This window comes from Xanthomonas arboricola (assembly GCF_002940665.1).
Lineage (GTDB): Bacteria > Pseudomonadota > Gammaproteobacteria > Xanthomonadales > Xanthomonadaceae > Xanthomonas > Xanthomonas arboricola_B.
In genome coordinates this window covers 111870-166648 of the sequence record NZ_MIGY01000003.1, presented here as the reverse complement: position 1 = coordinate 166648, position 54779 = coordinate 111870, and the positions used below count along the sequence as shown (strand labels likewise).

53 protein-coding genes, 2 other RNA genes and 2 pseudogenes (2 of these 57 cut by a window edge) are annotated in these 54779 nt (G+C 65.9%); 24 read left to right on the top strand and 33 right to left on the bottom strand.

Annotated features, from left to right (window positions below):
- Positions 1–217, top strand: partial view of an SDR family oxidoreductase gene (locus tag XarjCFBP7645_RS14300; protein ID WP_047128481.1) — the 3' end only. Its footprint begins 515 nt before the window's first position; only the last 217 of its 732 coding nucleotides appear in the window; the start codon falls outside the window, past its left edge; it ends in the stop codon at positions 215–217.
- Entirely contained in the window at positions 211–1635 is a 1425-nt protein-coding gene (locus XarjCFBP7645_RS14295) for an efflux transporter outer membrane subunit (protein ID WP_104538062.1), read from the top strand. The genes XarjCFBP7645_RS14300 and XarjCFBP7645_RS14295 overlap by 7 nt, the downstream gene beginning before the upstream one ends.
- A gap of 137 nt (positions 1636–1772) precedes the next feature.
- Here XarjCFBP7645_RS14295 and XarjCFBP7645_RS14290 read toward each other — a convergent pair whose 3' ends face one another.
- The gene (locus tag XarjCFBP7645_RS14290) at positions 1773–2747 is read right to left on the bottom strand and encodes a GGDEF domain-containing protein (protein WP_104538061.1); all 975 of its coding nucleotides are present in this window, start codon (positions 2745–2747) and stop codon (positions 1773–1775) included.
- 166 nt (positions 2748–2913) lie between these two features.
- Between XarjCFBP7645_RS14290 and XarjCFBP7645_RS14285 the strand changes: the two genes are divergently transcribed.
- A complete protein-coding gene (locus XarjCFBP7645_RS14285; protein ID WP_104538060.1) occupies positions 2914–3147 on the top strand; it encodes a hypothetical protein in 234 nt (77 codons plus the stop codon).
- Positions 3148–3249: 102 nt separating this feature from the next.
- Here the strand turns inward: XarjCFBP7645_RS14285 and XarjCFBP7645_RS14280 are convergent, their stop codons facing one another.
- Complete coding sequence (locus XarjCFBP7645_RS14280) at positions 3250–4947, bottom strand: sensor domain-containing diguanylate cyclase (RefSeq protein ID WP_104538059.1); 1698 nt, start codon at positions 4945–4947, stop codon at positions 3250–3252.
- Between the two features lie 154 nt (positions 4948–5101).
- Between XarjCFBP7645_RS14280 and XarjCFBP7645_RS14275 the strand changes: the two genes are divergently transcribed.
- The 3 genes and pseudogenes from XarjCFBP7645_RS14275 to XarjCFBP7645_RS14270 form a co-directional block, all read left to right on the top strand.
- Positions 5102–5350 (top strand): hypothetical protein, encoded by a 249-nt coding sequence (locus tag XarjCFBP7645_RS14275; protein ID WP_104538058.1) that lies wholly within the window; start codon positions 5102–5104, stop codon positions 5348–5350.
- Between the two features lie 123 nt (positions 5351–5473).
- Complete coding sequence (locus XarjCFBP7645_RS21735; RefSeq protein WP_166775597.1) at positions 5474–5644, top strand: hypothetical protein; 171 nt, start codon at positions 5474–5476, stop codon at positions 5642–5644.
- A gap of 350 nt (positions 5645–5994) precedes the next feature.
- A pseudogene (locus XarjCFBP7645_RS14270) lies at positions 5995–6195 on the top strand (transposase); the annotation flags it as partial.
- 85 nt (positions 6196–6280) lie between these two features.
- Here the strand turns inward: XarjCFBP7645_RS14270 and XarjCFBP7645_RS14265 are convergent.
- From XarjCFBP7645_RS14265 to ssrA, 4 genes and pseudogenes are all read right to left on the bottom strand, one after another.
- Positions 6281–7198, bottom strand: coding sequence for a CPBP family intramembrane glutamic endopeptidase (locus XarjCFBP7645_RS14265; protein ID WP_429001476.1), 918 nt, complete (start codon positions 7196–7198; stop codon positions 6281–6283).
- 31 nt (positions 7199–7229) lie between these two features.
- Positions 7230–7748: a MarR family winged helix-turn-helix transcriptional regulator gene (locus tag XarjCFBP7645_RS14260; RefSeq protein WP_258079563.1), complete on the bottom strand. Its 519-nt coding sequence runs from the start codon at positions 7746–7748 to the stop codon at positions 7230–7232.
- Between the two features lie 299 nt (positions 7749–8047).
- Positions 8048–8230, bottom strand: a pseudogene (locus XarjCFBP7645_RS14255) (integrase); the annotation flags it as partial.
- A 106-nt stretch (positions 8231–8336) separates the two neighbouring features.
- Positions 8337–8733: a transfer-messenger RNA gene (gene ssrA, locus XarjCFBP7645_RS14250) on the bottom strand.
- 133 nt (positions 8734–8866) lie between these two features.
- Here ssrA and XarjCFBP7645_RS14245 point away from each other — a divergent pair.
- On the top strand, positions 8867–11323 hold the full coding sequence (locus XarjCFBP7645_RS14245; protein WP_104538056.1) for a S8 family peptidase: 2457 nt from the start codon (positions 8867–8869) through the stop codon (positions 11321–11323).
- A 149-nt stretch (positions 11324–11472) separates the two neighbouring features.
- Here XarjCFBP7645_RS14245 and smpB read toward each other — a convergent pair whose 3' ends face one another.
- The gene (gene smpB, locus XarjCFBP7645_RS14240) at positions 11473–11976 is read right to left on the bottom strand and encodes an SsrA-binding protein SmpB (protein WP_104538055.1); all 504 of its coding nucleotides are present in this window, start codon (positions 11974–11976) and stop codon (positions 11473–11475) included.
- A 60-nt stretch (positions 11977–12036) separates the two neighbouring features.
- On the opposite strand from smpB, the gene XarjCFBP7645_RS14235 reads away from it, so the two are divergent.
- Both XarjCFBP7645_RS14235 and XarjCFBP7645_RS14230 read left to right on the top strand, forming a co-directional pair.
- On the top strand, positions 12037–12468 hold the full coding sequence (locus tag XarjCFBP7645_RS14235) for a type II toxin-antitoxin system RatA family toxin (RefSeq protein ID WP_104538054.1): 432 nt from the start codon (positions 12037–12039) through the stop codon (positions 12466–12468).
- A 2-nt stretch (positions 12469–12470) separates the two neighbouring features.
- On the top strand, positions 12471–12746 hold the full coding sequence (locus XarjCFBP7645_RS14230) for an RnfH family protein (protein ID WP_104538053.1): 276 nt from the start codon (positions 12471–12473) through the stop codon (positions 12744–12746).
- A 272-nt stretch (positions 12747–13018) separates the two neighbouring features.
- Here the strand turns inward: XarjCFBP7645_RS14230 and XarjCFBP7645_RS14225 are convergent, their stop codons facing one another.
- Positions 13019–13414, bottom strand: coding sequence for an outer membrane protein assembly factor BamE (locus XarjCFBP7645_RS14225; protein ID WP_104538052.1), 396 nt, complete (start codon positions 13412–13414; stop codon positions 13019–13021).
- A gap of 105 nt (positions 13415–13519) precedes the next feature.
- On the opposite strand from XarjCFBP7645_RS14225, the gene fur reads away from it, so the two are divergent.
- Complete coding sequence (gene fur, locus XarjCFBP7645_RS14220; protein WP_181126399.1) at positions 13520–13930, top strand: ferric iron uptake transcriptional regulator; 411 nt, start codon at positions 13520–13522, stop codon at positions 13928–13930.
- A 113-nt stretch (positions 13931–14043) separates the two neighbouring features.
- Here the strand turns inward: fur and recN are convergent, their stop codons facing one another.
- Positions 14044–15708, bottom strand: a complete 1665-nt coding sequence (recN, locus tag XarjCFBP7645_RS14215; protein WP_104538050.1) for a DNA repair protein RecN — start codon at positions 15706–15708, stop codon at positions 14044–14046.
- A 116-nt stretch (positions 15709–15824) separates the two neighbouring features.
- Between recN and hrcA the strand changes: the two genes are divergently transcribed.
- The 7 genes from hrcA to XarjCFBP7645_RS21430 all read left to right on the top strand — a co-directional run bounded on the left by hrcA (position 15825) and on the right by XarjCFBP7645_RS21430 (position 23440).
- Positions 15825–16877: a heat-inducible transcriptional repressor HrcA gene (gene hrcA / locus XarjCFBP7645_RS14210; RefSeq protein WP_104538049.1), complete on the top strand. Its 1053-nt coding sequence runs from the start codon at positions 15825–15827 to the stop codon at positions 16875–16877.
- A 99-nt stretch (positions 16878–16976) separates the two neighbouring features.
- Positions 16977–17495: a nucleotide exchange factor GrpE gene (grpE, locus tag XarjCFBP7645_RS14205; protein WP_010366360.1), complete on the top strand. Its 519-nt coding sequence runs from the start codon at positions 16977–16979 to the stop codon at positions 17493–17495.
- Positions 17496–17637: 142 nt separating this feature from the next.
- Positions 17638–19566 carry a molecular chaperone DnaK gene (gene dnaK / locus XarjCFBP7645_RS14200; RefSeq protein ID WP_104538048.1) on the top strand — a complete coding sequence of 643 codons (1929 nt, stop codon included), beginning with the start codon at positions 17638–17640 and terminating at the stop codon, positions 19564–19566.
- Positions 19567–19708: 142 nt separating this feature from the next.
- On the top strand, positions 19709–20833 hold the full coding sequence (gene dnaJ, locus XarjCFBP7645_RS14195; protein ID WP_104538047.1) for a molecular chaperone DnaJ: 1125 nt from the start codon (positions 19709–19711) through the stop codon (positions 20831–20833).
- A 319-nt stretch (positions 20834–21152) separates the two neighbouring features.
- On the top strand, positions 21153–22061 hold the full coding sequence (gene pdxY, locus XarjCFBP7645_RS14190; RefSeq protein WP_104538046.1) for a pyridoxal kinase: 909 nt from the start codon (positions 21153–21155) through the stop codon (positions 22059–22061).
- Entirely contained in the window at positions 22058–23182 is a 1125-nt protein-coding gene (locus tag XarjCFBP7645_RS14185) for a prephenate dehydrogenase (RefSeq protein WP_104538045.1), read from the top strand. Before pdxY ends, XarjCFBP7645_RS14185 begins: the two co-directional genes overlap by 4 nt.
- Positions 23183–23200: 18 nt before the next feature.
- The gene (locus tag XarjCFBP7645_RS21430) at positions 23201–23440 is read left to right on the top strand and encodes a hypothetical protein (RefSeq protein WP_146096344.1); all 240 of its coding nucleotides are present in this window, start codon (positions 23201–23203) and stop codon (positions 23438–23440) included.
- Positions 23441–23451: 11 nt separating this feature from the next.
- Here XarjCFBP7645_RS21430 and XarjCFBP7645_RS14180 read toward each other — a convergent pair whose 3' ends face one another.
- The 17 genes from XarjCFBP7645_RS14180 to XarjCFBP7645_RS14100 all read right to left on the bottom strand — a co-directional run bounded on the left by XarjCFBP7645_RS14180 (position 23452) and on the right by XarjCFBP7645_RS14100 (position 44494).
- Positions 23452–23664, bottom strand: coding sequence for a hypothetical protein (locus XarjCFBP7645_RS14180; protein ID WP_104538044.1), 213 nt, complete (start codon positions 23662–23664; stop codon positions 23452–23454).
- Positions 23665–23816: 152 nt separating this feature from the next.
- On the bottom strand, positions 23817–25220 hold the full coding sequence (locus tag XarjCFBP7645_RS14175; RefSeq protein WP_104538043.1) for a TolC family protein: 1404 nt from the start codon (positions 25218–25220) through the stop codon (positions 23817–23819).
- Positions 25217–26302, bottom strand: a complete 1086-nt coding sequence (locus tag XarjCFBP7645_RS14170) for an HlyD family secretion protein (RefSeq protein WP_024939322.1) — start codon at positions 26300–26302, stop codon at positions 25217–25219. The genes XarjCFBP7645_RS14175 and XarjCFBP7645_RS14170 overlap by 4 nt, the downstream gene beginning before the upstream one ends.
- Positions 26286–27974: an ABC transporter ATP-binding protein gene (locus XarjCFBP7645_RS14165; RefSeq protein ID WP_104538042.1), complete on the bottom strand. Its 1689-nt coding sequence runs from the start codon at positions 27972–27974 to the stop codon at positions 26286–26288. The genes XarjCFBP7645_RS14170 and XarjCFBP7645_RS14165 overlap by 17 nt, the downstream gene beginning before the upstream one ends.
- 88 nt (positions 27975–28062) lie before the next feature.
- Positions 28063–28962, bottom strand: a complete 900-nt coding sequence (locus tag XarjCFBP7645_RS14160; RefSeq protein WP_104538041.1) for a hydrogen peroxide-inducible genes activator — start codon at positions 28960–28962, stop codon at positions 28063–28065.
- Positions 28963–29063: 101 nt separating this feature from the next.
- Positions 29064–30833, bottom strand: coding sequence for an ABC transporter transmembrane domain-containing protein (locus XarjCFBP7645_RS14155; RefSeq protein ID WP_039520466.1), 1770 nt, complete (start codon positions 30831–30833; stop codon positions 29064–29066).
- The gene (locus XarjCFBP7645_RS14150) at positions 30830–31432 is read right to left on the bottom strand and encodes an IMPACT family protein (RefSeq protein WP_166768210.1); all 603 of its coding nucleotides are present in this window, start codon (positions 31430–31432) and stop codon (positions 30830–30832) included. The genes XarjCFBP7645_RS14155 and XarjCFBP7645_RS14150 overlap by 4 nt, the downstream gene beginning before the upstream one ends.
- A 378-nt stretch (positions 31433–31810) precedes the next feature.
- Positions 31811–32404 carry a TIGR00730 family Rossman fold protein gene (locus XarjCFBP7645_RS14145; RefSeq protein WP_016901548.1) on the bottom strand — a complete coding sequence of 198 codons (594 nt, stop codon included), beginning with the start codon at positions 32402–32404 and terminating at the stop codon, positions 31811–31813.
- 155 nt (positions 32405–32559) lie between these two features.
- Complete coding sequence (gene lpdA / locus XarjCFBP7645_RS14140) at positions 32560–34002, bottom strand: dihydrolipoyl dehydrogenase (RefSeq protein WP_104538040.1); 1443 nt, start codon at positions 34000–34002, stop codon at positions 32560–32562.
- Positions 34003–34113: 111 nt separating this feature from the next.
- Positions 34114–35328: a dihydrolipoyllysine-residue succinyltransferase gene (gene sucB, locus XarjCFBP7645_RS14135; RefSeq protein ID WP_104538039.1), complete on the bottom strand. Its 1215-nt coding sequence runs from the start codon at positions 35326–35328 to the stop codon at positions 34114–34116.
- A 42-nt stretch (positions 35329–35370) separates the two neighbouring features.
- Positions 35371–38190, bottom strand: a complete 2820-nt coding sequence (locus XarjCFBP7645_RS14130) for a 2-oxoglutarate dehydrogenase E1 component (protein WP_104538038.1) — start codon at positions 38188–38190, stop codon at positions 35371–35373.
- Between the two features lie 180 nt (positions 38191–38370).
- Positions 38371–39300 (bottom strand): GNAT family N-acetyltransferase, encoded by a 930-nt coding sequence (locus XarjCFBP7645_RS14125; RefSeq protein ID WP_104538037.1) that lies wholly within the window; start codon positions 39298–39300, stop codon positions 38371–38373.
- Entirely contained in the window at positions 39297–40802 is a 1506-nt protein-coding gene (locus XarjCFBP7645_RS14120) for a cupin domain-containing protein (protein WP_104538036.1), read from the bottom strand. Before XarjCFBP7645_RS14120 ends, XarjCFBP7645_RS14125 begins: the two co-directional genes overlap by 4 nt.
- Positions 40803–40860: 58 nt before the next feature.
- Positions 40861–40938, bottom strand: a non-coding RNA gene (locus XarjCFBP7645_RS14115) — sX9 sRNA.
- Between the two features lie 138 nt (positions 40939–41076).
- A complete protein-coding gene (locus XarjCFBP7645_RS14110; RefSeq protein ID WP_104538035.1) occupies positions 41077–41709 on the bottom strand; it encodes a DUF3060 domain-containing protein in 633 nt (210 codons plus the stop codon).
- Positions 41710–41767: 58 nt separating this feature from the next.
- Entirely contained in the window at positions 41768–43135 is a 1368-nt protein-coding gene (gene purB, locus XarjCFBP7645_RS14105; protein WP_104538034.1) for an adenylosuccinate lyase, read from the bottom strand.
- A 36-nt stretch (positions 43136–43171) separates the two neighbouring features.
- Entirely contained in the window at positions 43172–44494 is a 1323-nt protein-coding gene (locus tag XarjCFBP7645_RS14100; RefSeq protein ID WP_104538033.1) for a hemolysin family protein, read from the bottom strand.
- A gap of 289 nt (positions 44495–44783) precedes the next feature.
- Between XarjCFBP7645_RS14100 and XarjCFBP7645_RS14095 the strand changes: the two genes are divergently transcribed.
- Positions 44784–46190: a class II fumarate hydratase gene (locus XarjCFBP7645_RS14095; protein ID WP_104538032.1), complete on the top strand. Its 1407-nt coding sequence runs from the start codon at positions 44784–44786 to the stop codon at positions 46188–46190.
- 119 nt (positions 46191–46309) lie between these two features.
- Here the strand turns inward: XarjCFBP7645_RS14095 and XarjCFBP7645_RS14090 are convergent, their stop codons facing one another.
- The 7 genes from XarjCFBP7645_RS14090 to XarjCFBP7645_RS14060 form a co-directional block, all read right to left on the bottom strand.
- Positions 46310–46732, bottom strand: a complete 423-nt coding sequence (locus XarjCFBP7645_RS14090) for a hypothetical protein (RefSeq protein WP_104538031.1) — start codon at positions 46730–46732, stop codon at positions 46310–46312.
- Positions 46733–46936: 204 nt separating this feature from the next.
- Positions 46937–47467 (bottom strand): hypothetical protein, encoded by a 531-nt coding sequence (locus XarjCFBP7645_RS14085; protein ID WP_104538030.1) that lies wholly within the window; start codon positions 47465–47467, stop codon positions 46937–46939.
- Positions 47468–47501: 34 nt separating this feature from the next.
- Positions 47502–48326 (bottom strand): DUF4097 family beta strand repeat-containing protein, encoded by an 825-nt coding sequence (locus XarjCFBP7645_RS14080; RefSeq protein WP_104538029.1) that lies wholly within the window; start codon positions 48324–48326, stop codon positions 47502–47504.
- A gap of 10 nt (positions 48327–48336) precedes the next feature.
- The gene (locus XarjCFBP7645_RS14075; protein ID WP_104538028.1) at positions 48337–49323 is read right to left on the bottom strand and encodes an ABC transporter permease; all 987 of its coding nucleotides are present in this window, start codon (positions 49321–49323) and stop codon (positions 48337–48339) included.
- Positions 49320–50195, bottom strand: a complete 876-nt coding sequence (locus XarjCFBP7645_RS14070; RefSeq protein WP_016901534.1) for an ABC transporter ATP-binding protein — start codon at positions 50193–50195, stop codon at positions 49320–49322. The genes XarjCFBP7645_RS14075 and XarjCFBP7645_RS14070 overlap by 4 nt, the downstream gene beginning before the upstream one ends.
- Positions 50192–50554 (bottom strand): GntR family transcriptional regulator, encoded by a 363-nt coding sequence (locus tag XarjCFBP7645_RS14065; RefSeq protein ID WP_003483692.1) that lies wholly within the window; start codon positions 50552–50554, stop codon positions 50192–50194. The genes XarjCFBP7645_RS14070 and XarjCFBP7645_RS14065 overlap by 4 nt, the downstream gene beginning before the upstream one ends.
- A gap of 2 nt (positions 50555–50556) precedes the next feature.
- Positions 50557–50805 (bottom strand): hypothetical protein, encoded by a 249-nt coding sequence (locus tag XarjCFBP7645_RS14060; RefSeq protein WP_104538027.1) that lies wholly within the window; start codon positions 50803–50805, stop codon positions 50557–50559.
- Positions 50806–50940: 135 nt separating this feature from the next.
- Here XarjCFBP7645_RS14060 and XarjCFBP7645_RS14055 point away from each other — a divergent pair, with 135 nt between their 5' ends.
- The 6 genes in view from XarjCFBP7645_RS14055 to XarjCFBP7645_RS14035 are tightly spaced (at most 34 nt apart) and all read left to right on the top strand, a layout consistent with a single transcriptional unit that may run on beyond the window.
- Positions 50941–51498: a glutathione peroxidase gene (locus XarjCFBP7645_RS14055; protein WP_104538026.1), complete on the top strand. Its 558-nt coding sequence runs from the start codon at positions 50941–50943 to the stop codon at positions 51496–51498.
- Between the two features lie 34 nt (positions 51499–51532).
- Complete coding sequence (locus XarjCFBP7645_RS21970) at positions 51533–51718, top strand: hypothetical protein (protein WP_258079593.1); 186 nt, start codon at positions 51533–51535, stop codon at positions 51716–51718.
- On the top strand, positions 51648–52559 hold the full coding sequence (locus tag XarjCFBP7645_RS14050; RefSeq protein ID WP_258079590.1) for an FKBP-type peptidyl-prolyl cis-trans isomerase: 912 nt from the start codon (positions 51648–51650) through the stop codon (positions 52557–52559). The genes XarjCFBP7645_RS21970 and XarjCFBP7645_RS14050 overlap by 71 nt, the downstream gene beginning before the upstream one ends.
- Positions 52560–52583: 24 nt before the next feature.
- Entirely contained in the window at positions 52584–53933 is a 1350-nt protein-coding gene (locus tag XarjCFBP7645_RS14045) for a UDP-glucose dehydrogenase family protein (protein WP_047125002.1), read from the top strand.
- Positions 53926–54162, top strand: coding sequence for a SlyX family protein (locus XarjCFBP7645_RS14040; protein ID WP_005988457.1), 237 nt, complete (start codon positions 53926–53928; stop codon positions 54160–54162). The genes XarjCFBP7645_RS14045 and XarjCFBP7645_RS14040 overlap by 8 nt, the downstream gene beginning before the upstream one ends.
- A gap of 18 nt (positions 54163–54180) precedes the next feature.
- Positions 54181–54779 carry the 5' portion of a DUF2058 domain-containing protein gene (locus XarjCFBP7645_RS14035; protein ID WP_343125444.1) on the top strand. 139 nt of this gene lie beyond the right edge of the window, so the window shows 599 of its 738 coding nt (coding positions 1–599); the start codon lies at positions 54181–54183; the stop codon falls past the right edge of the window.

Genomic DNA, 54779 nt, shown 5'->3' with positions numbered 1-54779 from the left:
GGTCAACAGCTGGACGGTGCACCTGGCCCATGAGTTGCGCGACACCGCCATCAAGGTCAACACCGTGCATCCGGGCTACGTCAAAACCGACATGAACGGTGGCGGCGGCGAGATCGAGGTGGAGCAGGGCGCGCACAGCAGCGTGCAGATGGCACTGCTCGACGCGCACGGCGCCACCGGCAGTTTTACGCATCTGGGAGACGTGTTGCCATGGTGAGAAACCTTCTGAGCTTGGCACTGGCCGCGCTGGTGCTCAGCGGCTGCGCGGTCGGGCCGGATTACCGGCCCGACCCGCCGGCCGCGGTGACATTGCAGGGCGCGCAGGATGCGGCCTTCAGCAGCGACTCGCCGGTCGGTAACTGGTGGTCGCAGTTCGACGACCCGGTGCTGGAACAACTGGTGCGCGATGCCTTGTTCGCCAACCACGATCTGCGCATCGCCGTGTCGCGCGTCAAGCAGGCACGCGCGGTGTTCGTCGAGCGTCGTCTCGACCAGGCCCCGCACATCACCGCGCAGGGCAGCTTCGATCGGCGCGAACAACAGCAGGTGATCGCCGGCAACCAGCGTTTCCTCACCGAGCAGACCACCCTGGGCCTGGATGCGGCCTGGGAGCTGGATCTGTTCGGCCGTCAGCGGCGCGCCTCGGAAGCGGCGCGTGCGGATCTGGAAGCCGAGCAGGCCGGCCTGCTCGACGTGCAGGTCACCGTCGCTGCCGAAGTGGCGCGCAACTACTTCGAGTTGCGCGGCACGCAAAAGCAGCTGGAGGTGTCCAAGCGCACGCTGGCCAACCTGCACGACACCCAGCGGCTGACGCAGACGCGTTGGGACCTGGGTGCCGGCAGCGAACTGGATGTGCAAAGCAGCCTGGCACGCTTGAAGGCGATCGAGGCGGACATTCCGTTGCTGGAAACCGCCGAAGCGCAGTACCGCCATCGCCTGGCGGTGTTGCTCGGCCAGGCACCCGATACCCTGGATGCCACCCTGGTGGCGCGCACCACGCCGGCGTTCGCACGTGCGTTGCCGCTGGGCGATACCGCCGGATTGCTGCGTCAGCGCCCGGACGTGCGCAGCGCCGAACGTCGCCTGGCAGCGGCCACCGCGCAGGTCGGCGTGGCCACCGCGGATCTGTTCCCGCGCATCAGCGTCAGCGGCTTTGTCGGCTTCCTGTCCGGCGACGCGGCCAGGCTGACCGAGGGCAGCGGCAAGGCCTGGTCGATCACCCCGTCGATCAGCTGGGCGGCATTCGACTTCGGCAGCGTGCGTGCACGCCTGCGTGCCAGCAAGGCGCAGGCCGACGGTGCGTTGGCGCAATACCAGCAAACCGTGTTGCTGGCGCTGGAAGACACCGAGAACGCCTTGATCGGCTACGGCCGCCAGCAGGCGCGGCTGGCGATCGTGGTGGAGCAGGCCAATGCGGCGCGGCGTGCCGAACAACTGGCGCAGATCCGTTACCGTGAGGGCTCGGAGGACTTCCTGACCCTGCTGGACGCGCAGCGCACCCAGCTGGCCGCCGACGATGCATTGGCGCAGGCTGAAGCAGCAGTCAATGTCGGCGTGGTCGGTGTATACAAGGCGCTGGGCGGCTGGAAGCAGGGCGAAGCGCCTGCGGCACCGGTGGCAGTGCTCAATCGCTAAGCCTGGCCTGCGGGGCGGCGGTCAGGTCGCCCCGCAGGCATCCGGCTGCGCCGAGGTGTCGTCAGCCGATACGGCACCTGGAGCTCAAGCACCGAGTCGGTGTGCTGGGCGCCGGGCGATCACACGACGAACCGCGCTCAGTCGGCCACCCGCACGCTGTCGCGGCCACCGTTCTTGGCTAGGTACAACGCGGCATCGGCACGCGAAAACCAGTCCTGCCAATGCGTTTCGCCGTCATGGCGCGCTGCGCCCAGCGACACCGTGATCCGTCCCCCCGGGCCGCGTAGCCCGTTGCGGATCACCTTGCGCAGGCGTTCGGTGGCCGCTTCCAGTTCCTGCAGGGAGCCGGCACGCAACAGCACCACGAATTCTTCGCCGCCGAAGCGGAACACCTGGTGCGGCTCGCGCACTTCAAAGCGCAGGATGGTGGCCAGATCCGACAGCGCGGCATCGCCTGCGGCATGTCCGTAGAGATCATTGACCTCCTTGAAATGGTCCAGATCCAGAATGATCAGGCTGTTGAGCCGTTCGTGCGGCTGGCGCCGGTCGATCTGATGGGTGAGCGCCCGTTCGAGCATGCGCCGGTTGGGCAGGCCGGTCAGTGCATCCAGCGAGGCCAGCTCTTCCAGATGCACGCGGTCGTCCTGCATCCGCAGCGAAAACGCATACCCGACCGCCAGCGTCACCAGCGTCACCACGATCGTCGACACGCCCTGGCCGGGACTGACGATCAGGCCTGGCAGCAGCAACAGCGCCGCCAGCAGCGGCAGGCTCAGCAGCACCGCGCGTTGCGGACCGCACAGAAAGTAATTGGTGGCCAGCACCGGAAACAACCAGGGCAGGGCGCCATCGCCGCCGGCCCAGCAGGCCACCAGGCAGCCGCCGACATTGATGGAGGCCAGCCACACGCCGCCGGCGCCGGTGCGTTCGGCATCGCGCATTTTCCAGCCGCGCCATATCGCAAGCGTACCGAGCGATGCGCTGATGAGACAGGCAAGCGCCTGACCGGTGATGGCCAGGTACACCGCATAAAGGCAAAGCAACAGCGCGGTGATCGGCCCCAGCATCTTGACGATGCCGAGGCGGAAATCCCGCCGCAGGTGGAGGATCACAGGGAAGGTTCTATAGGAGTCGGCATCATTATCGGCGCGGCTTCGCGAAAGTTGAGCGTGCACGTGCCGCGGCAACGGGTAGGAAAATGAAGCGTTGCCGGGCCGGGCTTCGCGCCTCCTTGACGGCTGTGCCGCAACCGTAGCGTCTTTGCCGTAGGAGTCTGTCATGCCCACACGCGAAGAACTCGACACGCGACTGGATGCGCTGCAGGACGAATTGCCGCAGCTGTCCGCCGATGAAGATGCGGATTTCGACTATCTTGATTTTCAGGCGCGTGCCCAAGCCCTGTTGAGCAGTGCCGCGGCCGAGGACGCGGCCTATGTGCGGACCCGCGTCGACGGCATGTTGGCGGGCGCTGGCCTGATTCCAACCGATGAGGATGGGCACAGTAGCGCTTGACTCCTGCTGTGCCGATACGACAGAACGCTTCCGGCGCAGTCGGTTGGGCGCGGGGCGACGGTATGGCCGCAGGCACAGATGCAACGCTGGCGACGGCGTGGCCTAGCCTGCGGCTGGATTGCCAGCACTCATCACCTGATTGCGTCCTGCCTGCTTGGCGCGGTAGAGCGCTTCGTCCGCGCGCCGCAGCAGCTGCGCCATATTGCCTGCATGCACGGGAAAGCTGGCCGCACCGAACGAGGCGCTGACCTTCGGCAACGAGACGCCATCGGCCATCACCTGCAACGTCTCGATGCCGGCACGCAGTTTCTCGGCCATCCTGCAGGCAGTCGCCAGATCCACTTCCGGCAGGATGATGGTCAGCTCTTCGCCACCGTAGCGACAGCAGATATCCTCGCCGCGCGTCTGCGCCAGCAGGAATTCGCCGATCGCCGCCAGGACGCGATCGCCGCCACCATGGCCGTGCAGATCGTTGAACTGCTTGAAGTGGTCCACGTCCAGCATCAGCACCGACAAGGGTTGCACCCGTCGCGTACAGCGCGCCAGTTCGTGATTGAGCGCTTCTTCGAGATAACGGCGGTTGTACAGACCGGTCAACGGATCGCGGATGGACTGTTGGCGCAGCGTTTCGCGCAGGCGCAGGTTATGCAGCGCCAGCGACAATTGCTCGGCCGCAGCCTCGGCCACGGTCAACGAGGCCAGATCGCGCGGATCCTCGCTGCGCAGCGCCAGCATCCCCAACTGCGTCCCCTGGGCAGATAGCGGGATGCAGGCGGTGCCCGCATGCGCCGGAAGATTGGCGCCGACGTGTTGGCAGAGCATGCCCTGGCTGGCGTCTTCCACCACATGCGTACGATCGCGGCGCAGGGCCCAGCACGTGTCCGGCGCGATGCTGGCGTTGTCGTCGTTGGCCATCGCGCCCCATGCCACCACCTGTTCGGCACGATCGCGCGAGGCGCGCAGCAGATAGACCGCGCCGGCTGCGCCCGGGATCAGCGGAGCGATCGTACGTGCGGTGATTTCCAGCGCTTCTTCGGCATTGCGACAGTTCTGCAGCAGCCCCGAGTAACGTGCCAGCGCCTCCAGCCCGGCCGACGTGCGTTCGAGCGTGGCGAACGATTCGATCAGGCGCTCGCTGGTCGTGCTGGCCGCGTCTTCGGCAAGCACACGCCGTTCCAATTCGCGCGACAGCAGTCGATAGGCCAGCAACATCACCAGCAACCCGCTGAAGATCCCGACCACCGTCACCCATAGCACCCACTGCGCGCTGCGCGTGTTGGTGTCGTTGCGCTTCACCAGTTGCTGACGCTCCAGTTCCGTCATGGTCTGCACCTGGCGGCGCAGCGAGGACGAGGTCTGGAATACGCCACGTGCGATCGAGGCGCGCGCGCCATCCAGTCCCTGCTTGCGATAGCTGTGCAACAGGTTGTTGATCTGCACAAGGCGCATGTCCACCAGGCGCCCAAGCTCCACGACGTTGCGCCGCTGCACCGGGTTGTCTTGCACCAAGGCGTCCAGCCGCACGATGCGCTCTGGCAGCCGCCCGATCGCATCGGCGTACACTCCCAGAAACGCTTCGTTGTCGGTCAAGACGTAGCCGCGCACCGACGACTCCGCCGACAGCATCCCGGCCTGGATCTCGTCGATGCTGGCGATCACTTCTTGCGTATGCGTCACCCAGCCGGCATCGGACAACGAACGCTGCGTGGCGAAATAGCCGCCCACGCCGATCAGGACGAAGATCATCCCGCCTAGCAACAAGGCGCCGGCAGCGTGGCGTTTTGCTTTCTTGGTTAACACCGTTCCCCCAACACCGATTGTCTGGTGGAGGCCGATGCAAGGCGCGTGCCTATGCTTCACTTCGCTTGCCCAGTCAGCTGCGGGACTGGCTTGAGGTCGCTCCGGCGCCGGCGCGGCGGTATCCTTCACGCTCGTCATCGAGCCGAGCAACAGATTGGTCATTTTTCTTGGTAGCTATCAATTGACCTGTCGCGCTATCCAGGGCGAGGGCCCCAGCCACGGCTGGGCTGCCGACTGGAAGATCGCCCAGATTGGTGCCGGCAGCGCCGGCAAACTGGCAGGCAGTGCCTTGTCTGCCACATTTCCCGACCACCGCAGCGCCATGGCCGCCGCCCGCGTCGCCGGCATGGTGACGCTGGAAGCCATGCACGCCGAGGCGCAGCGGCAGCTCGAACCCGCCTGAGGCGGATGCGCATGCGCGCATCGTTGCGTCAACCGAGCCAGCGCTCGCCGGCGCCAGACAAGCTGGCATATGGTTTGCTTTTATCCCCAAGCAACGCTGGGGAGCGTCTTTGACGGAAGCGACATGCAAGAGCCCAACAAAAGTGCCCTGGCCCTGCTGCAGCAGGAAGCCACCGAACTGCTCGCGCTATTTGACCAATTGCGTGGCGACGCGGCGCTGCCGCAGGACCAAGCCAATGTCGCCGCAGTCGCATCCGCGGTACGCACCGAACAGACCGCCCACGTCACTAACTGACGCAGCCCGTAAGCGTGCAGGTGTACGCGATGCGCTGGCTGCAGATTTACGGCGGCACACTGACGGGCCTTCGGCGAACCACGGTTGATGGCGCTGGAGATCCGCTCGCAGGAGTGATAGGCACCCGCGACAGGCATCCGACGCCTGCGCCAGCATCGACGAGGCCTTCGGCCTGCTCTTGTCTGTGATCGGAAAACAACGGTCTATCGGGCAACAACCGGTGCGGCAGCCCGTCAGAGCTGTCTCGCTGCCGGTCGTGCGTTTCCGGGACAGGGTGCCAACCCGCCGTAAAATTGATCCAGTCATAGCCAGAGGTCTCCGGACACACGAGCCCCCCAAGGGGACCAATGATGTGCAGGAGCAAGTCCACCAAGAGCCAGATTGTCGCCACGTTGAAGCAGGTCGAGGGCGGCCGCCATGTCAAGGATGCCTGTCGCGAGCTGGGCATTTCCGAGGCGATGTATGACGTCTGGACGTCCAAGTGCGGCGGCATGGAGGCTGCCGACGTGCAACGTCTTCGCGACCTGGAGACCGAGCCCCAACTGCTACAGCACGACAGCTTGTGCGGGCTAACGCCGATCCAGTTCCGCGATCAACATCAGCCCACTAGCAATGTGCACTGTTAGCCTGCGATCTTCATTGCTTGGCGAACTGCCCCCGACGCCATGCCAGCCAGACCGTCGTAAGCCCGACTGCGAGGCAAACCAACATGGCGGGAAGCGAAGCTTCCGGACCGAATGCACCGCCGGTGAGCCATTGTGGCAGCGAGGTATTGGGCGTGCTCCGTGCAAGGGCCGGTCCAATCGCCGTGCCCGACACCGCAGCGCCGAAAAGGTAGCCTTGGGTAAAATTCCACGCAATGTGTGCGCCAATCGAGACCCAGATACGCCCTGTGAGTGCGTAGAACGCGCCCAACATCACGCCGGCTTCCAGTGCAATGCAGATGGCGGCGAACACCGTTGCGTGCGCGTTGCCCAGATGGCTGAAGCCGAACACTGCGCACGACACCGCGAACGCGGTCCATGGGCCGAACGCGCGCCATATCAAACGCAGCAGTACCGCGCGCATCATCAGCTCTTCCACCACGCCCGCTTGTATTGCTTTGCGCAGTGGGGTCCATGCCGATGCCGGGCCAATTACCTGGATGTCGTAAAGCCCACACAGCGCCATGATGCCCATGACGCCGGAGAACATCGCTAAGCCAGCCAGCAGACCGAGGCAGAGCTGCGGCAGCATGGGGCGCAATGCAATTTCCGACGCCTTGCGTTTTTCGGCAAGCTTCACGGCCAGCGCATAGATTCCAAGCGCCACAAGCACACCGGACAAGCCGACGAAAAATTGCATGGGCTCGTTGGTTTTTGGCCAGAATCCGCCCAGAAAGCGTGTGAGCGCACCTGCCGGAATGGCAACTAGGAAGAACAGCGGAACTGCCCAGCCGCAGGCGCGCAACCAACGGAGCCTACCCGGCCGCAGTAAACCGCGCTCGCCAAGCGCGATCAGCTGTGCATTGTGAGTGGATGCTGGGGGGGCAAGCGGTGCACTGGATTGCGTCATTGCATGCATGTGCGATTCCTCGGTGCTGCGGCTATGGGGTGGTACGGATGGATGCGGCAGTTTCCGCGGCGATGCGGGATGCGAATGAACGCTGATTCAGTGCGGCAATGGCTTCGGCAAGCACGGCGGAGAGGGGGGCAGACAACTCCGTGTCAAGTTGCGCGGCCGCCGCGTTGGTCGCGGCCCATTGGCGCTGCAAGGCAGGAATCATGCGTCGGGCTTTGGGGCTGACTAGCACGATGCGCTCGCGCGCATCTGTACCCGGCTTCAACGCCACCAGGCGTTGTTTGGCCATTTGCGCAACGGTCTGGCTGGCAGCGGAGTGGGTGATGCCAATTTCCTGCGCCAGTACTTTGATGGACGCAGGACCAAGCCGCATGAGCACACGCAACACCGGTGTGTAGCGGGGCCGCCAAGCCAGCCCTGATGCGGCGTAGACGGCTTCAAGGTCGCCATCTAGCAACTCAATCAAGTGCCGGGCCAAGGTACCGAGTGTGGGAGGAGGCATGTTCATGGTTGAAATGTATAAGCGCTGTTGCAATTGCGCCATGTGCCGGAAGTATGGGGACTGGGAGTGAGCAAAGTTGCCAGCAGCGTATGCCTGGCGGTAGCGGTAGGCCTTTTTGCCTGACCCTGCTAGGCCTACTTGCGTCGTTTGCAGATGTGCCGCCGGCACCGTGCTGGTGGGAGACAGTCCTGACCGATGGGGTTGGCACTAAGCACGGCCACCGGGGTGAGCGGGCATCATCCAGTCGCGTTGCCTGGCAATGCCTGATTCGTCTGCATGGACAGACAGCCTACAGCGGCTCTGGGCAGCTGCGGAAGCAGCAGATCGACGCCGCAGCATCACCGATCGAATGCTTCCGAGAGTGCCACAGCAGTTCGTGCCACGGCCAGACGGGCGGCATCACCCAGGGACAAGCGAACGGGACGGACAAGGTAGCGCGAGCCGATCAGGGCTTGCAGGTCGGTCGGGACGAAGAAGCGCACATACAGCCCGGCAGGGCGGCGCAAGAAATAAGGCTTCGGCACGGGGTTTGATACCTCGTTTGATACCTAACGCAGGCTCAAACTAAACATCAAACCCCAGGCCTAACCTTCGCGAAATCAAGCACTTACTGCTCTTTCCGCGATCAGATGGTGGAGGTGGGCGGAATCGAACCGCCGTCCGGAAGCACTCCATCCCCAGCACTACATGCTTAGCCCTCCGTTGGATCTCATTTCCAGGCAGCACGGTTGGCAAAGCGCACCTGGAAACCAGCCTGCTTTATCTAACCGGTAGCTGACAGGCAGCCACTACCGATGGTTCCGTGATAATGACCCTACACCTACGAGCACGGGCACAAGTAGGTTCGGGGGTTCGCCTTAGGCGGCTATAGAACTACAACTAAAGCCAATTAAGCGGCGATAGCGAAGTCCGAACCGTAGTTGTCATCGTTGGCAACTAAAAGTTTGCTGCTGGATTAACGAGGAAAGCTGCCCCCTCGGCATGCGCCAAGCGACTTCGCGACCCCCGTCGAAACCAGTGCACCCCCGGGGAAAGCATCAAAACGCTGACCGGATCAGTGTAGGGATCGGAGCGCCTTGTCACAAGTGGTGAGACGTGCAGCGCTTACAGTGGCTTCAGTCCTATCGGACGTAAACGTCTGGTAATCAAGGAGCGAAGCGATGGCGACAGGCAAGCCCCCAGGTCCGCGGCAGTCACGCAGCGCGCCCCGCAAGATCGCACCGGGCGTCGACGTCCCCAAACCGCGACGCGCCACCCGGGCTGCGCAGCAGCAGGCGCAGGACACCGTACTGACGCGCGTGCAGGGCAAGGCGCGCACCGTGATCTACATCCATGGCATCGGCAACAAGCCGCCGGCCGAGGTGTTGCGCTGCCAGTGGGACAAGGCTTTGTTCGGGCGGCCGATGGGCGAGCGCACGCGCCTGGCGTACTGGGTCAATCGCGCGCGTTATCCGGTTGCCGAACCCGGTAACTGCGATGCGCGCGATGTCGGCCCGGCACTCAATCAGAGCGCACAGCGCGCCTTGAGCACGCTTGGGCTGGTGCCAGGCGAGCAGGATCTGCACCTGCTCGCCGACGCCTTGGCGCAGAGCGAGCAGGAACGCAGCGATCTGCATCGATTACTGGACGAACTGGACGCCGCGCCGGCCATGCCGGTGCCAGGCGAAGTACAGGCCAAGGGCCCGATCGATGCGATCAACCGCGTGCTGCTGCGGCTGATCTCCGCCGCGCTGCTGCAGGACGTGCACGATTTGTTCTTCGTGCCCGAGCGTGCGGCGTTGATGCGCGACAGCCTGATGCAGCGGTTGCGCGCGGGCGGCGGGCCGTTTGTGGTGGTGGCGCACAGCCAGGGCTCGATGATCGCCTTTGACGTGCTGCGTCAGCTACAGGCGGCCGAGTGCGAGGTCAGCCTGTTCCTGACCCTGGGCTCGCCATTGGGCCTGCCGCAGGTGCGCAGCATGTTCAAGCGCTGGACCGGCACGCGCAAGCTGCCGTTTCCTGCGTGCGTGCGGCGCTGGATCAACGTGGCCGATACGCGCGACCCGATCGCGCTGGACCCGGATCTCGGCGACGACATCGCCAATGTCAAGGGGCGCTTCGAGAACCTCGCGGGCGCGCGCTTGAATCCGGACTGGCAGCACAACGCGCATTCGGGTTCGGGCTATCTGTCGATTCCGCAGGTGCGCGCGGCGGTGCGCGAAGCGGTGGGCGTCGGCTTCGATCAACCGGTCTCCAACGCCGTGTTGATCAAGGATCTCAGCGAGCAACTGGAAGCGCATGGCGCCGAGCACCGGCACGAAGTGCTGATCGAGCTGGACCGACGGCTGTTGGGCAACGATCCGGCCGCCACGCGCGCGCTGCTGCTGGCGCAACTGCGCCAGACCGCTGCAGCGACCACCGGCTTGAGCGGCGATGCGCTGGACGAGGCGATCGAGCTGGAAGACAGCTTGCAGCGGTTTGTGTCGGCGCGGCTGACGCGGTTCGAGATCGAATCGCTGCAGGACCGCTACCGTGCACTGGGATTCAGACGCGTGTGGCGCGATGCCGGCAAGCGCGCGTTGATCAACGTGTCCGGCAACGTCCTGCATGCCGATGCGGCGCGCACTGCATATCGCGCGCGCGGGCAACAGATCGGCTGGGCGGTGCTGGACACCGGTATCGCGGCCAGTCATCCGCATTTCTTCGCGAAGGGAGAACACGACACGGTGGTGGCGCAGTGGGATTGCACGCGGCGGGGCGCAGCCAAGCGATTGACGCGCGCTGACGGCGATGCCTTCGCACGGCTGGATCGGCACGGGCACGGCACGCATATCGCCGGGATCATCGCCGGCCACAGCCGCGCGCTGATTCCCGACGCGCAGGGCAACCCGGGCAAACCGCTGGAGTTCGCCGGCATGGCGCCGGACACCCAGCTCTACGGTTTCAAGGTGCTGGACGATGCCGGCAACGGCCGCGATTCGTGGATGATCAAGGCGGTGCAGCAGGTGGCGGCGATCAACGAGCGCGCCGGCGAGTTGGTCATCCACGGCGTCAATCTGAGCTTGGGCGGTTACTTCGATCCGGAGAGCTACGGCTGCGGTTTTACGCCGCTGTGCAACGAGTTGCGGCGGCTATGGCGGCAAGGCGTGCTGGTGGTGGTGGCAGCCGGCAACGAGGGCCTGGCATGGTTGATGCGCAACGACGGCGATGCGTATCCGGCCAACATGGATCTGTCGATCAGCGATCCGGGCAATCTGGAAGACGCCATCGTGGTCGGCTCGGTGCACAAGAGCAGCCCGCACAATTACGGCGTGTCGTATTTTTCGTCGCGCGGACCGACCGCCGATGGTCGCGGCAAGCCGGACGTGGTCGCGCCGGGCGAAAAGATCCTCTCGGCCTATTACGACTTCGACCCGAAAGATCCGGCCAGCTTGATGGTGGAGATGAGCGGCACCAGCATGGCCGCACCGCACGTCTCCGGCGTGCTGGCCGGATTCCTCTCCGCACGCCGCGAGTTCATCGGCTTCCCGGATCGGGTCAAGCAGCTGATGCTGGACACCAGCACCGACCTGCAACGCGATCGCTATGTGCAGGGCAGGGGGGTGCCGAATTTGATGCGGATGCTTGGGGCGACGTGATTCGGGATTAGGAATTGGGGATTGGGGATTCGCAAAAGCATGGGCTGTACGTGCAACGTTGTTGCTCAGTGCCGGAAGACAGTCCGATGCCTGCTGAGAACGGCTTTGCCGTTACCAATCCCCAATGCCGAATCCCCAATCCCCGCCACTCACGCATCCCGGTTATGCCGCCGCATCACGCGCTGCTTGTCGCGTTGCCAGTCGCGGTCCTTGGCGGCGTCGCGCTTGTCGTGATTCTGCTTGCCCTTGGCCAGCGCGATTTCCAGCTTGACCTTGTTGTTGCTCCAGTACAGCGCGGTGGGCACCAGGGTGTAGCCGTCACGTTCAACGCTGCTCAGCACCTTGTCGATTTCCCGGCGGTGCAGCAGCAGCTTGCGGGTGCGGCGCTCTTCGGGAATCGTGTGGCTGGAGGCCTGGATCAGCGGGGTGATCTGCGCGCCGATCAGGAAGATCTCGCCTGATCGCACGTAGGCGTAGCCGTCGATGATGTTGGCGCGGCCGGCACGGATCGCCTTGACCTCCCAGCCCTGCAGGGCCAGGCCGGCTTCGTAGCGCTCTTCCAGATGATACTCGTGGCGCGCACGCTTGTTCAGCGCGATGGTTTTCGTGGCCGTCGCGCCGTTTGCTTTATCCTTGGCTGGTTTCTTGCTCATGCCGCCATTGTCGCCGATTCGGCGTCATCAAACGATCTTCTGTCTTTCACAAGTTAGCGAATGCCTACCATCCGTCGCAGCGCCCTGGTCGAACACAGCGCCACCCGCATGTTCGATCTGGTCAATGATGTTGCCGCCTATCCGCGCCGTTTCGGCTGGTGCGATGCTGCGCAGGTGCTTGAACAGGACCAGGCGCATATCGTGGCGCGGCTGGATCTGGGGCTGGGGTCGTTCCGCACCTGGTTCACCACCGAAAACATGCTCGAACGTCCGGAGCGGATCGTCATGCATTTGCGCGACGGGCCGTTCAAGCGGCTGGAAGGCTTGTGGGAGTTTCAGTCGCTGGGCGAGAACGCCTGCAAGGTCAGCCTGACCCTGGAAGTGGAAACAAGTTCGCGGCTGTTGGGTCCGGCGCTGGCGCTGGGGTTTCAAGGCCTGGCCGACCGCATGGTCAACGATTTCGTGCGGGTCGCCGATCGCGGCGAGGGCTGAGCATGCGGGTCGAAGTCGTGCTGGCCTGGCCGGACTGCTGCAGGTCGGTGTGGCTGGACCTGGCCGAGGGCGCCACTGTGGCCGCGGCGATTGCCGCCTCTGGTCTGGCGCCGGATCGGCCACCCGCAGCGCAGGCGATTCACGGGCTGATCGCAGGCCCGGACCAGGTGCTGCGCGACGGTGACCGGGTCGAATTGCTCAGGCCGCTGTTGCTGGATCCGAAGGAAGCGCGGCGGCGTCGTGCCGGACCAAGCAAAAAAGCCGGCCCCAACGGATAGCGGCTTGCCGGCGCCGCGACGCCCAGGCACCAGAGCGAACTCTTCCGGTTATTGCCATGAAGAGCCGGCTGTGTCCGTTGGGTTCGGACAAGCGCCGCATGTTGACGCGAGGCGCCTGAAAAAAAGCCTCAGATATCGGTATCTAGGTGAGCCCTATAGTCCCTGTTGAACAGGTCTTTGCGACCAGGCAAACGAAAAACGAACCCGTGCAGCAGGTGCGTTCACCGGACCGACCGCTACTCAGGCGATCGCAAGATCGCCTGGCAAGCGCATCAGCGGCCGCGCTGCTTCTTCTTGTCGCGGGCCAGGTTGCGACCAAACTGCTTGGGCGCCGACTTGGCCAGCTGCTCGTCCTGGGATGGGAAATAGTCGCCTTCCCAGCGAGCGACCTGCTCGTTTTCGAAGAACACGGTGAAGTTCTTGACCTCGGTACGCGCCAGACGGTCCACGCGCTGGGTGGAGGTGTAGTCCCAGCGCTGCGAATGGAACGGATCGGGGATCGAGGGGGTACCCAGCAACGCGCTGACCTGCTGCTTGCTCTGGCCTACCTGCAGTTGCTCCACGGCATTCTGTTTGATCAGATTGCCCTGGTAGATCGGCTGCTTGTAGATGATGCCGCAGCCAGCGGTGGAAAGAGCAACGGCGGCGACCAGCAGGAAATTACGCATCGGGGATTAAAGTGCTGAGGAAATCACGCCGATGATACACTCCCGCCGGTCGCCGCGACCCGTTTGAAGGCAGCTGGCGCTAAATCGCCAATGAACGGAGAACATATGGAAACCCACGACCTGCGCAAAGTCGGGCTCAAGGTGACCCATCCGCGGATGCGGATCCTGGAGTTGCTCGAGCAGAAGAGCAACCAGCACCACCTCAGCGCAGAAGACATCTATCGGCAGCTGCTTGATCACGGCGACGAAATCGGTCTGGCCACGGTGTATCGGGTGCTGACCCAGTTCGAGGCCGCCGGCCTGGTGCTGAAGCACAATTTCGAGGGCGGCCAGGCCGTGTACGAGCTGGATCGCGGCGGCCATCACGACCATATGGTGGACGTGGATACCGGGCATGTCATCGAGTTCGAAAGCGAACAGATCGAGGCGCTGCAACGGCAGATCGCCGCCCAGCATGGCTACGAGCTGGAGGAGCACTCGCTGGTGCTGTACGTGCGCAAGAAGCGTTCGCGCTGACGGCAAGCCAGCGGCACTGCGACAAACGCACAAGGCGGCTTCGGCCGCCTTGTGCGTTTGTCGCCATCGGCTGCTGGGCAATCCCGGTGGTGGCCGGAAATGCGCCCGGCAGCTCAGGCACTCTGCAGCAGCTTGCGTGCCGCCGCGCGGGCTTCCTTGCTGACTTCCACACCGCCCAGCATGCGTGCCAGTTCTTCCTGGCGCGCCTGCGGGCCGAGCAGTTCGACCGCGCTCTGGGTCATGCCGTCCACTGGCGCCTTGCTGACCCGATAGTGCGTGTGGCCCTTGGCGGCCACCTGCGGCAAGTGGGTCACGCACAGCACCTGGCGCTCTTCGCCCAGGGTGCGCAGCTTCTGCCCGACGATGTCGGCCACTGCGCCGCCGATGCCGGAATCGACTTCGTCGAAGACCATGGTCGGCACGCTGTCCATGCCGAGTGCGGCCACTTCGATGGCCAGCGAAATCCTCGACAGCTCGCCGCCGGAGGCGACCTTGCGCAATGCGCGCGGCGGTTGCCCGGCATTGGCGGCGACCAGGAATTCCACCCGCTCGGCGCCGTTGGGATCCGGACGCAATGCGTCCTGCGGCTGTAGCTGGATCAGGAACTGCCCGCCGCCCATGCCCAGTTCGCCAATCAGCGTGGTGGTGGCGGCCGACAACGCCTCGGCAGCGGTGGTGCGGCTGGCGCTGAGGGTGCTGGCTGCACTGCGCCAGTCGCCAGTCGCCGCGTCGATGTGCTTGTCCAGCTGCTGCAGGCGCTCGTCGGCGCCGCGCAGGTTTTCCACTTCCAGGCTCATGCGGTCGCGTTGGGCGGCCAGCTCGTCCGGGGCCACGCGGTGCTTGCGGGCCAGATCGTGCAGGCGGCCGAGACGGCGCTCCATCGCCTCGAACTGGGCCGGGTCGGCCTCCAGGTCGTCGCGCACGCGGTCGAGCAGGGCCAGCGCCTCCTCTATCTGGATGACCGCGCTATCCAGCAGCGCATCCACCTCGCCCAGGCGCGGCTCGTGCTCGGCCACGCGCGCCAGGTCGTGGCGGCTGTCTTGCAGCAGGCCCAGCGCGGAGGCGCCGTCGTCGCCATTGAGCTGCAGGGCCACGCTGTCGCAGGCGCCGATCAATGCGGTGGCGTGCGCTTGGCGGCGATGATTGACGTCCAGCGCGGCGATCGCGGCCGGGTCCAGGTCCTCGCGTTCCAGTTCGCCGAGCTGGTGTTCGAGAAAGCCGATGCGGTCGGAGACATCGCCTTGCGCGGACAGCGCATCGCGCTCGTCCAGCAGGGCCTGCCAGCGCTGGCTGGCCTGGCGCACCTGTTCGCGCTGCGCGCCGTTGCGGGCGTAGGCGTCGAGCAGGGCGAGCTGGCTGTGGCGGGCCATCAGGGCCTGGTGTTCGTGCTGGCCGTGGATCTCCACCAGCCGCGAGGCCAGCTCCGCCAGTTGCGAAGAGGTGACCGGGCGGCCGTTGATCCAGGCGCGCGAGCCGCCATCGGCACGGATGATCCGGCGCAGTTGGCATTGCCCATCGTCGTCGAGCTCGTTGTCCGACAGCCAGGTCAGGCCCGAATGCCGGGGCGGCAGCTGGAATTCGGCCGACAGTTCGGCGCGGTCGGCGCCGTGGCGGACCACGCCGCTGTCGGCGCGCAGCCCGGACAGAAAGCCCAGCGCGTCCACCATCAGCGACTTGCCGGCGCCGGTTTCGCCGGAAACCACGGTCATGCCCGGCCCGAACTCCAGTTCGGTGGCGCGGACGACGGCGAAATCCTTGATGGAGAGGTGTCTGAGCATGGGGTCGAGTGTGAACGCTTTGGGGCAGCTTAGGGTGAGAGCGGCGGGCAGGGAATAAGACGCTTGCCAACCGCAGGGCCAGACATTATCTATGCCCAGTCTCACCGGATGATCCCATGCGCGCGTCACAGTCCCCAACGCTCGACCCCCGCGCACGCCAACTGCTGCGGACACTGATTGCCCGCTATATCCGCGACGGCGAGCCGGTGGGTTCCAAGACGTTGGCCCAGCACGCGGGGCTGGACGTCAGCCCGGCCACCATCCGCAACATCCTTGCCGATCTGGAGGATGTCGGGCTGCTCAGCTCTCCGCACACCTCGGCCGGGCGGGTGCCCACCGCGCATGGTTACCGGGTGTTCGTCGACAGCCTGGTGCAGATGCAGCCGCCCGGCGAGGAAGAAGTGCGGCGCCTGCGCACCGAGCTGGCCAGCGGTAACGGTACCCAGTCGCTGCTGGGCAGCGCCTCGCAGATGCTGTCGGCGATGAGCCATTTCGTCGGCGTGGTCAGCGCGCCGCGGCGCGAGCAGTTCGCCTTCCGGCATATCGATTTCGTGTCGCTGGACGCGCGTCGGGTGCTGGCGATCCTGGTGTTTGCCGACAACGAGGTGCAGAACCGGGTGATCGAACCGCGCCGGGCCTACGAGCCGGCCGAGCTGGAGCGGGTGGCCAATTACCTCAACGCGCAATTCGCCGGGCGGGCGTTGTCGGACATCCGCGCCTGCCTGCTGCGCGAGTTGCGCATGGCCAAGAACGAGATGGAGCAGCTGTTGGCGCACAGCGTCGATCTGGCCAGCGAGGCGTTGGTGCCGGCCGACGCCGACGACATGGTGATGGCCGGGCAGACCCGCCTGATGGGCGTGCAGGACCTGTCTGACCTTGACCGTCTGCGCGAGCTGTTTGAGGCCTTCGCCAGCAAGCGCGAGATCCTGCAACTGCTCGAACGCACCATCCAGGCGCCGGGGGTGCGCATCTTCATCGGCGAAGAGACCGGCATGGTGTCGCTGGACGATGTCTCGCTGGTCACCGCGCCGTATGCCGCCAATGGCCAGGTGCTGGGCGTGCTGGGCGTGATCGGGCCCAAGCGCATGGCCTATGACCGGGTGATTCCGCTGGTGCAGACCGCCGCCCAGGTGCTGGGCGCGGCCATGGAACCGCCCGGCACGCGATAAGCGGCAGCGATCGATACGATCGTTTTGCTTGAAACGCGCGCGCGCGCCCACATACGGGGTGACGTTGGGGCGGGCGTTCCGCTTGCCCGGGAACTGCACATGAACCAAGACCACCCCGAATTCGACTCCGAAGACCTGTCCCAGAACCCACCCGAGACCGATCCGCTCAAGGCCGAGATCGAGTCGCTGCGCAGCGAGATCGCGCTGGTCAAGGCCGACGCCCTGCGCGAGCGCGCCGATCTTGAAAACCAGCGCAAGCGCATCGCCCGCGATGTCGAAAACGCGCGCAAGTTCGCCAACGAGAAGCTGCTGGGCGAGCTGCTGCCGGTGTTCGACAGCCTGGACGCCGGCCTGACTGCGGCTGGCACCGAGCCCAGTCCGCTGCGCGATGGCCTGGACATGACCTACAAGCAATTGCTCAAGGTCGCGGCCGACAACGGCCTGACCCTGCTCGACCCGGTCGGCCAGCCGTTCAACCCGGACCAGCACCAGGCGATCAGCCAGGGCGAGGCCGAGGGCATCGCCCCGGGCCACGTGGTGCAGGTGTTCCAGAAGGGCTATCTGCTCAACGAGCGTCTGCTGCGCCCGGCCCTGGTGGTCGTGGCCAAGCACGACTGAACCGCAGCGCCCGGCTGAACTGCCCGGCGCATGCGCGAAACGCAGATTCGTGCAGGTGGCTTGAACACCTGCGCACCACCCCCACATCTCAGCCAGACCCGGCGTCGCCGGACACAGCTACAGAATCATCAGGAGCGTATCCATGGGCAAGATCATTGGTATTGACCTCGGCACCACGAACTCGTGCGTGTCGATCATGGACGGCGGCAAGGCCCGCGTCATCGAAAATTCCGAGGGCGATCGCACCACGCCTTCGATCGTCGCCTACACCAAGGATGGCGAAGTGCTGGTCGGTGCCTCGGCCAAGCGCCAGGCGGTGACCAACCCGAAGAACACCTTCTACGCGGTGAAGCGCCTGATCGGCCGCAAGTTCACCGACGCCGAAGTGCAGAAGGACATCTCGCACGTGCCGTACGGCATTCTCGCCCACGACAACGGCGATGCCTGGGTGCAGACCAGCGATGCCAAGCGCATGGCGCCGCAGGAAATCTCTGCCCGCGTGCTGGAAAAGATGAAGAAGACCGCCGAGGACTTCCTGGGCGAGAAGGTCACCGAGGCCGTGATCACGGTGCCGGCGTACTTCAACGACAGCCAGCGTCAGGCCACCAAGGACGCCGGCCGCATCGCCGGTCTGGACGTCAAGCGCATCATCAACGAGCCGACCGCCGCAGCCCTGGCGTATGGCCTGGACAAGAACGGCGGCGACCGCAAGATCGCCGTGTACGACCTGGGCGGCGGTACCTTCGACGTGTCGATCATCGAAATCGCTGAAGTCGATGGCGAGAAGCAGTTCGAAGTGCTGGCCACCAACGGCGACACCTTCCTGGGCGGCGAAGACTTCGATAACCGCGTCATCGAGTACCTAGTCGACGAATTCAACAAGGACCAGGGCATCGACCTGCGCAAGGATCCGTTGGCGCTGCAGCGCCTGAAGGACGCCGCAGAGCGCGCCAAGATCGAGCTGTCGACCAGCCAGCAGACAGAAGTGAACCTGCCGTACGTCACCGCCGATGCCTCCGGTCCGAAGCACCTCAACATCAAGTTGACCCGTGCCAAGCTCGAAGCGCTGGTGGAAGACCTGGTCAAGAAGTCGATCGAGCCGTGCCGCACCGCGTTGAACGATGCCGGCCTGCGCGCCAGCGACATCAACGAAGTGATCCTGGTCGGCGGTCAGACCCGCATGCCGAAGGTGCAGCAGGCGGTTGCCGATTTCTTCGGCAAGGAACCGCGCAAGGACGTCAACCCGGACGAAGCCGTGGCCGTGGGCGCGGCGATCCAGGGCGGCGTGCTGGCCGGCGACGTCAAGGACGTGCTGCTACTGGACGTGACCCCGCTGTCGCTGGGTATCGAAACCATGGGCGGCGTGTTCACCAAGATCATCGAAAAGAACACCACCATCCCGACCAAGGCCTCGCAGACCTTCTCCACCGCCGAGGACAACCAGTCGGCCGTGACCGTGCACGTGTTGCAGGGCGAGCGCGAGCAGGCCCGCTTCAACAAGTCGCTGGCCAAGTTCGACCTGTCCGGCATCGAGCCGGCGCCGCGCGGCATGCCGCAGGTGGAGGTGTCCTTCGATATCGACGCCAACGGCATCCTGCACGTGTCGGCCAAGGACAAGAAGACCAACAAGGAACAGAAGGTCGAGATCAAGGCAGGTTCCGGTCTGTCGGACGAAGAGATCCAGCGCATGGTCGCCGACGCGGAAGCCAACCGCGAGGAAGACAAGAAGTTCCAGGAACTGGTGCAGGCCCGCAACCAGGCCGATGGCCTGATCCACGCCACCCGCACCGCGATCACCGAGCATGGCAGCAAGGTCGGTGGCGATGTGATCGGCAAGGTGGAAGCGGCACTGTCGGATCTGGAAACCGCCATGAAGAGCGACGACAAGGCGCAGATCGAGGCCCGCAGCAAGACCCTGGAAGAAGCCGGCCAGTCGCTGTACGCCGCCGCCGCCGCGGCAGAGCAGGGCGGCAACGCCGATGCGGCCAGCGGCAACGCGCAGACCTCCAAGGCCGCCGACGACGTGGTGGACGCCGAGTTCACCGAGGTCAAGGACGACAAGAAGGCGTGAGTGGGGAATAGGGAATCGAGAATGGGAGGAGCGGTGCTGCGGCATCGCTCCTTCCCGTTGTCCGACCCTTCCACTTCGATTGCGATTTACTGAGGATGTGCGCTTTGAACGATTCCCGTCTCCCGATTCCCGATTCCCTGCCATGAGCAAACGCGATTACTACGAAGTGCTGGGCGTTGCCCGTGGCGCCAGCGACGAGGAGCTGAAGAAGGCGTACCGGCGCTGTGCGATGAAGCACCACCCGGACCGCAATCCAGGCGACGCTGCTGCCGAGGCGATGTTCAAGGAGTGCAAGGAAGCCTATGAGGTGCTGTCGGACGGCAACAAGCGCCGCGCCTACGATGCGCATGGCCACGCGGCGTTCGAGCACGGCATGGGCGGTGGTGGGCCGGGTGGTCCGGATATGGGAGATATCTTTGGCGATATCTTCGGCAATATTTTCGGCGGTGGCGCCGCCGGTCCGCGCGCTGCGCGACGTGGCGCCGACGTCGGTTATGTGTTGGAACTGGATCTGGAAGAAGCCGTCGCCGGCATCGAGCGCCGCATCGAGATCCCGACCCTGATCGAGTGCGAGCCCTGCCACGGCAGCGGCTCGGAAGACGGCAAGGTGGAAGTGTGCGGGACCTGCCACGGACGCGGCCAGGTGCGCATCCAGCGCGGCATCTTCGCCATGCAGCAGAGCTGCCCGCATTGCGACGGGCGCGGCACGCTGATCCAGAATCCGTGCAAGACCTGCCACGGCGCCGGTCGCGTGGAAGAAGACAAGGTGCTGTCGATCAAGGTGCCTGCCGGTGTGGATACCGGCGACCGCATCCGCCTGGCGGGCGAAGGCGAGGCCGGTCCGGCCGGCACGCCGCCGGGCGATCTGTATGTGGAAGTGCGCGTGCGCGAGCACACGATCTTCCAGCGCGATGGCGACGACCTGCATTGCGAAGTGCCGATCCGCATTTCGCAGGCCGCGCTGGGCGATATCGTGCGTGTGGCGACCCTGGGCGGGGAGGCGGAGATCCGCATCCCGGCCGAGACCCAGACCGGCAAGCTGTTCCGGTTGCGCGGCAAGGGCGTGCGCTCGGTGCGTAGCCGCACCGAAGGCGATCTGTATTGCCGCGTGGTGGTCGAAACGCCGGTGAACCTGACCGCCGATCAGCGCGCGTTGCTGCAGCAGTTCGAAGCCACGTTCACCGGTGAGGATGCACGCAAGCATTCGCCCAAGTCGGCCACGTTCATCGACGGCGTCAAAGGCTTCTGGGATCGGATGACGTCCTGAGGCTGGGAATCGGGAGTCGGGATTGGGGAATCGCAAGGGCGGCGTGGCCGGGCCTGCCGGGATGGTGCGCCATCGTGGCGATTCGGGATTCGCGGGAGCGGGTGCCCGGAGAGTTTCACTGCTGAGCAAGGTTCTCCATACGAATGCCGGCCCCGGGGCCGGCATTTGCGTTCGTGCGGCGGGAGCCCGCAGAGGTAAGGGCGATAGCGACTGCTGCCGGCGCCCAGACAGGCCTGGCGGCGGTGTGTGCGGCGGCAAGCGGACGACGGTCGCATCGATCGACGGTGGGCGCGCCGTGGCGCTGGCGTAAAATGCGGCGATGAACAATCCCCCCGACAGTCATCTGGTCCACGGCCGGCGCCAGCGCCCGGATGGTCCTTCGCCGATCGATGTGATCTCGGTGCAATCGCAGCTGGTGTATGGCCATGCCGGCAACAGCGCTGCGGTGCCGCCGTTGCGTGCGCTGGGCCTGCGGGTGGCGGAAGTGCCCACCACGCTGCTGAGCAACGCGCCTTTCTACGCCACCTTGCGCGGCCGCATCCTGCCGGCCGACTGGTTGGCAGACCTGTTGCTGGGTGCCACCGAGCGCGGTCTGCCGCAGCGCGCCCGCATGCTGGTCTCCGGCTACTTCGGCAGCCTGGCCAATGGCGAGGCGTTTGCCGACTGGCTCGAGCAGACCTTGCCGCAGGCGCCGCAGCTGCGTTACTGCCTGGATCCGGTGATCGGCGACACGCACACCGGCCCGTATGTGGAACCCGGACTGGAGCGCGTCTTCGCCGAGCGGCTGTTGCCGCATGCCTGGCTGGTGACGCCGAATGCGTTCGAGCTCGGGCGCCTGACCGGTTTGCCGAGTCTGCAGCAGGACGATGCCATCGTTGCCGCGCGCGCATTGCTGGCGCGCGGTCCGCAATGGGTGCTCGCACACAGCGTGGCCGGTGCGGACGGTGAGCTGGTGACCCTGGCGGTCAGCGACATGGCACTGTATCGCTGGGCCACGCCGCATCTGCCGGTGGATGTGGCCGGTACCGGCGATGTGCTGATGGCGTTGCTGATCGGTTTGCTGCTGCGCGAGGTGCCGTTCGAGCAGGCGGTGGGGCATGCGCTCAGCGGCGTGCACAGCGCGCTGGAAGCGACCCTGGCTGCGGGCTTTGAAGAGTTCGATGTGCTGGCCGCCGCCCCGGCCGCCCTCGCTGCCGCACCGCGCTTTGCCGTCGAGCGATTGGCATGACGCAGCCGGTGGTCGGCATCGTCGGCATCGCCGGCGCCTACGGGCGCTGGCTGGCGCAGTTTTTGCGCACGCGCATGCGGCTGGAGGTGATCGGCTTCGATCCGGCCGGTGACGGCGACATCGACGAAGCCACGTTGGCGCAGCGAGCGGATGTGTTGATTTTCTCTGCACCGATTCGCCACACCGCCGGCTTGATCGAGCGCTATGTGGACCTTGCCGGCCCGCGCGCCGCGTCGCAGTTGTGGATGGATGTCACCTCGATCAAGCAGGCGCCGGTTGCCGCGATGCTGGCCTCGTCGGCCGAGGTCGTCGGCCTGCATCCGATGACCGCACCGCCCAAATCGCCGACCTTGAAAGGGCGGGTGATGGTGGTCTGCCAGGCGCGCCTGCAGCAGTGGTCCACGTGGGTACAGGCGCTGTGTGCCGCGTTGCAGGCCGAGTGCGTGTACGCTACGCCCGAGCACCACGACCGCGTGATGGCGCTGGTGCAGGCAATGGTACACGCCACCCATCTGGCGCAAGCCGGCACCATGCGCCACTACGCGCCGCTGCTCGGCGAGCTGCGCGCGCTGATGCCGTATCGCTCGGCCTCGTTCGAGCTCGATACCGCGGTGATCGCGCGCATCCTCTCGCTCAATCCGGCGATCTACGAAGACATCCAGTTCGGCAATCCCTACGTCGGCGAGATGCTCGATCGGCTATTGCTGCAACTGCAGGAGCTGCGCGGCCTGGTCGCGCAGGGCGACGATGCGGCGCGCGCGCAGTTCCGCGCCCGGTTTCTGGACGACAACGCGCAGGCGCTGCAGGGCGAGTCGCTCGCCGCCGGCAATTACACCTATGAACGCGTGGGCTACCTGCTGGCCGACCTCACCGAGCCGTTGACCTTAAGCGTGTATCTGCCGGAAGACCAGCCCGGCTCGTTGCGTGCGCTGCTGCATGTGTTCGAACAGCATGGGGTGAACCTGTCCTCGATCCACTCCTCACGTACGCCGGTGGGCGAGTTGCATTTCCGCATCGGGTTCGAACCGGGCAGCGATCGCGCGGCGCTGGCGCAGGCAGCCAGCGACATCGACCGCAGCGACATCGGGCGATTGCTGGAGCGTTCCGATCGCGTCGGGTAGCAGCAGTGCAGGGCGGCCGTGGGCTTGCTCGATGTCGAGGGCGACATCAGGGTGCAGCTGTCCGGCAGCGATCACGTCCTGGCCCATGGCAGCGCATGCGATGAGCCGAAGGCGAGAGTGATCGTCGATTGGCGCAAGGCCGAGCAATGCACACCGGTTTCATCCACACAGGGTGTGGATGAAACCTGCACAAGCATGTGGATAACTGTGCGCAGCCATTGCGCTGCAACGGCTGCAGGCTGGGTGATCAAAAAATGACCAGTGCCGTCTCAGGGCGTCGACAGCCGTAACTCGCCACCAGCTGTGATGAAGCGCTGGCCCTGCCGTTGCAGGCGGCGGCCATCGGGCAGTTCGTAGCGTGGCGCCGTGTTCGGCTGCGTGCGGGCTTGCTGCCCGTTGCGGGATTCGAGCTCGTCGCGGAATTCGATGATGACGTAGGACTCGCCATCTGCACCGATTGCGGGAAATTGCCGGAAAGACATACGCACCTCCGAAGTATTTCAGGGTCGCAGTGCGAGTCGTCAGGGACCGCACGCCCGGCGCCGGGCCGGTGCAGGCGAGCATGCGCAGGCAGGTGTTACCCAGGCGTCATTGCGCACTGCGGAAACGCTTGGCGAGCCGGCCGGCAGCCTGCTCAACGGCCCAGCTGCAACGCGTCCCGGTCGGCCGTTGCCGCTGCCAGCTCGGCACGCGCCGAGGCGATCCGCGCCTGCGCATCGATCAGGCGCACGCGAGCATCGTTGGCGGTCTCCTCGCGCTGATTGACCAGGAAGAAATCGCCCGATCCCAGTTCGAAGCGGCGGCGCTCGGCCGCGGCGAGGCGGTCGGCCAGGCTGCGTTCTTCGTCGGCGATTTTGGCCAGCCGCTCGGCGGCCGTGAGCGAGATGACGACCGACTCCACCTCCACCGTGATCTGGTCGCGCAGGTAGCGGCTGCGCTGATCCAGCGCCTCGATCTCGGCGCGTGCTTCGGCGACCTTGCCCTTGGCGGCGCGGTTTTCCAGCGGCACGCTGAAGCGGAAGCCGATGATCGCATCGGTCGGCGAGCGGTTCGGGCCGCCCACACCGGGCGCGCCCAGGTCCTTGCTGACCTCGAAGCTGACATCCAGGCGTGGTTTGAGATCGTTCTGCGCCAGCATCAGTCGCGCGGTGGCCTGATCGATACGGGTCAGCACCGCGCGGTAATCGGGGCGCTCCACCGGTGCGGTGATCCTGCTGGCACCGGCCAGACCTTCCAGCGCCGAGGTATCGGCCGGCAGGCGTTCGGTGGAGACGATCAACGGCATGCCGGCGTCGTCGCGCAGGTACAGCGACAGGGCATTGGCGGCATTGGCGAAGTCCTGTTCCGAGCGCACCACCAGGGCGCGCCGGCGGACCAGGTTCTGGTCGTTCTCGGTCAGCAGGATGGTGGGCCGCGCGCCCAGCGTCACCTGCCGTGAAATTGCATTGCGGCGCTGCTCGGCCAGCTGCAGCAGGTCGCTGTAGGCGCGCAGTTTCAGGCCGGCCGCGACCCAGCTCTGGTAGGCATCCACCGCGCGGCGTTGGACGCCGATGGCGACCATTTGCGCCTCGTACTGGGCGACATCGATATCGCCACCGGCAACGTTGCGGCGGGTGCGGCGCTCGTCGACCACCCGGTCGCGCAGCAGCGCATACAGCGCGCCGACTTTCACTTCGCCGCCCCGGTCGGTGTAGGACTTGTCCTCGTAGACCGGGAACGCACCGCGCGAGGAACGATAACCGCCGTAGTAATAGCCGCCGTTGTCGTCGAAGGGACGCTTGACGGTGCTTTCGATCGTGCTGCCGTCGTAGTAGCCGGCCTCGCGCGAGCGGCCGTCGAGATCGAACACGGTATCGAACGCACCGTCGGCCGAGATGCCCTTGCCCTCGGCCTGGCGGACCTTGGCCAGCGCTTCGACGATTTGCGGGGAAGAGCGCGCAGAGGAGCGCAGCACGTCATCCAGCGTCAGCGGTGCGGTCTGGGCAGCAACCACGCCCGGGGCGAGCGCGATCAGCACGGCGACAAGACGGCGGATCATTTCTTGCCGGTCTCGTCGTCTTCGGCCTTGGGCGCCGCCTTGGCCTTGCCTTCATCCTGCGTCGTCGTTGCCGCCGGACGGCGGCCGAACTCCAGCGGGAAATTGTTGAGCTGGCGCCACAGTTCGTAGCCCACCTTCACCGTTTCGCCCTGCACCCAGCCGCGCACCTTGCCGCCCTGGCGGGCGAATTCCTGCGCCGGCCAGGCCGGCTTGCCCGGCTGCGGTTCCACCAGGATACGGAACAGCCCATCGGGCGCGGCATTGGGGTCGATGGCGCGCACGCGGCCATCGAACATGCCGTGCGCCACCGACGGCCAGCCGCTGAACTGGATCGCCGGCCAGCCCTCGAACTCCAGCCGCACCGGGCGGCCGGGGCGGATCAGCGGCACGTCGCGACCGTCGATATACAACTCGACCGCACGCTCCACCCGCTCCGGCGCGATCACCGCCAGCACCGTGCCGGGCGAGACCATCGCACTGCCGCTGGCGGCGTTGAGCTGCTGCACGCGGCCATCGCGCGGTGCGCGCACCAACTGCGCCGACTGGCGGTTCAACTGGATGTCGATGCGGGTCAGCTTGGCGCGCGATTCGGCCAGCTTGGCATCGGCCTCGGCGACCTTGATCTGGGTCAGCTCGAAGTCGCGGCGGCCGGCCAGCCCTTCGGCGAGCAATTGCCTGCTGCGCGCCACATCGATGCTGGCAACCGCGCGCGATTGCTGGATCGCGGTGATTTCCGCCTGCACCTGGGCCCGTTCGCTGGCCAGGCGGGCAAGCAGATCCGGGTCCAGGTCGCCGACGCGCGCGATCGGATCGCCGCGCGAGACATGCTGGCCGTCGTGCACATACCAGCGCTCGACCCGGCCGGGCACGAAGGCGGTGACCTGCTGCTGGCGGTCGCCCGGATCCAGCGCCACCACCTGGCCCTTGCCGCTGGCGGTCTGCACCCACGGCGCCAGCGCCAGGATCGCGCTGGCAATGACAATGCCGATCAGCAGCATCCAGGCCAGCGCCTTGGCGATGCTGGGTGGTCGCATCGCCGCCAGGGTGGGGAAGTGCGCGTTGCGATCAGTAGCGTGCTGCATCGTTGGCCTCCTGCGTGGAGGCGATCAGTTCGGCGCGGGTGGCAAAGCGCTGCTGTCGCTCGGGCTGCAGGTGGAACCAGCCGTCCAGGGTGATGTCTTCCGGCCGGCCGGTGCACAGCAGCACGGTGGTGCCGGCCGCCTTCAGACGTCGCAGCACGCCGGCCAGGCGGTCGGCGGGAATCAGGTCGTACAGCTGCGACAGCATCAGCACACGCGGGCGCACCAACAGCGCGTTGGCCAGCTTCAAGGCCATCACTTCACCGATCCACAGCGGATAGCCGGAGGCGGCCAGCCGCGTGTCCAGGCCTTGCGGCAGCGCGGCGATGCGGGTGCGCAAGCCCACCGCATCGATTGCTTCCAGCATCGCTTCGGAGCTCACATCGGCCGACGCCAGCGCCAGATATTCGCGGATGGTGACCTCGACGATGGTCGGCCGGTCGAGCACCGTCACTTCCGAGCGCAACAGATACATGTCGAAGGTGGCCATGTCCGCACCGCCCACCATGACCAGCCCGCGATCGGGTACCACATGGCGCTTGAGGATCATCGCCAGCAGCCGCTCCGCGCCGCCATCGGCGATCGTCACCAGCTGCTCGCCGGCAGTCAGCGAAAAATCGAAACGCGCGCCGTCGATCACCACGCCATCCAGGCGCACCGCGCTGTTGCCGGGCGTCTTGCCGGGCGCCACGACCGCACGTTCCTGCGGAATGGCGAACAGCAGCGACAGTTCCTCTGAGCTGGCGACCAGGTCGTAGAACGCGTCCAGATACGCACCGAGTTGCGAGATGCCGTAGAAGACCGCGCTGAGGATCAGCTCGGCGGCCACCAGCTGGCCGATCGATAGCTCGCCACGCAGGATCAGGTTGCCGCCCAGCGCCAGCAGCGCCGCGCTGGCGATCGCATAGACCAGCAGGAACGCGACCGTCTGGGTAAAACTGTAACGGAAGTGGCGCCGATGCCGGTCGACATAGGCGGCGGTGACGGACTCGGAGCGGTCCATCGCAAAGTTGAGGTGGCGGCTGGATTTATAGAAGCCGTTGGAGCCGCCGACACTTTCCAGCCAGCGCGCGGCCTCGTGCTTGGCATGGCTCAGGTCGACCGCGGTGCGGATCGACCCGCGCGACCAGATCATCCAGATGCCGAAGATGACCAGCAGCAGCAAGGCATTGAAGCCCAGAAAGAACGGGTGGTAGAAACTGGTGAGTATCAGCCCGACCGCCGATTGCAGCACGATGGTGAAGGCGCCGATGGCCAGGCTCGGCACCGCTTTCTGCACCACCACCAGATCGAAGTAGCGGTTGAACATGTCGCCGCGGTTCTGGTCGGCGAAGAATGGATTCTGCGCATGCACCGCGCGCACGGTGATTTCCGACACCACGCGCGCGAACAGCCGGCGCTCGAACAGCGCCATGACCCATACCCGCATCGCGCTCAGGCCGGCCACCAGCAGCAACAGGCCCAGCAACAGGCTCGACAGGGTCCACAACGGCGCCGGCAGTGCGGTATTGGCCACGCTGTTGATCAGCAACTGCACCGAGATCGGCGTGGCCAGCGACAGCAGGCTGATCGCGACCCCGTACACCATGGCCAGGCGCACATAGGGCATGTCCGGCCCGACGATCTCCGCCAGCCAGGCTCCCGCTTCCCGCCATCCGATCTGCTTGCCCGCCATTCGATTTCCGTTGATGAGTTCAATGAAGCATTGACGAGTTGCAGCTGGCGAACAAGGCCGCCGCGCTTATTCGACGCATAGGATTTTCCTATGCGGCCACCGCACGCAGAAGATCGGCGATCAGACCGAAGGCCGGCGCGCGTCCTGCGCCCTGCCGCCACAACAGCCCGATCTCCCTATAGTAGCGTCCGCCTTTGATCGGCCGGACCACGACATCGTCGCCCTCGCGGATTTCCTGGCGCACATACAGGTCTGGCAGCAATGCAAGACCCATGCCCATCCCGGCCATCTGGCGGATCGCATCCAGGCTGGTGCCTTCGTAATCGCGCAGCACATTGGCACCGACGTCCATGGCGATCGCCGCCACCTGTTCGGCCAGGCGGTACTCAGGCATCAAGGTGAGCAGGTTGGTGCCGCGCAGATCAGCCGGCGTGATGCAGGTCTTGGCACGCAACGGGTGATCGGCGGCCATGGTCACATGCAGCGGTTCGCGAAACAGCCGCTCACTATGCAGGCCGCGCCCGGCCACCGGCAATTGCGCCAGGATCAGGTCGTGCACGCCGCTGGCCAGGCCGCTGGCGAGCGCGGTCGGCAGGCCTTCGCGCACGTGCACGCGCAGCGCCGGGTGTTCGCGATGCAGGCGCGCGACCAGGCTCGGCATCAGGTAGGCGCCCAGCGTGGGCGATACGCCCAGCCGGATGGTGCCGATCAGGGTGTCGGCCGAGGTGGCGCGGACGTCTTCCAGGTCGGCGACGTCCAGCAGGATGCTGCGCGCGCGCTCGAGCAGGTCGCGCCCCAATGGCGTCAGGATGGCCGGCACGCCGCGTTCGAACAGCGCGGCGCCGACGATGGTTTCCAGCGCACGGATCTGTTGCGACAGCGAGGGTTGCGACACGCCCATCTGCTCAGCGGCGCGGGTGAAGCTGCCGGTGTCGGCGAGCGCGACGAAATAACTGAGTTGGCGAATGGTGGTTCTGGGGCGGGGCATGCGTGACGTCGTCATTTAGGGGCGCGTGGGGGCGCAGGATCGGCCCGGGCCGCTGCCGCGGACATGCCGGCATGACAGCACATGCCGGTGTCGCCCAGGCGTCACTGATCGATGAACTGCAGCCGCGCCAGCTCCGCGTACAGACCGCCTTCGGCGATCAACTGCGCGTGCGTGCCCTGCGCGACGATGCGGCCGGCATCCATCACCACGATGCGGTCGGCCTTGAGCACGGTGGCCAGGCGATGGGCGATGACCAGCGTGGTGCGGCCTTCCATCAACCGGTCCAGCGCCTGCTGCACGGCGCGTTCGCTCTGCGCATCCAGCGCGCTGGTGGCCTCGTCCAGCAGCAGGATCGGCGCGTCCTTGAGCAAGGCGCGCGCGATCGCCACCCGTTGCTGCTGGCCGCCGGACAGGCGCGTGCCGCGTTCGCCGAGTTCGCTGGCGTAGCCCTGCGGCAGGGCGCGGATGAAACTGTCTGCCTCGGCGGCCGCAGCGGCGGCTTGCACCTCCGCATCGCTGGCGTCCAGGCGCCCATAGCGGATGTTGTCGGCGGCGCTGGCGGCAAACAGCGTGGGCTGCTGCGGCACCAGTGCAATGCGTTCGCGCAGCAGTACCGGGTCGGTATCGCGCAGGTCCACCTCGTCGATGCGCAACCTGCCGCTGACCGGGTCGTGGAAGCGCAGCAACATCGCCAGCACGGTGCTCTTGCCGGCGCCGGAGGGCCCGACCAGCGCCACGGTTTCGCCCGGATGGACATGCAGGTCGAAGCCATCCAGCGCCGGCGCGTCGGGGCGCTGCGGATAATGGAACACCACTTGATCGAAATGGATCGCGCCACGCAGCGGCTGCGGCAAGGGCTGCGGCGTGGCCGGGGCGACGATCGCCGGCTGCTCGTCGAGCAATTCGCCGACCCGGCCCATGCCGCCGGCCGCGCGCTGCAACTCGTTCCAGACCTCGGCCAAGGCACCGACCGACCCGCCGCCGATCAGCGCGTACAACACGAACTGTCCCAGCGTGCCGGGGGTCATGCGTCCGGCGATCACATCGTGCGCGCCCAGCCACAGCACACCGACGATGGCGCCGAAGATCAGCATGATCGCCACCGCTGTCACGGTGGCCTGGGTGCGGATGCGCAGCCGTGCGGTATCGATCGCGGCGAACAGGGCCTGGCTGAACCGCTGGCTCTCGTAGCGCTCGCGCGCATGCGCCTGCACGGTGCGCACCGCGCCCAGCGTTTCGGCCGCCAGCGTGTTGGCATCGGCAACGCGGTCCTGGCTGGCGCGCGAGATCTTCTGCAGGCGGCGTGCGCCCAGCACGATCGGCAGCACCGCCAGCGGAATGCCGATCAGGGTGAAGCCGGCCAGCCGCGGGCTGGTGACGAACAACATCACCATGCTGCCGATCACCGTCACCGAGCTGCGCAACGCCACCGACATGGTGGTGCCGATCACGCCGCGCAGCAGCTCGCTGTCGGCCGACAGGCGCGACACCAGCTCGCCACTGCGGCTGCGATCATGGAAGCCGGCGTCCAGCCCGATCAGATGCGCATACAGGCGGCCGCGCAAATCGGCCACCACTTTTTCGCCCAGCAACGCGACGAAATAAAACCGCGCGGCCGTTGCCACCGCCAGCACCACCGCCACCGCGAACAGCAGCGCGAAGGCATGGTTGATCTGCGAGCCGCCGGAGAAACCATGGTCGATCATCTGCTTGACCGCCGCCGGCAGGCTCAACGTGGCGGCCGAGGAAATGGCCAGTGCGATCAGCCAGGCGGCGAACAGGCCACGCTGGCGCTGCACGAACGGCCACAAGGTGCGCAGGCTGCCAAGCTTCCGCAACGGGTTGGGCCTGGCGGCGGCTGGCTGGTTCATGCGGCTTCCGGTGATGAGAGATGGACACGGTTGCGAGTGGCGTCGCACAGGCGCGTTTTCAAGCCGGCCAGTTGATCGGCAGGCAGTTGCACGCGCAGTGCCGCGCCCTGCGCGTCGAAGCGCTCGTCCAGCTTGTCGGCGTGGAAGGCGCTCAGTGCAGCATGCACCAGGCCCAGGTCGTCGAACTGACATTGCAGGTCGAGCAGCGACAACGCAATCAATGGCTGTCGCGCCGCCAGTCGCAGGCATTCGGCCGCGGCGCCGCCGTAGGCACGCACCAGCCCACCGGCACCGAGCTTGATGCCGCCATACCAACGCGTGACCACCACCACCACGCGGTCATAGCCCTGGCCATCGATGGCCGCAAGAATCGGCCGCCCGGCAGTGCCGCTGGGCTCGCCATCGTCGCTGGAACGGTAGTCCTGCCCGTATCGATAGGCCCAGCAATTGTGGGTGGCATCGGCAACGGACACGCGCTGCACGATCTCCAGCGCCTGCGCGGGAGAGTCCAGTGCCGCAGCGTTGGCCAGAAAGCGACTGTGCTTGATGTCCAGGCTGTGGTGCGCGTCAGCGGCGAGGGTATCGAGCATCGTCGCCATTCTATGCGAGCCGCTCGCGCCGGACGCCGCAGCCATCGTGACTGCCGTTGCAAGCTTGCAGATCGGCAGGGGTTGGGCAGCGCGTTGCGGCTGGGCGGATGTGCAATGAGCGCGCGAGCTCCCGGGCGGTTGCGCCAGGGCGCTGTCGTTGCTCTGTCGACCTAGCGAGCAACGTGACGCACGATTCGGGTCGTGGCAGGCGCCGCCGGGTGCGGCATCGCGCCGGAGCGATGCCCGCAGACGTGAGAGATGGCCCGGTGCATCGCTGCACTTCCACGCAGCTGACGTATGACTACAGCGCCGCTGCGCGCTTGCTGGTGCACCTGCCCGACACCGGGCCTGGCCTGCGATAGGGCAGGGAGCGTGCGTCGCCCCGCATCACACCAGGGTGGAGCGGCGCTTCTCGTCGATCCACTTGGAGGCCTGCGCCGGCGTGTAGTGCTGCATCCACTCCAGCATCTGTTCGATATCGGCGCCATACCACAGGTCGCTGCGCTGGTCCGGATGCAGGAAGCGCTCTTCCACCATGCGATCGATCATGCCGATCAGCGGTGCGTAAAACCCTTCGATATCCAGGAACGCGCAAGGCTTGTTGCCGATGCCGAGCTGGCGCCAGGTCAGCATCTCGAAGATCTCTTCCATGGTGCCGAAGCCGCCGGGCAGGGCGACGAAGGCATCGGACAGCTCGAACATGCGCATCTTGCGCTCATGCATGGAGCCGACGATTTCCAGCGTGGTCAGCCCACGGTGCGCCACTTCCCAATCGGCCAGCTGCTGCGGAATCACCCCGGTCACCTCGCCACCAGCCGCCAGCACCGCATTGGCCACGGTGCCCATCAGCCCGACATTGCCGCCGCCATACACCAGCCGCAGGCCCTGCTCGGCGATGCGCTGGCCCAGCGCAGTGGCACGCTCGGCGTAGGCGGGTTTGTTGCCGGCATTGGAACCGCAGTAGACGCAGATGCTTTTCATGGGATTCGGGAACCGGGAGTGGGGAATAGGGAATGGGTCAAAGCAAACACAGAAGCCAGAACGCATGACGCCGGACCTGGGTCCGGCGTCAGCATGAAGAGCGAGGTGATGGGAACGCTCTTACGATTCCCAATTCCCCACTCCCGATTCCCGGCTCAGTTGGCCTTATGAATCGCGCGCTTGCTCACTGCCATCGCGGCGTCGTGGATCGCTTCGGACAGCGTCGGGTGGGCGTGGCAGATGCGTGCCAGGTCGTCGGCCGAGCCGTTGAATTCCATCGTCAGCACGCCCTCGTGGACGAGCTCGGACACGCCCACGCCGACCAGGTGCATGCCCAGCACGCGGTCGGTTTCGGCATCGGCGATGACCTTGACGAAGCCGGCCGGCTCGCCCATGGCCACGGCACGGCCGATCGCCGCGAACGGGAAGCTGCCGGCCTTGTAGGCGACGCCTTCGGCCTTCAACTGCTGCTCGGTCTTGCCGACCCAGGCAATCTCCGGCTCGGTGTAGATAACCCACGGAATGGTGTCGAAGTTGACGTGGCCAGGCAGGCCGGCGATCAGCTCGGCAACCGCGATGCCTTCCTCGAAGCCCTTGTGCGCCAGCATCGGGCCACGCACGCAGTCACCGATGGCCCACACGCCATCGACGCCGGTGTGACAATGTCCGTCCACCTCGATCTGGCCGCGCTCGTTGAGCTTGACGCCGGTGCCCTCGGCCAGCAGGTTCTTGGTCGCGGCCTTACGGCCCACGGCCACCAACAACTTGTCCACGGTCAGGGTCTGCTCGCCGGCGGCGTCGGTGTAGCTGACCACCACCTGCTTGGCATCGCCGCTGCCGGTGATCTCGGTCTTGCTGACCTTGGCGCCGAGCTTGATGTCCAGGCCCTGCTTCTTGAATTCCTTCAGCGCGGTCTTGGCCACTTCGGCATCGGCCAGCGCCAGGAAATCCGGCAGCGCTTCGAGGATGGTGACCTCGGCGCCCAGGCGCTTCCACACGCTGCCCAGCTCCAGGCCGATCACGCCGGCACCGATCACTGCCAGACGCTTAGGAACGGAGGTGAAATCCAGGCCGCCGACGTTGTCGACGATGGTGTCGCCTTCGAACTTGGCAAACGGCAGCTCGATCGACTCCGAGCCCGGCGCCAGGATCACGTTGGTGCCCTTGAGCTCGATCTCGCCGCCTTCGTGCTGGGCGACCTTGACGATGTTGCCCGGCAGCAGCTGGCCGAAGCCGTAGTACGGGGTGATCTTGTTGGCCTTGAACAGCATCGCGATGCCGCCGGTGAACTGCTTCACGATCTTGTCCTTGCGGCCGATCATGGTGGGCACGTCCATCTTGGCGTCGTTGAAGCTGATGCCGTGGTCGCCGAACAGGTGGCCCATGTTCCAGAACTGGCGCGAGGAATCCAGCAGCGCCTTGGACGGAATGCAGCCCACGCGCAGGCAGGTGCCGCCCAGTGCAGGCTTGCCGTCCTTGCCGATGGCCGCGTCGACGCAGGCGACCTTCATGCCCAGCTGGGCCGCGCGAATCGCAGCGTGATAACCGGCCGGACCGGCACCGATGACGATGACGTCGAATTGTTCTTGTTCGCTCATTCTTCGCTCACGAGATTGGGAATTGGGGATTGGGGATTCGTAAAAGCGGGATGCTCGGGAAGGGGTGGCTCTCGCCAATCCCTAATCCCGAATCCCCAATCCCGGCTTTCATCACAGACCGAACAACATCCGGCCCGGGTTTTCCAGCTGATTCTTGATGTCGACCAGGAACTGCACCGAGTCCTTGCCGTCGATGATGCGGTGGTCGTAGGACAGCGCCAGATACATCATCGGGGCGATCACGACCTGGCCGTTTTCGGCGATCGGACGTTCCTTGATCGCGTGCATGCCCAGGATGGCGCTCTGCGGCGGGTTGATGATCGGGGTGGACAGCAGCGAGCCGAAGGTGCCGCCGTTGGTGATGGTGAAGGTGCCACCCTGCAGATCGTCCAGGCCCAGCTTGCCGGCGCGCGCCTTGGCGGCGTAGTCGGCGATGCCCTGTTCGACGTCGGCGAACGACTGGCGCTCGACGTTACGCAGCACCGGCGTGACCAGGCCCTTCTCGGTCGAGACCGCAATCGAGATGTCGCTGTAGCCGTGATAGATGATGTCGTCGCCGTCGATCGAGGCGTTGACCAGCGGGAAGCGCTGCAGCGCGTTGGCGGCGGCCTTGACGAAGAAGCTCATGAAACCGAGCTTGATGCCGTGCGCCTTCTGGAATTCGTCCTGCAGCTCCTTGCGCGCGGCCGACACCTTGGCGAGGTTGACCTCGTTGAAGGTGGTCAGCATCGCGGTGGAGTTCTTGGACTCCATCAGGCGCTTGGCGATGGTCTTGCGCACGCGGGTCATCGGCACGCGCTCTTCCGGACGGGCGCCGGACGCCTTGCCCACCCCGCCGGCCTTGGCGAAGTTGACGATGTCTTCCTTGGTCACCGCGCCACGGCGGCCGGTGCCTTCGACCTGGACCGGATCCACGCCCTGGGTGATTGCGGAAAAACGCGCACCCGGGGGCAAGGCATCGGCAGCGGACTTGGATGCAGCGGCAGGCGCAGCGGCAGCAGCCGGGGCCGGCGCGGCGGCCGGGGCAGCAGCGGCAGGCGCCGGTGCCTCGGCCTTCTTCTCGTCGGCCGGTGCGGCCGCAGCCACGGCGCCTTCTTCGATGATCGCCAGGATCTGGTTGCTGGTGACGGTGCTGCCGGCTTCGAACTTGATTTCCTTCAGTACGCCGTCGACCGGCGAAGGAACTTCCAACACGACCTTGTCGGTTTCCAGGTCGACCAGATTCTCGTCGCGCTTGACCGCTTCACCGGCCTTCTTGTGCCAGCTGGCGATGGTGGCGTCGGAAACGGATTCGGGCAGTACCGGAACTTTGACTTCGGTGGCCATTCGGGGAGCGTCCTAGGGTTTTCGTTCTTTGGGGAAGGGGAGTTATTCAGCGACTTGGTCGTTGAACGGATTGAGTAGCGCATCGGCGACCAGCTTCTGCTGCTCGGCGATGTGGTCGGCCATGTGGCCGGCGGCAGGCGAGGGCGAACGGGCACGGCCGGCGTAATGCAGGCTCTGACCGCTGGCCAGGCAGAAATTCAGATGGTGGCGGATCTGGTACCACGCACCCTGGTTCTGCGGTTCTTCCTGGCACCACACCACGTCGGTGGCGCTGGCATAGGCCTTGAGCTCGGCGGCCAGCTGCGCACGCGGGAACGGATACAGCTGCTCCACGCGCAGGATGGCGACGTCGTCCTGGCCACGCTTGGTCTGGTCTTCGAGCAGGTCGTAATAGACCTTGCCCGAGCACAGCACCACGCGCTTGACCTTGCCGGCATCGGCCTTGGCGTCTGGAATCAGATGCTGGAACTCGCCCTCGGCCAGTTCTTCCAGGCTCGATACCGCCAGCTTGTGGCGCAGCAACGACTTGGGCGTCATCACCACCAGCGGCTTGCGGGTGGTCATGCGCATCTGGCGGCGGATCATGTGGAAGCACTGCGCCGGCGTGGTCGGCACGCAGACCAGCATGTTCTCCAGCGCGCACAGCTGCAGGAAGCGCTCCAGACGCGCGGAGCTGTGCTCCGGACCCTGGCCTTCGTAGCCGTGCGGCAGGAACAGCGACAGGCCCGCAATGCGGCCCCACTTGGCTTCGCCGGCGGCGATGAACTGGTCGATCACCACCTGCGCGCCGTTGGCGAAGTCACCGAACTGCGCTTCCCAGATGCACAACGCATTCGGGTCGGTGGTGGAGTAGCCGTATTCGAAGCCCATCACCGCTTCTTCGCTGAGCAGCGAGTCGATGATGGTGGCGTCTTCGGGGTTCTGCACCAGCTGGCGCAGCGGCAGGTAATAGCTGTCGGTCTTCTGGTCGTGCAGGATCGCGTGACGGTGGAAGAACGTGCCGCGCCCGGCATCCTGGCCGACCAGGCGCAGCTTGTGGCCTTCGGCCAGCAAGGTCGCATAGGCCAGGTTTTCGGCAAAGCCCCAGTCGCCGGCCTGCTCGCCGGCGGCCATCTTGACGCGGTCGTCGTAGATCTTGCCGACGCGCGCATGCAGCTCGACGCCTTCCGGGATCGTGGTGATCAGCTTGGCCAGACGATCCAGCTGCTCGCGCTTGACGCGGGTGTCGACCGGATCGGCAGCGGTGCCGACCAGATACTTGGACCAGTCGATGGCAAATTCGTCCGGCTTGCGTGTCGCCAGCTCGGTGGTGTATTCGCCCGAATCGAGCTTGTTGCGGTAACCGTCCACCAGCGCCTTGGCCTCGTCGGCGCTCAGCAGGCCCTCGCCTTCCAGCTTGGCGGCGTACAGCTCGCGGGTGGTCTTGTGCTTGCGGATGGTCTGGTACATCACCGGCTGGGTCGCTGCTGGTTCGTCGGCCTCGTTATGGCCCCAACGGCGGTAGCAGACCAGGTCGATGACCACGTCCTTCTTGAACTGCTGGCGGAACTCGTAGGCCAGCTTGGACACGAACATGACCGCGTCCGGGTCGTCGCCGTTCACGTGGAACACCGGCGCGCCGATCATCTTGGCCACGTCGGTGCAGTACAGCGTGGAACGGGCGTCGTCGCGGGCGCTGGTGGTGAAGCCGATCTGGTTGTTGATCACGATGTGCACGGTGCCGCCGACGGCGAAACCGCGCGCCTGCGACATCTGGAACAGCTCCATCACCACGCCCTGGCCGGCGAATGCGGCATCGCCGTGGATCAGGATCGGCAGCACGGTCTTGCGCTCGGCATCGCCGAAGCGTTCTTGACGCGAACGCACGCTGCCGACCACGACCGGGTCGACGATTTCCAGGTGCGAGGGGTTGAAGGCCAGTGCCAGATGCACCTGCTTGTCGCCACCGACCGCGATGTCGGCCGAGAAACCCATGTGGTACTTGACGTCGCCGGTATGCGCGCGGTCGTCGTGGGCGTGCTCGAACTTGCCTTCGAACTCGTCGAACAGCTTGCGGGGGTTCTTGCCCAGCGTGTTGACCAGCACGTTGAGGCGGCCGCGATGGGCCATGCCGATCACGATGTCCTTGACCTGATCGCTGCCGGACTGGCGAATGATCTCGTCCATCATCGGGATCAGCGCGTCGCCGCCTTCCAGCGAGAAGCGCTTCTGGCCGACGTACTTGGTGTGCAGGTAGCGCTCCAGGCCTTCGGCGGCGGTGAGCCGCTCCAGCGTACGCTTGCGGCTGGCCGCGTCGCCGGCGATCTTGCCGCCGGCATCTTCCAGGCGCTTGTAGATCCACTGGCGCTGGTCGAATTCCTGGATGTGCATGAACTCTGCGCCGATGGTGCTGGCGTAGGTCGCCTTCAGGCGGGCCAGCAGATCCTTCAGCTTCATGCGCGGCTGGCCGCCGACGCCGCCGGTGCTGAACTCGCTGTCCATATCCGCCTGCGACAGGCTGTGGAACGGCAGGTCCAGATCGGGCGGGTTGACCGGCGGGGTCAGGCCGAGCGGGTCGAGCTGCGCGCCGAGGTGGCCACGCGCACGGTAGGCGGTGATCAGGCGGCCGACGTTGCGCTCGCGCTCGTCACTGGCCGCTGCGCCGGTGGCAGCCTGCTTGGAGGCGGTGAGGATGTGGGCAATGGCTGCCGAGTGCGGTACATCACCGGCATCGCGACCCTCGAAGCCATCGAAATAGCTCTTCCACTTCGGGTCAACACTGTCCGGGGCGACGAGGTACTGCTCGTACAGATCCTCGATATAGGCGGCGTTGCCGCCGGCGAGCTGCGATGACTGTGCGAACTGCTTTAGGAGATTATCCACGATGGTAAGTCGGGTCTGCTGTGGGGATGATTGTGCGGAAGCGGCGGGGCGAGATGCCCTGTCGGTCGGTCTCAAATCTCGAAAAATTATACCCCCTTGCGCTAGTGAGGGGGCGTCTGCCAGCTGACCGGACGGGTAGGTGCAACCGCCTGACGCCTACGTGCGAAGGGCGCTGCGGTCTCAGATGCCGAGTGCGCGCGGTTCGTTCCAAAGCGCGCTGCGCTCCCATATCTGCGCGAATTCGCGCTCCAGCTGGCGGCTGCGCGCCGCGCCCGACAGCCAGGTTTCGCCATCGTCGAAGCGATGGCCTGTTGGACGAAAGTAGTAGGCGTCATCACCCACCACATAGGCCGACGCGTAGCTGGCATCGACCGGATCGCTGACCGCACGGAAGCGGAACACGCTGGGCAGGCGCTGGGCCAGCCGCAGCATCGCGCTGCTGTTGGCGCCCGCGGCGGCGGTGTCCTGCACCAGCACCTGCACGCGCTTGTCGTGGCGGGCGGTGGCAAAGCGGCGCAGCGCATCGAGCACTGCGGGGTTGTCGAACAGCGGTGGATCCAGTGCCCGCGTATAGATCAGCACCTGGCGGCGTGCGGCGCACAGCAGCCCGGTGGTGGCGGCCAGGGCCGCGCGCAGGTCGTCCACCGCCATCGGGCCGTCGAGACGGCGGTGCAGGGGCCTGCCCGGGCGATCGCCCGCCGTTGCGGCGCGAGCGGGGTGCCGGTCGGAAGAGGTGTCCGGCAGGAAGCCCAGGCGTGCAAACACGGCCTCGGCGTCTGTGTTCACGCGGGTTTGCAGGCCGGGCCAGCCGCGTTGTTGTGCGGTGGCGACGGCGGCTGCGAGCAACCGGTCGGCCAGGCCGCGGCGGCGCCAGCCCGGCAGCACGCCGAGCCGGTCGATGCGCCGATCCGCCGTCAGCCGCACCGAGCCGACCAACTGGCCGTCCTCGTTGCGCAGCGCCAGGTGCAGGCTGAGCGGGTCCAGGGCGTCCCAGTCGGCAGCGCTGTCCTCGGTGCTGCCGGTGCTGCAGGCCAGGCGCAGCGCACGCAGGGCTGCGGCGTCGGACGCCGCCTCCAGCGAAACGATCTGCAGCCCGGCCTGGGAACTCATGCGCGCTGGTCGGACCCGTCGTCGCCAGTGTCCGATGCCGCGCCGTCGTCGGCCAGCCCGCTGTCGTCGTCCTGGTCGGCATCCTCGCCGTGTTCGGCCTCGTCGGCCTGGGCCGGGCCGTCCGCGGCATCGGCGACCTGCTCGACGTCGGCCTCGGCGTCGATCTCATCGTCCGCATCCGGCGTGTCGGCCTCGGCGTCGTCATGGTCGTCCGACAGACTCAGGACGTGGGCCTGGTCGTCGTCGATGTCCTCGACGTCGTCTTCCGCGTCCTCGTGGGCGCGCTGGTAATGGCCCTGCGCCAGCAGCTCCAGCACCACCTCGCGGCCACGGTTGGACAGCTGCGTATACAGCGCGCCGTCGATCTCTTCGGCCGCGGCCAGCCGTGCGGCATCCTTGGCCGACAGCGCGAATTCCAGGCCGCTGCAGAACAGGGTGGCGCCACGCTTGGCGCGCCGCCAGGCCAGCCGCGACCAGGGGTGACGGTGCAGCAGGACGCCTTCGTCCAGGGCCTGCTCGACCGCCTCGCGGGGGATCGGTTCGGGCGCCGGCACCACATCGCCCGAGGCGCGGTAGGTGGTCATGAAGCGACCGAACCAGTCACCCAGGCGATCCGGGTCGTTCATGCGCAAGGCATTGAGCGCTTCGACCGCGCGGTTCATCGCGGTAACGTCGATCTCGTAAGGATCGGCCGGCACCTTGAGGTCTTCGTCGTGATAGCGCACCGCCTCGTCGGCATCGGCGATCAAGGTGTCCAGATAGTCGCCGATCAGCTCGGCCGAGGACGGCGCGCGGGTACCGATGGAGAAGGTCAGGCAGGCGTCTTCGGCCACGCCGTGGTGCGGCACCAGCGGCGGCAGGTACAGCATGTCGCCCGGAGCCAGCACCCAGTCGTGGGTGGGCTTGAAGTCGCGCAACAGCTTGAGCTCGACATCGTCGCGGAACGCCAGCGGCGCGGCCCTGCGGCCTTGCTGCGCGCGCGCGTCGATCTGCCAGCGGCGGCGGCCATGGCCCTGCAGCAGGAACACGTCGTAATGGTCGACATGCGCGCCGACCGAGCCGCCGGTGGCGGCGAAACTGATCATGATGTCGTCGATACGCCAGCGCGGCAGGAAGCGGAACTGTTCCAGCAGCACGCGTACGTCGGCGTCCCACTTGTCCACGTCCTGCACCAGCAGGGTCCAGTCATGGTCGGGCAGGCCGGGGAAGTCGGCTTCCTGGAACGGGCCGGTGCGCACGGTCCAGTCGTCCGTGGCACGGTCGTGGCTGATCAGGCGTGCCAGCACGCCGTCTTCGCAAGCCAGGCCGGCCAGGTCTTCGGGCTGCAGCGGGGACTGGAAGTCCGCAAACGCGTTGCGGATCAGCAGCGGGTGCTTGTGCCAGTAGTTGCGCAGGAAGCGCTCGACCGGCATGCCCAGCGGCTGGTCGCGGGTGGCGTGGATCTCGAAGGGCAGTGGCGCGCCTTTCCTGGCGACGATCTTTTTTGCGGGGGTTTTTTTCATGGTGTCACGGGTCCGACTGGAGGGCCGGCACGGTGCGGCCGGCGAAGTGGCTTGGAGCGGCTAACAAAACAACGTAGCCAGCGGTCGTCAGGTGGTGGGACGGCGCGCTCAGAACCGCAGTGTACGAGTGATACATGCCGATTCCGAGCACCGGCCGCGCCCGCCTGACGGCGGTGCAGTGGTCCAGCCCGCCGTACGACGCCTTGGGTGGGGGTGTCGCGAAGGTTTCAGTGCACCTACGGGCCTCCGATGACCTGGGGATGCCGGCGGCGGGTCAGCGGGTGGAGATCTGATTGTCGCTGCCGTAGTCGTTGAGCACGGCGTTGCCGGATTGCTGGGTGATGCGGTTGCCGCGGCCGTGCAGCGTGGCGGAGGCGATCGCCTGCACCTGTACCTGATTGTCGTCGCCAGGCACCAGCAGGGTGTCGATGCGACCGGCCTTGAGCATGGAGGCGCGGCTCAACACTTCGACGGTCCTGGCATCGCCAGCGAGGGTGAGCTGGGCATCGTCGCCGACCAGGCGCACTGCCTCGGCGTGCTCGATGTGCACGATCGCATGCTGCCCCAGCACGGCGACCGTGCCGCAGGCGCCCTTGAGGACCAGATTGGCGTTCTGGCCGGTCAGGTCGACGTTATGCCCCTCGCAGCTGACCGTGCCGCCGGTCGAGGTGATCATCAGTGTCGGCCGCTCGCCGGTACTGGCGGCCTGGGTGGCGCCGTCCAGGCTCGGGACAGACGGGACAGACGGCACCGACGGCACCGGTGCGATCGACGCGCCGGCCGGCGCTTGCGGCGCGGCAGCGGCAGCGTCGGGGTGCGAGTCGGGAGCGGCCTGCTTCCCGCAGGCCAGCAATCCGCAAGCCACCGACGCAAGCAGGGAGACAGACAGCAGCGAGCGCAATGCCATGGCAATACTACTGACAGCTGGATACAAGGGCGTGATAACGGGCGTTAGATGCCGCCGCTTAGATGGCGCGCGCCAGCTGTTCGGCCAGCCCGGTGTAGGCGCCCGGCGTCAGCGCGCGCAGGCGCTGCTTGTCCTGCTCCGGCAATTGCAGGCTTTCCACAAAGGCCTGCATGGACGCGGCGGTGATGCCCTGGCCGCGGGTCAGCGCCTTGAGCTGTTCGTACGGGTTGGGCAGGCCGTGGCGACGCATCACCGTCTGCACGGCTTCGGCCAGCACTTCCCAGGCCGCATCCAGATCGGCATCCAGACGCTCGGGATTGACGGTCAGCTTGCCCAGGCCCTTGGCCAGCGAATCCAGCGCGACCTGGGTATGACCGAACGCGGTGCCCAGCGCGCGCAGCACGGTGGAATCGGTCAGGTCGCGCTGCCAGCGGCTGATCGGCAGCTTGGCGGAAAAATGCTCGAACAGTGCATTGGCGATGCCGAAATTGCCTTCGGCGTTTTCGAAGTCGATCGGGTTGACCTTGTGCGGCATGGTCGAAGAGCCGACTTCGCCTTCCTTGAGCTTCTGCTTGAAGTAGCCCAGCGAGATGTAGCCCCAGATGTCGCGCGCCAGGTCGATCAGGATGGTGTTGACGCGGCGGCTGGCGTCGCCGATTTCGGCCACGTTGTCGTGCGGCTCGATCTGGGTGGTGTAGGGGTTGAACACCAGGCCCAGGCTTTCGACGAAGCGCTGCGCGAACGCGGCCCAGTCCAGCTCCGGGTACGACACCAGGTGCGCGTTGTAGTTGCCGACCGCGCCGTTGATCTTGCCGGTCAGTTCGACCGCGGCGATCTGCTTGCGCTGACGCTCCAGGCGCGCGACCACGTTGGCGATTTCCTTGCCCAGCGTGGTGGGCGAGGCGGTCTGGCCGTGCGTGCGCGACAGCATCGGCTGGCCGGCCTGGGCATGGGCGAGCGTGCGCAGGCTGGCGGTGATGCCGTCCAGCGTCGGCAGCAGCACCTCGCGGCGCGCCTGTTCCAGCATCAGGCCGTAGCTGAGGTTGTTGATGTCTTCGCTGGTGCAGGCGAAATGCACGAATTCCAGCGCCGGGCCCAGCTCGGCATCGTCCTTGAGCTGCTCCTTGATGAAGTACTCCACCGCCTTGACGTCGTGGTTGGTGGTGCGCTCGATCTGCTTGACCCGCGCCGCGTCGCTGACGCTGAAGTCGTCGGCCAGACGGCGCAGGGTCTGGGTAGCGGCCGCCGAGAACGGCGCCAGCTCGGCGATACCCGGCTCGGCGGCCAGCGCCAGCAGCCATTCGATCTCGACCTTGACCCGTGCCTTGATCAGGCCGTATTCGGAGAAGATCGGGCGCAGCGCATCCACTTTGGAAGCGTAGCGACCGTCGAGCGGGGACAGGGCGAGCAGGGCGGAATCCGACATGGGCAGGGCACTGGGAGGCTGGCGGGGGTGCGTATTCTACGCCGCCCCGGCGCCGGCTTCGCCGATCGGCCGCACCGTGATCGCCTGGATGCGGTGGCCGGCCATGCGCCGCACCGTCAGTGCATGGCCGTCCAGCTCCAGGGTCTCGCCCTCTTCGGGCAGCCGCTGCAACCGGTGCACGATCAGCCCGCCGACCGAATTGACGTGGTCCGGCGCGCTCAGGTCCCGGCCCAGCAGGCGTTCCAGGCGGAAGATAGAGGTGCTGCCGGCCACCAGCAGCGAGCCGTCCTGGCTGCGGACCGGGGCATCGCGCACCACGTGGCGGTGCTCGTCCTCGATCTCGCCGACCACCACCTCCAGCAGGTCTTCCAGGGTGAAGAATCCCAGGATGCGTCCCTCGTCCTCCACGCACAGCGCCAGATGGGTGGTGCCGGTACGGAACTGTTCCAGCGCGCTGGGAATCGGGGTTTCCAGCGGCAGCAGGGTGGGCGGACGCAGCAACGGGCGCAGATCGTCCAGGTCCTGGCTGCGTGCCATCGCCACCAGCAGATCCTTGGTATGCAGGATGCCCAGCACCTGCTCGCCATCGGCGTCGAACCACGGGTAGCGGCTGTAGCGCGACTCGCTGAACTCGGCCAGCACCGATTCCAGCGTCATGCCTTCGCGCAGGCTGCGCAGGTGCTCGCGCGGGCGCATCAGGTCGCCGGCGACCAGGTCGGGCAGTTCCAGCGCGTGGCTCATCAGGGCCAGCCCGTGATCGGGCGTGGCCGCGTTGGGATCCTGGCGGCCGACGATGAGCATCAGTTCTTCGCGCGAATAGCGATGCGATTGATGTTCCACATCGCCCCAGCCCAGCACGCGCAGCAGGCGGTTGGCGCTGGTGTTGAGCACCCAGATCGCCGGATACATCAGCCAATAGAACACGTAGAGCGGCGCGGCGGTCCACAGCGACATCCGCTCCGGGCGGCGGATCGCCATGGTCTTGGGCGCCAGCTCGCCCAGCACGATGTGCAGGAACGAGACCAGGCTGAAGGCGATCGCCAGTGCGGTGAACTGCGCCGCTTCGGGCGCCAGGCCGGCGCTGTCGAACAGCGGCTGCAGCAGATGCGCAAAGGCCGGCTCGCCGACCCAGCCCAGGCCGAGCGAGGCCAGGGTGATGCCGAGCTGGCACGCCGACAGATAGGCATCCAGATGCGCATGCACCCCGAGCAATAAACGTCCACGCCACCCGTTGTTCTGCGCCAGGCCCACCGCCTGCGTATGTCGCAGCTTGACCAGCGCGAACTCGGCAGCAACGAAGAAGCCGTTCAACAGCACCAGCAGCAGTGCGACCAACAACAGCAGCACGTTACCCACCATGGCGTCGGCCTCCGTGCTGCGTAACAGCGGTCACGCTGCGTGTCAGCCGCTGCGCGTCAGTGCCGGGGCGGTGTGCGAGGGAGAAAGACGCAAACGAGGCGTTTCTACAGTCAGGGTCGTCGCCCATGGCGGCGTGGTACCTCGTATGGATCAATGGGCAGTCTAGCCCACCGTTTGCGACGACACGGTCGCAACGCCGCGAGCGAGTATCGTAGGCAGCCTCGCCAGCGTGGGTGCGCCCGCTGCCAGCCATCCATCACCACAAACCAACCATGTGCGGAGAGTGCAGATGAGCGAACGTTTCAGGACCGAACACGACAGCATGGGCGAACTGCAGGTGCCTGCCGATGCCTTGTGGGGCGCGCAGACCCAGCGTGCCGTGCAGAATTTTCCGGTGTCCGGCCAGCCGATGCCGCGCGGATTCATCCGCGCGCTGGGGCTGATCAAGGCCGCTGCGGCCGGTGTCAATGCCGAGCTCGGGTTGTTGCCCAAGTCGATCGGCAAGGCCGTGCAGGAGGCGGCGTTGCAGGTCGCCGACGGCACATATGACGCGCAGTTCCCGATCGACGTCTATCAGACCGGCTCGGGCACCTCGTCCAACATGAATGCCAACGAGGTGATCGCCACGCTGGCTACGCGTGCCGGCAAGGACGCGGTGCATCCGAACGATCACGTCAATCTCGGGCAGAGTTCCAACGACGTGGTCCCCACCGCGATCCGGGTGTCCGCACTGCTTGCAGTTCAGGAACACCTGCAGCCGGCGCTCAAGCATCTGCGCAAGACCATCGACAAGCGCGCCAAGGGGCTGGACAAGGTCGTCAAGACCGGACGCACGCATCTGATGGACGCGATGCCGCTGACCTTCGGCCAGGAATTCGGTGCGTGGTCGGCGCAGCTGAGTTCGGCGCAGGAGCGCATCGACGATTCCCTCAAGCGCCTACGCCGGTTGCCGCTGGGCGGCACGGCGATCGGCACCGGCATCAACGCAGATCCGCGTTTCGGCGGCAAGGTGGCCAAGGCCTTGTCGGGCACGAGCAAGTTCAAGTTCGAAAGTGCGGACAACAAGTTCGAAGGCCTGGCCGCACAGGACGATGCGGTGGAGTTGTCCGGTCAGCTCAACGCGCTGGCCGTGGCATTGATCAAGATCGCCAACGATCTGCGCTGGATGAATGCCGGCCCCCTGGCCGGGCTGGGCGAGATCGAGTTGCCGGCGCTGCAGCCGGGCAGTTCGATCATGCCGGGCAAGGTCAACCCGGTGATTCCCGAAGCCACGGTGATGGCCTGTGCGCAGGTGATCGGCCACCACACCGCGACCACCGTGGCCGGGCAGACCGGCAACTTCCAGTTGAACGTGACGCTGCCGTTGATCGCCTACAACCTGCTGGATTCGATCACGTTGCTGGGCAATGTGGCGCGGTTGCTGGCCGATAGCGCGATTGCCGGGTTGAAGGTGCGCCAGGAGCGCGTGCGCGAGGCGCTGGACCGCAATCCGATCCTGGTCACCGCGCTCAACCCGATCATCGGTTATGAGAAGGCGGCAGCGATCGCCAAGCGTGCCTACAAGGAACAGCGCCCGGTGCTGGACGTGGCGCTGGAAGACAGCGGGCTCAGCGAAGCGGATCTGCGCCGTTTGCTGGATCCTGCTGCGTTGACGCGTGGTGGCATCCAGGCCGGCAGCAGTGGCGGCGGCGGCTGACCACCGCAGTGTGCGTGCGTAGGAGCGCACCTGGGCGCGACGGGCGTTGTCGATAAAGCCCCGTCGCGCCCAGGTGCGCTCCTACACGGCTTTGCGCGAATCCTCGGCTTCGCCAGGACTCAGTGCCGCTCGGCCTGCACGTTGCCGAAGCTCTCGCGGTACGGCTGCAGCGACGGGATCTCATTTAGCAATTCGCCGCTGAGCTGCTGGATCTGTGGCGTTGCGGTCAGCTTGATCGACTTGTATTCCGGATCCGCGCCAGCCTCGTTGACTGCCTGCTGGCGCAGCATCTGCAGGTGCCCGAACAGCAGCTGCAACTTGGCGCGCGTCGGCTCCTTTTGCGGCAGCGCGATATCGTCGATCTTCAGCGTGCCGTCCGGGGTGATTTCCGCATTGGCCGCCGGTGGGCGGCGGATCATCACCGACTGAGTGGTGATGGCAACGCGCGGCTTGCCGCGTTCGGCGCGCCGCGACGACTGGTCGCCACAGGCGGTCAGGGCGCATAGCAGAAGCGCCATGCAGAGCATCACGAACTTGTTCATGGGGTCGCTGGGTTCGGAGGGGTGCACTAGTGTAATCCCGCTCCGACCAGCCGATCGGTGCCTGCGGCACATGGCCCGGCTGACAAGCTGTCGCAGGCGGCATCGGGTGCCTGGCGTGCGCGCAGCAATCGGCGTGACGGTCCCTCCGGTTCCGATCAGCCGCTGCGCCCGTCGATGAGGGCGCAGCGGCGATCCAGGCCACGCTTACTTGCGGCAGTCGTCGACATCGTGCTGGGTAAGCGTCGAGTACGGCGCAAATGCCGGCACCAGATGCGCGGCGGCGTCCTGCGCGTTGCGTAGCTTGGCCAACTGATCGCAGATCTGCATCGCCTTGTGTTTGAAGGTTTCCGCCTGCGCCTCGATCTTGTCGCCGATCTGGTCGGTGTTGCCGCTGAACACACCCTTGAGCGCTTCGCCGGCGGCGTGCGCACCGAACGCCGCGCCCTGCGTGCCGATGTCGATGCCTTTTTCGGCGACGCCCTGAATCTGCACGTAGAAACCGCGCATCGCCTGCCGCTGCGCATCGTTCAGGCTCACCGGCTTGCCAGCGATGCTGAGCGCGCCATCCGCACCGATGGTGGCGGCAGGCAGGCCGTCACGGTTGAGCGTCACACGCTTGCCGTTGAAGGTCGCCCCGCTCGCGTTGGTCTTGCCCGATACAATGACCGTGGGTTCGGACTTGCCGCAACCGACCAGCAGCGCGCCCACCAATGCCGCACAAATCAACAGTTTCATCAGCCGTCCCCCTCTCGAATGGTCAATGCAGTGGTCAGTCGTCGGTCGGCATGCGGGTGTTGCCGGCAACGTCGCTGACGTCGATATCGCCGCTGCCCTTGCGCGCGACGCTGACGTCGCCGCGCACCTTGTGCACGCTCAGGGCGCCGGAGTTGACCGCTTCCACGCCCACATCGCCCTGCACATCCTCGATGTCGACATCGCCGGAGCCAATCGTGCCGAGCTTGACGTTGCCCGCAACGCCGCGCAGCTTGACGTCGCCCGAACCGACCTTGCCGAGCTCGGCCGCGCCATGCACCTGCCTGGCCTTGAGATCGCCCGAGCCGACCGCCAGCACGCGCAGCGACCCCATCTGTTCCAGCTCGATATCGCCGGAACCGACCTTGGTGGTGACCCGGCCCCTGGTGCGGCGGATGGTCATGTCGCCGGAACCGACATCGGCACTCACCGCGGCAGCGCCGCTGATCTCGGCGTCGCCGGAGCCCACGTCGAACTGCATCAGGAGCGCGTCGGGCACGCTGCCGCGCAGGTCCAGGTACGCGTAGCTGTCGCCGATGGAGATGCGCAGCGGGCGGTCATCGGCCAGCGTCACCACCAGCTTGTCGCCGACACGCTTCTGGGTGACGGTCAGGCCCTTGAGCAGATCGGCCCTGGCTGCGCAGGCGCGGCCGCTCAGACGCCCGCCGTTGCCCGGCGCGGCGTCCAGATGCAGATCGTTGGAGGCGACCTCGAACAGCACCGACTTCACTCCACCCAGTTTCAACTCCAGGCTGCGCGGTTCGGAGAATTTGCATTGCTCCTCGGCAAACGCAGCGCCGGGCAAGGCGAACAGGATGGCCAGACTCAGCAGACGATGCATGGGATGTCCTTCAGGCTTCGGAGCGCCGACGGCGCAGGTAGATGGAGGCGGCGATCAGGACAACGCCGATTGCAGCGCCGATCCAGATGTCCGGATTGCCGTAGACCCGCGCGCTGTCGGTGTGCTGCAGCGCCCACTGCACCAGGTCGCTGGGGTTCTGCATCGCGCTGCTGTCGAGGTTGCCGCTGACCGCACGCGGCGACCAGGTGCCGGGCAGGGCGCTGAGCAGGCCGCGGTAGCCGACGATGTACCAGATCCAGCCGATCGGCAGCGAGATGCCCGGCATCGCCGAGAGGATGCTCAGCATCACGCAGGCCAGCAGCGGGAACAGCACCGCCCACAGGAACGGCTTGCTGGTGGCCCAGGCCGAGCAGAACATCAGCCAGCCCACCGTCGGCAACGCCCACAGCAAACTCATCGGCACGGTCTTCAGCAACAGCCACAGCAACGAGAACGGGTGCGAATGGGTCGCCAGGGCCCAGGGGCTGGGGACGCCGGCGATCGAGGCGCCAACGATGGCGATCAGCCATAGCGCCAGGCCGACCAGCACGCCGATCGCGATGGCGATCAGCGGCGCCAGCAACAGCGCCCAGGCGGCCTTGGACAGCACCGTCTGCACATCGGACACCGGCAGCGATTTCCAGAACAGCACGCTGCGGTCGCGGCGGTCGTCGTACAGGCTGCCCAGCGAATAGAAGAACACCACAAACGCCAGCACCACCGAGGCGATGCCGATACCGCCGAGCAGCAGGCCGTCGCCGACCTGGCCCAGGGTGCGCGTGTATTCGGCCAGATCGTCCATCGTGATGCTGTCGCCGATCATGTTGCGACGCGCGCTGATCGCGCCGATCACCGCGCCCAGCAGCGCGAAGAACACCGCGATGCCGCCGGTGATGATCTGTGCCCAGACGAAACCGCCACGGTGTTCCCAGTACTCGCGTTTGAGCAGCCAGCCGAACGTGCGTGCGGGAGAAGCTTGGTGGGTGAGTGCATTCATGCGTAGGTCCCCTTCATGACCGCAACGAACAGGTCGGCAAGGCCGGGATTGCGGGTTTCGCCAAAACGGGCGAGCTGCGCTTTGGGCACGCCATCGAACAGCATCACGGTCTTGCCGAACGGCAGGCTGCGCTCGTCGATCGGCTGCAGGCCTCGGGCGGCGTCGAGATGCTCGGCACCCACCAGCACTTCGGTGTAACGCTCGGCCACGTTCTCCATGTCGGCGGTCAGCACGATGCGGCCGTCGCGGATGAACATCACATCGGTGAGGATGTGTTCGATCTCTTCGACCTGGTGGGTGGTGACGATGATGGTCTTCTGCTCGTCGAAGTAGTCCTCTAGCAGGCGCTGGTAGAACTGCTTGCGATACAGGATGTCCAGGCCCAGGGTGGGCTCGTCCAGCACCAGGATGCGGGCATCGATGGCCATCACCAGCGCCAGGTGCAGCTGCACGATCATGCCCTTGGACAGCTCGCGCACCCGCGACTTGCGGTTGAGCTGCGTATTGGCCAGGAAGCGCTCGCACTTGGCGCGATCAAAGCGCGGATGTACGCCGGCGACGAAGTCGATCGCCTCGCCGACCCGCAGCCAGCGCGGCAGCACCGCCACGTCGGCGATGAAGCAGACCTCGTTCATCAGTGCGTTGCGCTGGGTGCGCGGATCCATGCCGAGCACGCTCAGTTCGCCGTCGAAATCGGTCAGCCCCAGCACCGCCTTGAGCGCGGTGGTCTTGCCGGCGCCGTTGGGGCCGATCAGGCCGACGATGCGCCCGGCGGCGATGGTGAAGCTGGTGTTGTCCAGCGCGAGCCGGTGCTTGTAAGCCTTGCGCAGGCCACGTGCGTCGACCACATGGTCGGAGGAGACGGCGGTCATGGTGTTTTTCCCTGTGGCAACAGATCGTCGATGGACAGTCCCAGGCGCTGGATGCGTTCCAGCACCGCGGGCCATTCTTCATTCAGGAAACGCTCGCGCTCGCTGCCGCGCAATTTCTGTGCGGCCTCCGGGGTCATGAACATGCCCAGGCCGCGGCGTTTCTCCACCAGGTTCTCGTCGGCCAGTTCCTGGTAGGCACGCGAGACGGTGATCGGGTTGAGTTGGTAGTCGGCCGCCACCTGGCGTACCGAGGGCAGGGCATCGCCCGGCTTGAGGATTCCATCGAGCATCATGGCAATCACCCGTTCCTTGAGTTGGCGGTAGATGGGAGCGCCGTCGCTCCATTGGATGTCGTTCATGGTCAGCTCCGTGGGCGCAGAACCTGCGCGAAGGAGAAATAGGGCATCGACAGCGAGGTGCGCAGGTGCCGGCTGGGCCGGTTGCGCGCCTCGGGGGGAGTTGTCGCGTTTTCCGTAACCGCCTCCGACACGCCATAATCGGCGCCGGATTCCGTGACCTGACTGGAAGCGGCTCCCAGGCAACCAATGGCGAACAGGGCGCTGCCGAACAGCAGCAGTGGAGCTGGTCGCGTGAAGCGTGTGCTGTTCATGCTTTCCCCTGCGTTGGATGACTGGTGTTGTATTCAACTATAACACCGACACGCAGGCAGTCAACTGCCTGTCATACCCAACTGATGGCACCCCCGCGTCGTTGGGTGGCCGGAACCAACCGAAAGGGATCGCTCATGTTGCTCAAGCGTCTGCTGGTCGTTGTATTTGCTGGCTTTTTCTCCGTCTCGGCGCTGGCCGCCGATGCGCCGCTGCTGGATCTGGACTACCGGCCGCTGGCCGGCAAGGCGCCGATCAACCTGAACCGTACCTACGGCGGCAAGGTGCTGATGGTGGTCAATACCGCCAGCAAGTGCGGCTACACGCCGCAGTACGAAGGGCTGGAGGGGCTGAATCAGCGCTTCGGCAGCCGCGGCTTCTCGGTGCTGGGCTTTCCGTCCAACGATTTCCAGGGGCAGGAACCAGGATCTGAGAAGCAGATCCAGGAATTCTGCACGCTGACCTATGGCGTCAAGTTCCCGATGTTTGAGAAGGTGCATGTGCTGGGTGCGCAGGCCACGCCGCTGTATCAGCGCCTGACCCAGGCCACCGGTGTGGCGCCGGGCTGGAACTTCCACAAGTATCTGATCGGTCGCAATGGACGCGTGGTGGCGCAGTTCCCCAGCAAGATCAAACCGGACGATCCGCGCGTGTTGGCGGCAATCGAACGCGCGCTCAGCGCGCCGTCGCGCTGAGCGCGCGCTCGCAAGCTCGCGTGCGCATGCGACAATGCGCATTCAGCGCCGGCGTCGGCGTGTCTTTTCACTTTCGGGAAGTGCATCGAATGAAGATGGGAAAGCGCGGCGCGGCGGCGTCGCTACTGATGGTGGCAGTGTCGGCATCGATGCCGGCGATGTCGCAGCAACCGGCCGCAGCGGCCACCAAGGAGAAGCCAGTTTTGAATGCATCGTCTGAGAAGAGCACGCGCGACAACGTCAGCTACGCCATCGGTATGGATGTGGCACGTTCGTTCGAGCCGATTGCCCAGGACATCGATGTAAGCGCGCTGCAACGCGCCATCGAGAATGCATTCAAGGGCGGCAAGCCGCTGTTGTCCGACGAACAGACCCAGGCCACCGACACCGCATTGCGCACCGCGCTGGCGGCGCGTAACGGTCAGCAGGTCCCGGGCATGGCGCCAGGTAGCGCGCCGGCCGCGCCGTCCAAGGAAAATGTCGGCCTGATGCTCGGCGATCGCGCGGTCGGTCCGTCGCTGGCCGGTATCAAGGACGAGATCGATCTGTCGATCCTGATGGAAGCGGTGCGGACCGTGTTCGCCAAGGGCACCACGCGTCTGACCCAGCAGGAAGCCGCTGCCACCATGCAGGCGTTTGCCTCTGCCAAGCAGGGCGCTGCCGGCGCCAAGAATCGCCAGGAAGGCAATGCCTTCCTGGCCAAGAACAAGACCGAGAAGGGCGTGATCACCACCGCGTCGGGCCTGCAGTACACGGTGCTGCGCCAGGGCAGCGGCGAGCGTCCGATGCCCACCAATACGGTGCGCGTGAACTACGAAGGCAAGCTGCTCAACGGGCAGGTGTTCGACAGCTCCTACCAGCGCGGCCAGCCGGCCGAGTTCGGTCTGAATCAAGTCATTGCTGGTTGGACCGAGGGCGTCGCATTGATGCCGGTCGGTTCGAAATATCGTTTCTGGATTCCATCCAACTTGGCCTATGGCCCGAACGGCACGCAGGGGGGGCCGATCGGACCAGACGCAACGTTGACGTTCGATGTCGAACTGATGGGTATCCTTCCCTGATCCCCCACAGGAGTACCCCCACCCATGCGAGTTGCGATCTTTGGTACCGGCTATGTTGGTCTTGTCACCGGTACCTGTCTGGCGGAAGTAGGTCATCACGTTATCTGCGTGGATATCGACCAGGCGAAAGTTGATGGTCTCAATCGTGGGGTGATTCCCATCTATGAACCCGGCCTGGAGCCGATGGTGAAGGCCAACCATGCCTCTGGCCGGTTGCGCTTCACCACCGATGCGGCCGAGGCGATTGCGCACGGCGAAATCACCTTCATCGCCGTGGGCACGCCGCCGGACGAGGACGGCAGTGCCGACCTGCAGTACGTGCTGGCGGTTGCGCGCACCGTCGGTCGGCATATCGATGGCCCGTCGGTGGTCGTCAACAAGTCCACCGTGCCGGTCGGCACCGCCGACAAGGTGCGCGCTGCGATCCAGGAAGAGCTGGACGCACGCGGCCTGGACCATGAGTTCGATGTGGTCTCCAACCCCGAGTTCCTCAAGGAAGGCGACGCCGTGGCCGACTGCATGCGTCCGGATCGCATCGTGATCGGCGCCAAGAAGCCGGCGGCCATTGCCCGCATGCGTCGTCTGTATGCGCCGTTCAACCGCAACCGCGATCGCATCGTGGAGATGGACGTGCGTTCGGCCGAGCTGACCAAGTACGCGGCCAACGCAATGCTGGCGACCAAGATCAGTTTCATGAACGAGATCGCCAATATTGCCGAGCGTGTCGGTGCGGACGTCGAGCACGTGCGTAACGGGATCGGTTCGGATCCGCGCATCGGCTGGCACTTCATCTATCCCGGCGCCGGTTATGGCGGCTCGTGCTTCCCGAAGGATGTGCAGGCACTGGCCAAGACCGCAGAGCAGTACGGCATGGAGCCGACCCTGCTCAACGCGGTGGAAAGCGTCAACAACGCGCAGAAGGGGCACCTGTTCGAATTGGTGCAGCGTCATTACGGCGCTGAGGGCACCGGAAGCATTGCCGGCAAGACCTTCGCGGTGTGGGGCCTGGCATTCAAGCCCAATACCGACGACATGCGTGCCGCGTCCAGCCGCCGTTTGATGGAGCAGTTGTGGGAGGCCGGTGCCACCGTGCGTGCCTACGACCCGGAAGCAACCCATGAAGCCAAGCGCATCTTCGGCGAGCGCGACGATCTGACCTTCTGCGACGAGGCATTTGCCGCACTGGAAGGCGCCGACGCCCTGGTCGTGGTCACCGAGTGGAAGCAGTTCCGCAGCCCGGATTTCGGCAAGATCAAGCAGGCCTTGAAGGACGACGTCGTGTTCGACGGCCGCAACCTTTACGATCCGCAGGAAATCGAGGCCGCAGGTCTGGCCTACTACGCCATCGGACGAGGCCGTTCGTTACATGCATGAGCAACTCTCGCCGCGCGACCAGGCACTGGACGCGCGGTTGGTTGAACTGGAAACGCGCCTGTCCTTTCAGGAGCAGGCGCTCAATGAACTGAGTGAAGCACTTGCGGACGCCCGTTTGACGGGCGCCCGCAATGCCGAACTGATCCGCCACCTGCTCGAGGATCTGGGCAAGGTGCGCTCCACGTTGTTTGCCGACGCTGCGGATGAACCGCCGCCTCCGCATTATTGATTGCAGATTGCCACCGCCATGAGCGATACCTTACGTGACCAGTTGCTTGGGTTGGGCTTCAAGTCCGCACCCAAGCCCGAACGCAAACCCGACGCACGGCCTGCCGCGCGTCAACATGGCAACGGTGGCAGGCCTGCGCCCGGCGGCAACAAGCCGGGCGGCCAGGGCAGGGGACCGCAGCGGCCGCATGCCGCTGCGGCGACCGACGGCAAGGACGAGCGCAAGAACGACCGCAGGCCGGAGCGTCGCAACGATGGCAAGCCGGCAGCGGCTGCACGTCCGCAGCAGTCCACCGCCGACCGTCGCGGCCCCAGGCCGGCACGCACGCGTGAGGATATCGACCTGGCCAAGGCCTATGCGATCCGCGCGCAACGCGAGAAGGACGAGCGCATCGAAGCCGAGCGGCTCAAGCAGGAAGAAGCACGCCTGCGTCGCGAAGCCAAGACCAAACTCGAAGAACTGCTCAAGGACAAGGGGCTGAATCATGCCGATGCCGATATCGCCCGGCATTTTCCGTATGGCGGCAAGATCAAACGTATCTATGTGACCGCCGATCAGCTCAAGGCGCTTAATGCCGGCGAGCTGGGCGTGCTGCAGCTCAATGGCCGTTACCTGTT

Bases quoted from the DNA above. Each gene is read 5' to 3' on its own strand.
- XarjCFBP7645_RS14295 (WP_104538062.1), top strand. From the start codon at position 211: ATGGTGAGAAACCTTCTGAGCTTGGCACTGGCCGCGCTGGTGCTCAGC.
- XarjCFBP7645_RS14285 (WP_104538060.1), top strand. From the start codon at position 2,914: ATGCCCACACGCGAAGAACTCGACACGCGACTGGATGCGCTGCAGGAC.
- XarjCFBP7645_RS21735 (WP_166775597.1), top strand. From the start codon at position 5,474: ATGCAAGAGCCCAACAAAAGTGCCCTGGCCCTGCTGCAGCAGGAAGCC.
- XarjCFBP7645_RS14265 (WP_429001476.1), bottom strand. From the start codon at position 7,198: ATGACGCAATCCAGTGCACCGCTTGCCCCCCCAGCATCCACTCACAAT.
- XarjCFBP7645_RS14260 (WP_258079563.1), bottom strand. From the start codon at position 7,748: ATGGCGCAATTGCAACAGCGCTTATACATTTCAACCATGAACATGCCT.
- XarjCFBP7645_RS14245 (WP_104538056.1), top strand. From the start codon at position 8,867: ATGGCGACAGGCAAGCCCCCAGGTCCGCGGCAGTCACGCAGCGCGCCC.
- smpB (WP_104538055.1), bottom strand. From the start codon at position 11,976: ATGAGCAAGAAACCAGCCAAGGATAAAGCAAACGGCGCGACGGCCACG.
- XarjCFBP7645_RS14235 (WP_104538054.1), top strand. From the start codon at position 12,037: ATGCCTACCATCCGTCGCAGCGCCCTGGTCGAACACAGCGCCACCCGC.
- XarjCFBP7645_RS14230 (WP_104538053.1), top strand. From the start codon at position 12,471: ATGCGGGTCGAAGTCGTGCTGGCCTGGCCGGACTGCTGCAGGTCGGTG.
- XarjCFBP7645_RS14225 (WP_104538052.1), bottom strand. From the start codon at position 13,414: ATGCGTAATTTCCTGCTGGTCGCCGCCGTTGCTCTTTCCACCGCTGGC.
- fur (WP_181126399.1), top strand. From the start codon at position 13,520: ATGGAAACCCACGACCTGCGCAAAGTCGGGCTCAAGGTGACCCATCCG.
- recN (WP_104538050.1), bottom strand. From the start codon at position 15,708: ATGCTCAGACACCTCTCCATCAAGGATTTCGCCGTCGTCCGCGCCACC.
- hrcA (WP_104538049.1), top strand. From the start codon at position 15,825: ATGCGCGCGTCACAGTCCCCAACGCTCGACCCCCGCGCACGCCAACTG.
- grpE (WP_010366360.1), top strand. From the start codon at position 16,977: ATGAACCAAGACCACCCCGAATTCGACTCCGAAGACCTGTCCCAGAAC.
- dnaK (WP_104538048.1), top strand. From the start codon at position 17,638: ATGGGCAAGATCATTGGTATTGACCTCGGCACCACGAACTCGTGCGTG.
- dnaJ (WP_104538047.1), top strand. From the start codon at position 19,709: ATGAGCAAACGCGATTACTACGAAGTGCTGGGCGTTGCCCGTGGCGCC.
- pdxY (WP_104538046.1), top strand. From the start codon at position 21,153: ATGAACAATCCCCCCGACAGTCATCTGGTCCACGGCCGGCGCCAGCGC.
- XarjCFBP7645_RS14185 (WP_104538045.1), top strand. From the start codon at position 22,058: ATGACGCAGCCGGTGGTCGGCATCGTCGGCATCGCCGGCGCCTACGGG.
- XarjCFBP7645_RS14180 (WP_104538044.1), bottom strand. From the start codon at position 23,664: ATGTCTTTCCGGCAATTTCCCGCAATCGGTGCAGATGGCGAGTCCTAC.
- XarjCFBP7645_RS14175 (WP_104538043.1), bottom strand. From the start codon at position 25,220: ATGATCCGCCGTCTTGTCGCCGTGCTGATCGCGCTCGCCCCGGGCGTG.
- XarjCFBP7645_RS14170 (WP_024939322.1), bottom strand. From the start codon at position 26,302: ATGCAGCACGCTACTGATCGCAACGCGCACTTCCCCACCCTGGCGGCG.
- XarjCFBP7645_RS14165 (WP_104538042.1), bottom strand. From the start codon at position 27,974: ATGGCGGGCAAGCAGATCGGATGGCGGGAAGCGGGAGCCTGGCTGGCG.
- XarjCFBP7645_RS14160 (WP_104538041.1), bottom strand. From the start codon at position 28,962: ATGCCCCGCCCCAGAACCACCATTCGCCAACTCAGTTATTTCGTCGCG.
- XarjCFBP7645_RS14155 (WP_039520466.1), bottom strand. From the start codon at position 30,833: ATGAACCAGCCAGCCGCCGCCAGGCCCAACCCGTTGCGGAAGCTTGGC.
- XarjCFBP7645_RS14150 (WP_166768210.1), bottom strand. From the start codon at position 31,432: ATGGCGACGATGCTCGATACCCTCGCCGCTGACGCGCACCACAGCCTG.
- XarjCFBP7645_RS14145 (WP_016901548.1), bottom strand. From the start codon at position 32,404: ATGAAAAGCATCTGCGTCTACTGCGGTTCCAATGCCGGCAACAAACCC.
- lpdA (WP_104538040.1), bottom strand. From the start codon at position 34,002: ATGAGCGAACAAGAACAATTCGACGTCATCGTCATCGGTGCCGGTCCG.
- sucB (WP_104538039.1), bottom strand. From the start codon at position 35,328: ATGGCCACCGAAGTCAAAGTTCCGGTACTGCCCGAATCCGTTTCCGAC.
- XarjCFBP7645_RS14125 (WP_104538037.1), bottom strand. From the start codon at position 39,300: ATGAGTTCCCAGGCCGGGCTGCAGATCGTTTCGCTGGAGGCGGCGTCC.
- XarjCFBP7645_RS14120 (WP_104538036.1), bottom strand. From the start codon at position 40,802: ATGAAAAAAACCCCCGCAAAAAAGATCGTCGCCAGGAAAGGCGCGCCA.
- XarjCFBP7645_RS14110 (WP_104538035.1), bottom strand. From the start codon at position 41,709: ATGGCATTGCGCTCGCTGCTGTCTGTCTCCCTGCTTGCGTCGGTGGCT.
- purB (WP_104538034.1), bottom strand. From the start codon at position 43,135: ATGTCGGATTCCGCCCTGCTCGCCCTGTCCCCGCTCGACGGTCGCTAC.
- XarjCFBP7645_RS14100 (WP_104538033.1), bottom strand. From the start codon at position 44,494: ATGGTGGGTAACGTGCTGCTGTTGTTGGTCGCACTGCTGCTGGTGCTG.
- XarjCFBP7645_RS14095 (WP_104538032.1), top strand. From the start codon at position 44,784: ATGAGCGAACGTTTCAGGACCGAACACGACAGCATGGGCGAACTGCAG.
- XarjCFBP7645_RS14090 (WP_104538031.1), bottom strand. From the start codon at position 46,732: ATGAACAAGTTCGTGATGCTCTGCATGGCGCTTCTGCTATGCGCCCTG.
- XarjCFBP7645_RS14085 (WP_104538030.1), bottom strand. From the start codon at position 47,467: ATGAAACTGTTGATTTGTGCGGCATTGGTGGGCGCGCTGCTGGTCGGT.
- XarjCFBP7645_RS14080 (WP_104538029.1), bottom strand. From the start codon at position 48,326: ATGCATCGTCTGCTGAGTCTGGCCATCCTGTTCGCCTTGCCCGGCGCT.
- XarjCFBP7645_RS14075 (WP_104538028.1), bottom strand. From the start codon at position 49,323: ATGAATGCACTCACCCACCAAGCTTCTCCCGCACGCACGTTCGGCTGG.
- XarjCFBP7645_RS14070 (WP_016901534.1), bottom strand. From the start codon at position 50,195: ATGACCGCCGTCTCCTCCGACCATGTGGTCGACGCACGTGGCCTGCGC.
- XarjCFBP7645_RS14065 (WP_003483692.1), bottom strand. From the start codon at position 50,554: ATGAACGACATCCAATGGAGCGACGGCGCTCCCATCTACCGCCAACTC.
- XarjCFBP7645_RS14060 (WP_104538027.1), bottom strand. From the start codon at position 50,805: ATGAACAGCACACGCTTCACGCGACCAGCTCCACTGCTGCTGTTCGGC.
- XarjCFBP7645_RS14055 (WP_104538026.1), top strand. From the start codon at position 50,941: ATGTTGCTCAAGCGTCTGCTGGTCGTTGTATTTGCTGGCTTTTTCTCC.
- XarjCFBP7645_RS21970 (WP_258079593.1), top strand. From the start codon at position 51,533: ATGCGCATTCAGCGCCGGCGTCGGCGTGTCTTTTCACTTTCGGGAAGT.
- XarjCFBP7645_RS14050 (WP_258079590.1), top strand. From the start codon at position 51,648: ATGCCGGCGATGTCGCAGCAACCGGCCGCAGCGGCCACCAAGGAGAAG.
- XarjCFBP7645_RS14045 (WP_047125002.1), top strand. From the start codon at position 52,584: ATGCGAGTTGCGATCTTTGGTACCGGCTATGTTGGTCTTGTCACCGGT.
- XarjCFBP7645_RS14040 (WP_005988457.1), top strand. From the start codon at position 53,926: ATGCATGAGCAACTCTCGCCGCGCGACCAGGCACTGGACGCGCGGTTG.